This is a genomic window from Streptomyces sp. HmicA12 (assembly GCF_000373565.1).
Taxonomy (GTDB): Bacteria; Actinomycetota; Actinomycetes; order Streptomycetales; family Streptomycetaceae; genus Streptomyces.
The window spans coordinates 1-57541 of sequence record NZ_KB891804.1 but is presented as its reverse complement, the minus strand read 5'-3'; the positions used below and the strand labels follow the sequence as shown (position 1 = coordinate 57541).

51 protein-coding genes, 1 pseudogene and 1 riboswitch are annotated in these 57541 nt (G+C 71.1%); of the genes and pseudogenes, 22 read left to right on the top strand and 30 right to left on the bottom strand.

The features are described 5' to 3' along the window. Nucleotides 1-134: 134 nt before the first annotated feature. Nucleotides 135-244, top strand: a riboswitch (cobalamin riboswitch). A 94-nt stretch (nt 245-338) separates the two neighbouring features. From B072_RS0113515 to B072_RS0113490, 6 genes are all read left to right on the top strand, one after another. Beyond that, a complete protein-coding gene (locus tag B072_RS0113515; protein WP_018530486.1) occupies nt 339-1580 on the top strand; it encodes a prenyltransferase/squalene oxidase repeat-containing protein in 1242 nt (413 codons plus the stop codon). Beyond that, nucleotides 1577-2233: an SCO2322 family protein gene (locus tag B072_RS0113510; protein WP_018530485.1), complete on the top strand. Its 657-nt coding sequence runs from the start codon at nt 1577-1579 to the stop codon at nt 2231-2233. Before B072_RS0113515 ends, B072_RS0113510 begins: the two co-directional genes overlap by 4 nt. 3 nt (nt 2234-2236) lie before the next feature. Further along, nucleotides 2237-3373, top strand: coding sequence for a CbiQ family ECF transporter T component (locus B072_RS0113505; protein ID WP_018530484.1), 1137 nt, complete (start codon nt 2237-2239; stop codon nt 3371-3373). Continuing rightward, complete coding sequence (locus B072_RS0113500) at nt 3370-5028, top strand: ABC transporter ATP-binding protein (RefSeq protein WP_018530483.1); 1659 nt, start codon at nt 3370-3372, stop codon at nt 5026-5028. Before B072_RS0113505 ends, B072_RS0113500 begins: the two co-directional genes overlap by 4 nt. Next, nucleotides 5025-5861 (top strand): ECF transporter S component, encoded by an 837-nt coding sequence (locus tag B072_RS0113495; RefSeq protein WP_018530482.1) that lies wholly within the window; start codon nt 5025-5027, stop codon nt 5859-5861. Before B072_RS0113500 ends, B072_RS0113495 begins: the two co-directional genes overlap by 4 nt. Before the next feature lie 259 nt (nt 5862-6120). Then, nucleotides 6121-6525, top strand: coding sequence for a transglycosylase SLT domain-containing protein (locus B072_RS0113490; RefSeq protein ID WP_018530481.1), 405 nt, complete (start codon nt 6121-6123; stop codon nt 6523-6525). A gap of 124 nt (nt 6526-6649) precedes the next feature. On the opposite strand, the gene B072_RS0113485 is transcribed toward B072_RS0113490, so the two are convergent. From B072_RS0113485 to B072_RS0113460, 6 genes are all read right to left on the bottom strand, one after another. Next, the gene (locus B072_RS0113485) at nt 6650-7903 is read right to left on the bottom strand and encodes an alpha/beta hydrolase (protein ID WP_026245782.1); all 1254 of its coding nucleotides are present in this window, start codon (nt 7901-7903) and stop codon (nt 6650-6652) included. 88 nt (nt 7904-7991) lie between these two features. Then, on the bottom strand, nt 7992-9059 hold the full coding sequence (locus B072_RS0113480) for a LacI family DNA-binding transcriptional regulator (RefSeq protein WP_026245781.1): 1068 nt from the start codon (nt 9057-9059) through the stop codon (nt 7992-7994). Nucleotides 9060-9155: 96 nt separating this feature from the next. Then, entirely contained in the window at nt 9156-10802 is a 1647-nt protein-coding gene (locus B072_RS0113475; protein ID WP_018530478.1) for a glycoside hydrolase family 13 protein, read from the bottom strand. 48 nt (nt 10803-10850) lie between these two features. Then, nucleotides 10851-11762: a carbohydrate ABC transporter permease gene (locus B072_RS0113470; protein ID WP_018530477.1), complete on the bottom strand. Its 912-nt coding sequence runs from the start codon at nt 11760-11762 to the stop codon at nt 10851-10853. Nucleotides 11763-11773: 11 nt separating this feature from the next. Next, on the bottom strand, nt 11774-12733 hold the full coding sequence (locus tag B072_RS0113465) for a carbohydrate ABC transporter permease (RefSeq protein WP_018530476.1): 960 nt from the start codon (nt 12731-12733) through the stop codon (nt 11774-11776). Between the two features lie 119 nt (nt 12734-12852). Beyond that, nucleotides 12853-14223 (bottom strand): ABC transporter substrate-binding protein, encoded by a 1371-nt coding sequence (locus B072_RS0113460; protein WP_018530475.1) that lies wholly within the window; start codon nt 14221-14223, stop codon nt 12853-12855. Nucleotides 14224-14763: 540 nt separating this feature from the next. On the opposite strand from B072_RS0113460, the gene B072_RS0113455 reads away from it, so the two are divergent. Together B072_RS0113455 and B072_RS0113450 are read left to right on the top strand one after the other, a co-directional pair. Continuing rightward, a complete protein-coding gene (locus tag B072_RS0113455; protein WP_063746444.1) occupies nt 14764-17724 on the top strand; it encodes a CBM35 domain-containing protein in 2961 nt (986 codons plus the stop codon). Nucleotides 17725-17794: 70 nt separating this feature from the next. Further along, nucleotides 17795-18778 carry a LacI family DNA-binding transcriptional regulator gene (locus tag B072_RS0113450; protein WP_063746443.1) on the top strand — a complete coding sequence of 328 codons (984 nt, stop codon included), beginning with the start codon at nt 17795-17797 and terminating at the stop codon, nt 18776-18778. 17 nt (nt 18779-18795) lie between these two features. Here B072_RS0113450 and B072_RS0113445 read toward each other — a convergent pair whose 3' ends face one another. Then, entirely contained in the window at nt 18796-19965 is a 1170-nt protein-coding gene (locus B072_RS0113445) for a steroid 3-ketoacyl-CoA thiolase (protein ID WP_018530472.1), read from the bottom strand. A gap of 224 nt (nt 19966-20189) precedes the next feature. Between B072_RS0113445 and B072_RS0113440 the strand changes: the two genes are divergently transcribed. Beyond that, a complete protein-coding gene (locus B072_RS0113440) occupies nt 20190-21443 on the top strand; it encodes a cytochrome P450 (protein WP_018530471.1) in 1254 nt (417 codons plus the stop codon). A 108-nt stretch (nt 21444-21551) separates the two neighbouring features. Continuing rightward, on the top strand, nt 21552-23186 hold the full coding sequence (locus B072_RS0113435) for a hypothetical protein (protein ID WP_018530470.1): 1635 nt from the start codon (nt 21552-21554) through the stop codon (nt 23184-23186). Here the strand turns inward: B072_RS0113435 and B072_RS0113430 are convergent. From B072_RS0113430 to B072_RS0113360, 15 genes are all read right to left on the bottom strand, one after another. Continuing rightward, nucleotides 23160-24371, bottom strand: a complete 1212-nt coding sequence (locus tag B072_RS0113430; protein WP_026245780.1) for a lytic transglycosylase domain-containing protein — start codon at nt 24369-24371, stop codon at nt 23160-23162. The two genes, B072_RS0113435 and B072_RS0113430, sit on opposite strands and share 27 nt — an antisense overlap. A 13-nt stretch (nt 24372-24384) precedes the next feature. Beyond that, nucleotides 24385-25101, bottom strand: coding sequence for a hypothetical protein (locus tag B072_RS0113425; protein WP_018530468.1), 717 nt, complete (start codon nt 25099-25101; stop codon nt 24385-24387). A gap of 22 nt (nt 25102-25123) precedes the next feature. Further along, complete coding sequence (locus tag B072_RS0113420; protein WP_199791037.1) at nt 25124-25699, bottom strand: nuclear transport factor 2 family protein; 576 nt, start codon at nt 25697-25699, stop codon at nt 25124-25126. Continuing rightward, nucleotides 25669-26250, bottom strand: a complete 582-nt coding sequence (locus B072_RS47725; protein ID WP_199791036.1) for a hypothetical protein — start codon at nt 26248-26250, stop codon at nt 25669-25671. Before B072_RS47725 ends, B072_RS0113420 begins: the two co-directional genes overlap by 31 nt. Before the next feature lie 155 nt (nt 26251-26405). Then, nucleotides 26406-26903: a hypothetical protein gene (locus B072_RS0113410; protein WP_018530465.1), complete on the bottom strand. Its 498-nt coding sequence runs from the start codon at nt 26901-26903 to the stop codon at nt 26406-26408. Continuing rightward, nucleotides 26900-28132, bottom strand: a complete 1233-nt coding sequence (locus B072_RS0113405) for an MCE family protein (protein WP_018530464.1) — start codon at nt 28130-28132, stop codon at nt 26900-26902. Before B072_RS0113405 ends, B072_RS0113410 begins: the two co-directional genes overlap by 4 nt. Continuing rightward, nucleotides 28129-29361 carry an MCE family protein gene (locus tag B072_RS0113400; protein ID WP_018530463.1) on the bottom strand — a complete coding sequence of 411 codons (1233 nt, stop codon included), beginning with the start codon at nt 29359-29361 and terminating at the stop codon, nt 28129-28131. Before B072_RS0113400 ends, B072_RS0113405 begins: the two co-directional genes overlap by 4 nt. After that, the gene (locus B072_RS0113395) at nt 29358-30374 is read right to left on the bottom strand and encodes an MCE family protein (RefSeq protein ID WP_018530462.1); all 1017 of its coding nucleotides are present in this window, start codon (nt 30372-30374) and stop codon (nt 29358-29360) included. Before B072_RS0113395 ends, B072_RS0113400 begins: the two co-directional genes overlap by 4 nt. 9 nt (nt 30375-30383) lie before the next feature. Continuing rightward, nucleotides 30384-31436 carry an MCE family protein gene (locus B072_RS0113390; RefSeq protein WP_018530461.1) on the bottom strand — a complete coding sequence of 351 codons (1053 nt, stop codon included), beginning with the start codon at nt 31434-31436 and terminating at the stop codon, nt 30384-30386. Next, complete coding sequence (locus tag B072_RS0113385) at nt 31433-32494, bottom strand: MCE family protein (protein ID WP_026245777.1); 1062 nt, start codon at nt 32492-32494, stop codon at nt 31433-31435. The genes B072_RS0113390 and B072_RS0113385 overlap by 4 nt, the downstream gene beginning before the upstream one ends. Beyond that, complete coding sequence (locus B072_RS0113380) at nt 32491-33771, bottom strand: MCE family protein (protein ID WP_018530459.1); 1281 nt, start codon at nt 33769-33771, stop codon at nt 32491-32493. The genes B072_RS0113385 and B072_RS0113380 overlap by 4 nt, the downstream gene beginning before the upstream one ends. A 6-nt stretch (nt 33772-33777) precedes the next feature. Then, the gene (locus B072_RS0113375; RefSeq protein WP_018530458.1) at nt 33778-34584 is read right to left on the bottom strand and encodes an MlaE family ABC transporter permease; all 807 of its coding nucleotides are present in this window, start codon (nt 34582-34584) and stop codon (nt 33778-33780) included. Between the two features lie 7 nt (nt 34585-34591). Continuing rightward, nucleotides 34592-35458, bottom strand: coding sequence for an MlaE family ABC transporter permease (locus B072_RS0113370; protein WP_026245776.1), 867 nt, complete (start codon nt 35456-35458; stop codon nt 34592-34594). Between the two features lie 94 nt (nt 35459-35552). Next, on the bottom strand, nt 35553-36560 hold the full coding sequence (locus tag B072_RS0113365) for an ABC transporter ATP-binding protein (RefSeq protein WP_018530456.1): 1008 nt from the start codon (nt 36558-36560) through the stop codon (nt 35553-35555). A 429-nt stretch (nt 36561-36989) separates the two neighbouring features. Further along, on the bottom strand, nt 36990-37907 hold the full coding sequence (locus B072_RS0113360; RefSeq protein WP_018530455.1) for a hypothetical protein: 918 nt from the start codon (nt 37905-37907) through the stop codon (nt 36990-36992). Nucleotides 37908-38298: 391 nt separating this feature from the next. Here B072_RS0113360 and B072_RS0113355 point away from each other — a divergent pair, with 391 nt between their 5' ends. The 3 genes from B072_RS0113355 to B072_RS0113345 all read left to right on the top strand — a co-directional run bounded on the left by B072_RS0113355 (nt 38299) and on the right by B072_RS0113345 (nt 41918). Further along, nucleotides 38299-38901 carry a hypothetical protein gene (locus tag B072_RS0113355; RefSeq protein ID WP_018530454.1) on the top strand — a complete coding sequence of 201 codons (603 nt, stop codon included), beginning with the start codon at nt 38299-38301 and terminating at the stop codon, nt 38899-38901. Nucleotides 38902-39017: 116 nt separating this feature from the next. Further along, entirely contained in the window at nt 39018-40526 is a 1509-nt protein-coding gene (locus B072_RS0113350; RefSeq protein WP_026245775.1) for a DUF6801 domain-containing protein, read from the top strand. A 195-nt stretch (nt 40527-40721) separates the two neighbouring features. After that, the gene (locus B072_RS0113345) at nt 40722-41918 is read left to right on the top strand and encodes a helix-turn-helix domain-containing protein (RefSeq protein WP_018530452.1); all 1197 of its coding nucleotides are present in this window, start codon (nt 40722-40724) and stop codon (nt 41916-41918) included. Here B072_RS0113345 and B072_RS0113340 read toward each other — a convergent pair. Then, entirely contained in the window at nt 41915-42178 is a 264-nt protein-coding gene (locus B072_RS0113340; RefSeq protein WP_018530451.1) for a DUF397 domain-containing protein, read from the bottom strand. The two genes, B072_RS0113345 and B072_RS0113340, sit on opposite strands and share 4 nt — an antisense overlap. Then, on the bottom strand, nt 42156-42989 hold the full coding sequence (locus B072_RS0113335; protein ID WP_018530450.1) for a helix-turn-helix domain-containing protein: 834 nt from the start codon (nt 42987-42989) through the stop codon (nt 42156-42158). Before B072_RS0113335 ends, B072_RS0113340 begins: the two co-directional genes overlap by 23 nt. Nucleotides 42990-43074: 85 nt before the next feature. On the opposite strand from B072_RS0113335, the gene B072_RS0113330 reads away from it, so the two are divergent. Further along, nucleotides 43075-43506 (top strand): ATP-binding protein, encoded by a 432-nt coding sequence (locus tag B072_RS0113330; protein WP_018530449.1) that lies wholly within the window; start codon nt 43075-43077, stop codon nt 43504-43506. Here B072_RS0113330 and B072_RS43140 read toward each other — a convergent pair. Continuing rightward, a complete protein-coding gene (locus B072_RS43140; RefSeq protein WP_018530448.1) occupies nt 43434-45440 on the bottom strand; it encodes a bifunctional glycosyltransferase 87/phosphatase PAP2 family protein in 2007 nt (668 codons plus the stop codon). The two genes, B072_RS0113330 and B072_RS43140, sit on opposite strands and share 73 nt — an antisense overlap. A 560-nt stretch (nt 45441-46000) precedes the next feature. Here B072_RS43140 and B072_RS0113320 point away from each other — a divergent pair. The 3 genes from B072_RS0113320 to B072_RS0113310 all read left to right on the top strand — a co-directional run bounded on the left by B072_RS0113320 (nt 46001) and on the right by B072_RS0113310 (nt 49355). Next, a complete protein-coding gene (locus tag B072_RS0113320) occupies nt 46001-47323 on the top strand; it encodes an MFS transporter (RefSeq protein ID WP_234018848.1) in 1323 nt (440 codons plus the stop codon). Between the two features lie 203 nt (nt 47324-47526). After that, a complete protein-coding gene (locus tag B072_RS0113315; RefSeq protein WP_018530446.1) occupies nt 47527-48675 on the top strand; it encodes a DUF2330 domain-containing protein in 1149 nt (382 codons plus the stop codon). A 5-nt stretch (nt 48676-48680) separates the two neighbouring features. After that, entirely contained in the window at nt 48681-49355 is a 675-nt protein-coding gene (locus tag B072_RS0113310; RefSeq protein ID WP_043243913.1) for an O-methyltransferase, read from the top strand. Nucleotides 49356-49365: 10 nt separating this feature from the next. Here B072_RS0113310 and B072_RS0113305 read toward each other — a convergent pair whose 3' ends face one another. After that, nucleotides 49366-49764: a hypothetical protein gene (locus B072_RS0113305; RefSeq protein WP_018530444.1), complete on the bottom strand. Its 399-nt coding sequence runs from the start codon at nt 49762-49764 to the stop codon at nt 49366-49368. A gap of 95 nt (nt 49765-49859) precedes the next feature. On the opposite strand from B072_RS0113305, the pseudogene B072_RS49120 reads away from it, so the two are divergent. The 3 genes and pseudogenes from B072_RS49120 to B072_RS0113295 form a co-directional block, all read left to right on the top strand. Then, nucleotides 49860-50267 (top strand): annotated as a pseudogene (locus B072_RS49120) (DUF1992 domain-containing protein); the annotation flags it as partial. After that, nucleotides 50250-50624: a DUF6188 family protein gene (locus B072_RS49115; protein ID WP_420707537.1), complete on the top strand. Its 375-nt coding sequence runs from the start codon at nt 50250-50252 to the stop codon at nt 50622-50624. The pseudogene B072_RS49120 and the gene B072_RS49115, both read left to right, overlap by 18 nt. Nucleotides 50625-50654: 30 nt before the next feature. Then, nucleotides 50655-50978, top strand: coding sequence for an antibiotic biosynthesis monooxygenase family protein (locus B072_RS0113295; protein ID WP_018530442.1), 324 nt, complete (start codon nt 50655-50657; stop codon nt 50976-50978). Between the two features lie 130 nt (nt 50979-51108). Here the strand turns inward: B072_RS0113295 and B072_RS48675 are convergent, their stop codons facing one another. Continuing rightward, nucleotides 51109-51729: a hypothetical protein gene (locus tag B072_RS48675; RefSeq protein WP_018530441.1), complete on the bottom strand. Its 621-nt coding sequence runs from the start codon at nt 51727-51729 to the stop codon at nt 51109-51111. 34 nt (nt 51730-51763) lie between these two features. Then, nucleotides 51764-52510, bottom strand: coding sequence for a hypothetical protein (locus tag B072_RS0113285; protein ID WP_018530440.1), 747 nt, complete (start codon nt 52508-52510; stop codon nt 51764-51766). 161 nt (nt 52511-52671) lie between these two features. On the opposite strand from B072_RS0113285, the gene B072_RS0113280 reads away from it, so the two are divergent. Beyond that, entirely contained in the window at nt 52672-53175 is a 504-nt protein-coding gene (locus tag B072_RS0113280; RefSeq protein ID WP_018530439.1) for a GNAT family N-acetyltransferase, read from the top strand. On the opposite strand, the gene B072_RS0113275 is transcribed toward B072_RS0113280, so the two are convergent. Beyond that, nucleotides 53159-55264, bottom strand: coding sequence for an MDR family MFS transporter (locus tag B072_RS0113275; RefSeq protein WP_018530438.1), 2106 nt, complete (start codon nt 55262-55264; stop codon nt 53159-53161). The genes B072_RS0113280 and B072_RS0113275 overlap by 17 nt on opposite strands. 200 nt (nt 55265-55464) lie before the next feature. On the opposite strand from B072_RS0113275, the gene B072_RS43125 reads away from it, so the two are divergent. After that, nucleotides 55465-56370 (top strand): peptidoglycan-binding domain-containing protein, encoded by a 906-nt coding sequence (locus B072_RS43125; protein WP_018530437.1) that lies wholly within the window; start codon nt 55465-55467, stop codon nt 56368-56370. 30 nt (nt 56371-56400) lie between these two features. Here B072_RS43125 and B072_RS0113265 read toward each other — a convergent pair whose 3' ends face one another. Continuing rightward, nucleotides 56401-57066 (bottom strand): HAD-IA family hydrolase, encoded by a 666-nt coding sequence (locus B072_RS0113265; RefSeq protein ID WP_018530436.1) that lies wholly within the window; start codon nt 57064-57066, stop codon nt 56401-56403. Between the last annotated feature and the right edge of the window lie 475 nt (nt 57067-57541).

Sequence of the window (57541 nt, the reverse complement as noted above, 5' to 3'; positions counted from 1 at the left end):
CCGCGCAGCCTCCCCTGAGCGAGCGAAGCTCGCTTCAGGGGGCGCGGGGAACCGCGCGAGAAGAGGCCACCGGCCCGCCGCCGGCGGCGAAAGTCGTGCCCGGGGATGCTCGCGGGGGCCCGCGGCGGGCCGCCCGGTAGAGTGAAAGCGTCGTCAGATCGCGCGAGTGAGGGGAAGCCGGCGGAAATCCGGCACTGACCCGCAACCGTCACAGTCGGAATGCCTCGCCCGCGTCATGATCGGCCCAGAACCGTCGAGGGACACGGAGCTGGCGCCGCCCGGTATCCGCAGCGTGCCGTGCCGCCCGGCTCCCCACAGGGAGAGGCACCCGCCCCAGCATGAACATTCGCCGTAGCGCCGCGCTCGTCGCCGCGACCGTCGTGATCGGCGCCGCTCTGGCGCCGGCCGCGGTCGCGGACAGTGCCTCGCCCTCCGCCTCCCCCAAGGTCGTCGTGCCCAGCGGTCTGTACGGGTCCGGCGACCCGACGTACGACGGGGTGTGGCGGCAGTCGCTCGCCTTCGTCGCGCAGAATACGGAGGGCGTGCGGCCCGCGGACAAGGCCGTGGACTGGCTGGTCGGGCAGCAGTGCGAGGACGGCGGCTTCGCCGCGTTCCGTGCCGACCCGGGCAAGGCCTGCGACAGCAAGACGCCGGTCGACAGCAACAGCACCGCCGCCGCCGTGCAGGCCCTCGCCGCCGTCGGCGGGCACGACAGCGAGGTCGCCAAGGGCGCCGGCTGGCTGAAGAAGAACCAGAACGACGACGGCGGCTGGGGCTACAACCCCGGCGGCGCCAGCGACGGCAACTCCACCGCGGTCGTGCTCGGCGCCCTGTCCACCTCCGGCGACGAGCCCGCCGAGGTGCGGTCCGCCTCCGGCAAGTCCGGCATCGACGCCCTCGGCACCCTCGCCCTGCCCTGCTCGGAGGGGAAGAACGGCGGCGCCCTCGCCTACCAGCCCGACAAGAAGGGCGAGCTCGTCGCGAACGCCGACGCGACCGCCGCCGGTGTGCTCGGCGCGCTCGGTTCCGGTTTCGCCGCCGAGAAGGGCGACGCCCCGGACGCGTACACCTGCGAGGACGGGAAGACGGCGAAGAGCGCCGACGGCATCGCGCACAACGGCGCCGTCTACCTCCAGAACCAGCTCTCCACCCACCTGTACCTCAAGTCCCAGCTGGCCGGTGCCACCGACCAGCCCGACTACGGCAACACCGCGGACGCGGTCACGGCCGTGGCCGCCGCGGAGGGTGTGAAGTACACGAAGGACCCGTACGCCTGGCTGGAGAAGAACGCCGGTGACTGGGCCGCGCAGTCCGGTCCCGCCGCCTATGCCCAGCTGATCTTCGCCGCGCACGCCACCGGCAACGACCCGCACGACTTCGGCGGCACCGACCTGGTGACCGCCCTGAACAAGACCGGGCCCGAGCCCGCCTCCGCCAAGTCGTCGGACTCCGGCTCCAGCGACGAGAAGAAGGACGACGACAGCGGCTCGGTGTCCTGGCTGATCGTCGGTGTCATGTTCGTCGCGGCCGTCGGCGTCGGCATCCTGATCAGCGGGCGCAAGAAGCGGCAGCAGCCGTGACCCGCCGCGCCGCCCGTCTCCTCCTCGTCCTGCTCGCCGCCGTCGTCGGCCTCGCCGTCGCGGCGCCCGCGCAGGCCGCCGGGTACCGGTACTGGTCGTTCTGGGAGCAGGACAAGGGTGCCTGGTCGTACGCGACCATGGGCCCCTCCCAGACCAGGCCGTCGGACGGGGACGTGGAGGGGTTCCGGTTCGCGGTGAGCGCGGACTCCAAGGACGCCGCGCAGCCGCGCGGCAGCTCCGGCTTCGACACGATCTGCTCCGGTACGCCCGCGCAGGACGGGAAGAAGCGGGTCGGCGTCGTCATCGACTTCGGTACGAAGACGGACGCGCCGAGCGGCGAGACCCCGCCGAAGGCGCAGACCGGGTGTGCGCTGGTCGGCGAGGACGCGACCGCCGCGGACGCGCTCGCCGCCGTCGCGAAGCCGCTGCGCTACGACAGCAGCGCGATGCTGTGCGCCATCTCCGGATACCCGAGGACCGGCTGCGGTGAGCAGGTGAGCACGGGACAGGAGACGGACGCCCCGGGCACCGATCACGCGGCCGCGAAGAAGTCGGGCGGCTCCGGGCCGTCCGTCGGCGTGCTCGCGGGCGTCGCCGCCGTCGCCGTGCTCGGCGCCGGGGCGATCTGGCAGGCCAAGCGCCGCCGCGGCTGAGCCATGGCCGTCGACTCGCTGCGGGCCCCCCGGGCCCACCGTTCCAATTCCCTGCACCCGGGCGCCTGGTGGATCTGGGCCCTCGGCCTCGGCACGGCCGCGTCCCGGACCACGAACCCGCTGCTGCTCGCGCTGCTCGTCGGCGTCGCCGGGTACGTGGTGGCGGCGCGGCGGACGGAGGCGCCGTGGGCGCGTTCGTACGGGGCGTTCGTGAAGCTGGGCCTCGCCGTCATCGGCATCCGGCTGGTGTTCGCCGTCTTCCTCGGGTCGCCGATCCCCGGCTCGCACGTCGTCGTGACGCTGCCGGAGGTGCCGCTGCCCGCGTGGGCGCAGGGGGTGCGGATCGGCGGGCGGGTGACCGTGGAGGGCCTGGTCTTCGCCCTGTACGACGGCCTGAAGCTGGCCACGCTGCTGATCTGCGTCGGCGCCGCGAACGCGCTCGCCTCCCCGTCCCGGCTGCTGAAGTCGCTGCCGGGCGCGCTGTACGAGGCAGGCGTCGCGGTCGTCGTCGCCATGACGTTCGCCCCGAACCTCGTCGCCGACGTACGGCGGCTGCGGGCGGCCCGGCGGTTGCGAGGGCGCCCGGACAGCGGTCTGCGCGGGCTGCTCCAGGTCGGCCTTCCGGTGCTCGAAGGAGCCCTTGAGCGGTCGGTGGCGCTCGCCGCCGCCATGGACGCGCGGGGTTACGGCCGCACCGCCGAGGTCCCGGCGGGGGTGCGTCGGGCCACCGCCGCGCTGACGCTGGGCGGACTCATCGGCGTGTGCGCGGGAACGTACGGGCTGCTCGCCTCGTCGGGCGCCGGGTACGGGCTTCCCGTGCTGCTCGTCGGGGTCGCGGCCGCGCTCGGCGGACTCCGGCTGGGCGGGCGGCGCTCGGTGCGCACCCGGTACCGGCCCGATGTGTGGGGCCCGCGCGCCTGGCTGGTCGCGGGGTCCGGGGCGGTCGCCGCCGCCGTCATGATCTGGTGCGGCCACCAGGACCCGGCCGCGCTGGCGCCGCCCGTCGTGCCGCTCGCGGCGCCGACGCTGCCGCTGTGGCCGGCGCTCGGGGTGCTCGTCGGCCTCCTTCCCGCATTCGTCGCGCCCGTCCCGGAACCGGGCAAGCGCCATCGGCAGCAACAGCAGGAGGCGTCGTCATGATCCGCTTCGAGGACGTCTCCGTGACGTACGACGGCGCCGCGTCGCCGACCGTGCGCGGCATTCAACTCCACGTCCCCGACGGTGAGTTGATGCTGCTCGCCGGTCCTTCCGGGGTCGGCAAGTCGACCCTGCTCGGGGCCGTGAGCGGGCTCGTGCCGCACTTCACCGGGGGCACCCTGGCCGGGCGGGTCACCGTCGCCGGGCGCGACACCCGTACGCACAAGCCTCGCGAGCTCGCCGACGTCGTCGGCACGGTCGGGCAGGATCCGCTCGCGCACTTCGTGACGGACACCGTCGAGGACGAACTCGCCTACGGGATGGAGTCGTTGGGGCTCGCCCCGCCCGTCATGCGGCGTCGCGTCGAGGAGACCCTCGACCTGCTCGGCCTCGCCGATCTGCGGGACCGGCCCATCTCCACGCTCTCCGGCGGGCAGCAGCAGCGCGTCGCCATCGGGTCCGTGCTCACCCCGCACCCGCGCGTCCTCGTCCTCGACGAGCCGACGTCCGCGCTCGACCCGGCCGCCGCGGAGGAGGTCCTCTCGGTGCTGCAACGGCTCGTGCACGATCTCGGGACGACGGTACTGATGGCCGAGCACCGCCTTGAGCGCGTGGTGCAGTACGCGGATCAGGTGGCGCTGCTGCCGGGGCCCGGGGAGCCGCTGCTGGTCGGGGATCCGGCCGCCGTCATGGCCGAGTCGCCGGTGTATCCGCCGGTGGTGGGGCTGGGGCGGCTGGCCGGGTGGTCGCCGCTGCCGCTGACGGTGCGGGACGCTCGGCGCTCGGCCGGGTCGCTCCGGGATCGGCTTGCCGGGCTCGGGCCGTCTTCCGGCCACGGGCCGGTGGGGGTTGAGCGCGCCCACGCGGTGGAGCCGCGAAGGTCACAGCCCCGCGCCCCTGGCGGCACTTCCCTCGCCCGCGTCGAGAGGCTCGGAGTCCGCCGTGAGCGGGTCGAAGCCCTGCGTCATGTCGACCTGAACGTCTCCCCCGGCGAGATCGTCGCCCTCATGGGACGCAACGGCGCCGGAAAGTCGACCCTGCTCTCCACGCTCGTAGGCATGGTGAGGCCGACCGTCGGGGCCGTGCACGTCGACGGGCTGGTGCCGCACAAGGCGGCGCCCCGTGACCTCGTCCGCAAGGTGGGGCTCGTGCCGCAGGAGCCGCGTGATCTGCTCTGCGCCGACACGGTCGCGGCCGAGTGCGCGGCCGCGGACAAGGACGCCGACGCGGAGCCGGGCACCTGCCGCGCCCTGCTCAGCGAGCTCATCCCGAACGTCGCCGACGCCACCCACCCCCGCGATCTCTCCGAGGGCCAGCGCCTCACCCTCGCCCTCGCGATCGTGCTGACGGCGGCACCGCCGCTGCTGCTCCTGGACGAGCCGACGCGCGGGCTCGACTACGCGGCCAAGGCCCGTCTCGTCACGATCCTGCGCGGCCTCTCCGAGCGCGGGCACGCCATCGTGATGGCCACGCACGACGTGGAACTGGCGGCGGAGCTCACCCACCGGGTGGCGATCCTCGCGGACGGCGAGATCGTGGCCGACGGGCCGACCCCGGAGATCGTCACGTCGTCGCCGTCCTTCGCCCCGCAGGTGGCGAAGGTGCTGGCGCCGCAGCGGTGGCTCACGGTCGCCCAGGTACGGGAGGCGCTGGCGTGACGCACACAGGACGAGCGAACGCCGTCCGGCTCGGGCCGCGTTCCGTCGCCGCGCTGCTGCTCGTCAGCGCCGTGGGGGTCGTCGCGATCGGCTGGCCGCTGATCACCGGGCCCGGGTCGCAGGTGAACGCCCACGCGCAGGACGCGCCCTGGCTGTTCGCCGCGCTGCTGGTGCTCCTCGTCGCCGTCGTCGCCGCGACGATCTCGGAGTCCGGGATGGGGCCCAAGGCGGTGGCCATGCTGGGCGTGCTGGCGGCGGCCGGGGCGGCGCTGCGGCCGATCGGCGCGGGCACGGCCGGGATCGAGCCGATGTTCTTCCTGATGGTGCTCAGCGGGCGGGTGCTCGGGCCCGGCTTCGGGTTCGTGCTCGGGTCGCTGAGCATGTTCGCGTCCGCGCTGCTCACCGGCGGGGTCGGACCGTGGATGCCGTTCCAGATGCTGTCCATGGGCTGGTTCACGATGGGCGCCGGGCTGCTCCCGGGGGCGGACGCGCTGCGCGGGCGGGCCGAGCGGATCATGCTCGCCGGGTACGGGTTCCTCGCCGCGTTCGCGTACGGCACGATCATGAACCTCGCGGGCTGGCCCTTCATGAACGCCCTCGCCTCCTCCGTCGCGTACCAGCCGGACGCCGCGCTGCACGACAATCTGGCCCGCTTCCTCGCCTACTGCCTGGCCACCTCGCTGGGCTGGGACCTGGGCCGCGCCGCGCTCACCGTCGTCCTGACGCTGACCGTCGGCGGTGCCGTCCTCAAGGCGCTGCGGCGGGCGACGCGGCGGGCCGCCTTCGAGGCCCAGGTCACCTTCGACGAGGCACTCGACGGGCCGCGCCCGTGAAGCGCCCCACATGACCCAGGTCACTTACTAGGCGTGTTCGTAGCGGTCGGCTCCTTACGAGGACCCGACGACACCCCCTTTGACCTGGGGTTTGAGACGTGCTTCACATAACGGACATTTAAATCAGATGCGACGTCCACTAGTAAAAGCGCTCATTGCATTCACCCATCGGTCCTGTTTCTGTGGAGCGGTCGCCGGACGTCGAGGCCCTCTCGGGAACGTCCCCGGCGGCCCCCTGTCCCCCACGGAAGGTTCCGTTGTGTCCGCCACGCTCCTGCGCCGCGCCGCCACCCCGAAGAAGGCCCTCGCCGGCGTCACCCTCGCCGCCGCCACGACCGGGATGCTCTTCGCCTCGACGCCGGCCCAGGCCGCTCCGGCCTCCGCCAAGGCGATCGCGCAGCAGAAGCTCTCGGACTCCGCGCAGTTCCGCTGCTTCGACAACATCGTGTCCCGCGAGAGTGGCTGGAACCCGAACGCGACCAACGCGTCCACCGGGGCGTACGGCCTCGTCCAGGCGCTGCCCGCCAACAAGATGGCGTCCGCCGGGTCCGACTGGAAGTCGAACCCGGAGACGCAGATCAACTGGGGCGTCACCTACATGAACGAGCGGTACGGCAGTGCTTGTGGTGCCTGGTCGCACTGGCAGGCCAACGGTTGGTACTGAGCGGGGATTTTGTTGGGCGGCACCTTCGGGTGCCGCCCATTTTTTGGTTGTTCCCGAAGTGGCGGTCGGTGGGGGCCTGTCGCGCCCACGCGGCGGAGCCGCAGATCGATACAGCCCCGCGCCCCTAAAGACTTCCGAGCCACCCTGCGATCTTTGGTGCGGCCTTCTTGAAGCTGCCGAAGTGGTCCACCTTCCCCTGGTCCAGGACCGGGGCTCCGCCCAGTTGGCGGGCGCAGCTGCGGGCGTTGGCGATCGGGACGTCCGTGTCCGCCTCGCCCGCGTACAGGCGCACCGGGACGTCCGGCTTCCAGGCGCAGGCGTCGTCGTTCGCGGCCAGCGCCTCCTTCAGGGCGCCCGTGGGGTGCCGCATCCGCTCGTAGAACGCGGGGGTGAGCAGTTCCTTCACCGACGCCGGGAGGCTCGTGACGATGTCCTCCTCCGTGTGGTTCCCGTCGTACAGCGCCTCCACGACATCCGCGTACGGGGCCCGGAACGCCTCGGCCGGGTTCTTGTAGAGCGGGCGGAGCCGGTTCTGGGCGACCAGGAAGTACGAGGTGTAGACGAGGCCGCTGGTGTCGTTGACCCGGCCGTCGAACAGCGCGGGGACCTCCTCGCCGCTGAGGTCGTAGGGGCCGCTGACCGGCGCCAGCGCCTTCAGCCGGAAGTGCCGGTCGGCGCCCCGCTCCAGCGCCTTGCCGAGGGCCATCGCCACCTGGCCGCCCTGCGAGAAGCCGGTCGCGTAGACGTCGCCGGTGAGGGGACGGTGCAGGCGGTGGGCGGCCTGGCGGGCGGCGCGGAGCATGTCGAGGGAGGCGGTGACCGACGAGGCCGTGTCCATGTACGGGTGGGCGCCGGGGCCCTCGCCGAGGCCCAGGTAGTCGGGGGCCGCGACGGCCTTGCCCGCGGCGGCGTACAGGAACGACGGGATGCGGCCGAAGTCGTCGCCGACGGACGGCGCGTAGTCGCGGTGGACCATCGTGCCGTGGGTGTCGGAGACGAGGCCGAGCCGGCGGTCGCCGCCGGTCGGCAGGGTGAACAGGCCGGTGGCGGTGGTGGGCCTGCCGTACGCGTCGCGGGTGCGGTAGGTGAGGCGGTACGAGGTCACCCCGTACCGCACGGTCCCCGTGGCCATCTCCTTCCCGGCGAGCCATCGGGTGACGGCGGCGCGGTCGAAGGAGACGACGGGCTCCAGGGAGACGAGCGTTCCCCGCTCGCTCGTCTCCGCGGCAGGGCGTGCGGGGCGTCCGTCGTCCAGCGCGGCGGCCACCGGCACGGCGCCGCCGCCCGCGAGCAGCAGCGCCGCGGCCACGGCGACACCCCGGCGCACGGGTGCCGAAGTTCCCTTTTCCGTACGCGAGTTGTCCGTGTTCTGGGTCATGTCATGAAGGTAGGGATCGGCCCACGTCGGCCGATATCCGAGCCGCCCCCGGACCGGGGGTGGACCTAGGCCCACCCCCGCCCTGTGGTCAGGCCCCCAGGGCCGTGCTCGGGACGGGGCGCATCCGGCGCCGGCCCGCGGGCGGGGCCGTGGAGTTGCGGACCACGAGTTCGGGCTCGTGCAGCAGCTCGCCCGCACTGGTGGGCACGCCGCCGATCTGGTTGGCGAGCAGGGTGACCGCGGCCCGTGACATGGCTTCGATGGGCTGGCGCAGCGTGGTCAGCGGCGGGTTGGTGTAGTTCATGAAGGCGGAGTCGTCGTAGCCGACCACGGAGAGGTCCTCGGGGACGGCCAGGCCCGCGCGGCGGGCGGCGCGGATGGCGCCGAGGGCCAGGATGTCGCTGCCGCAGATGAGGCCGGTGACCTGCTCCTTGAGGAGTTCGACCGCGGCCGCCTGGCCCCCTTCGAAGGAGAACAGGGCGTGGCCCACCAGGTGTTCACGGACGTGCGGTGACAGGCGCGCGGTCAGCCGGGCGAAGGCGTCCGCCTTGCGGCGCGAGGGGCCGTGGTCGGACGGGCCGACCAGGAGGCCGATCCGGGTGTGGCCGAGTGCGGTGAGATGGGCGTGAGCCTGTTCGACGGCGGTGGCGTCGTCGGTGGAGACCTGGGGAAAGCCGGGGGCCTTCTGGCCGGTGCTCCTCGGGCCGGTGGCCGGCTGGCTGACCGCGGCGTTCAACAGGACGACGGGGACGCCTCGTTGGGCGAGCGAGTCGTACTCCTGGGCGTTGAGGCCGCCGCAGAAGATCACGCCGCACACGTGCTGGTCGAGCAGCATGGAGACGTACTCGGCCTCGGTGAGACCTCCGGCGGTGCGGGTGCACAGCACGGGGGTGAAGCCGAGCTGGACCAGGGCGCCGCCGGCGACCTCGGCCAGGGCCGGGAAGATCGGGTTCTGCAGTTCGGGCAGGACGAGCCCGACCAGGCGGGAGCTGCTGCCGCGCAGTTGGGTGGGGCGCTCGTAGCCGAGGACGTCGACCGCGGTCAGGACCGCCTTGCGGGTGGCGTCCGAGACACCGGGTTTGCTGTTGAGGACGCGGCTGACGGTCGCTTCGCTGACGCCTACGCGGCGCGCCACTTCGGAGAGCCTGCGAGCCATGGGAGTTGCTTTCTGTCGGAGGTGGGGACGCCGGAGGCGGTGGTGCTCCGGGCCGGTGGTCGCCGGCCCGGAGAAGGACGTGCGGGAGGGCGTACGTCAGCCGGTGCGCAGCCACACCGTGGTGTCCGGTGCCAGCGTGTCCGCCGCGGGCGTGCCCGGAGCGCTGCCGAGCAGGATCTCGCGGTGCGCGGGCAGCGGCTGGTCCGTGCCCGACAGGTTGGCGACGCACAGGAAGTCCGGGCCGCGCCGGAAGGCGAGCACGTCCGGGTCCGTGTCGTGCCAGTGGAAGGAGTCACCGCGCAGGGCGGGCGCGTGGTGGCGCCGGGCGGTGAGCGCGGCCCGGTAGAAGGCGAGCACGGAGTCCGGGTCCGCCTGCTGGGCCTCGACGGTGTGGGCGGCCCAGGCGGCGGGCTGCGGCAGCCAGGGCCGCGCCGTCGTCGTGGGGCTGAAGCCGAAGGGGGGTGCGTCGCCGGACCAGGGCAGCGGGACGCGGCAGCCGTCGCGGCCGATGTCCCGGCCCCCGGTGCGGTGGAAGATCGGGTCCTGGCGCAGGTCGGCGGGGATGTCCTCGACCTCCCACAGGCCGAGCTCCTCGCCCTGGTAGAGGTAGTGCGCGCCGGGCAGGGCCAGGGCGAGCAGCAGGGCGGCGCGGGCCCGGCGGGTGCCGAGCTCCAGGTCGGTGGGGGTGCCGTGCTGGCGCAGCGCGTGGCCGTAGGAGGAGTCGGCCCGGCCGTAACGGGTGACGTGGCGGGTCACGTCGTGGTTGGACAGCACCCAGGTCGGCGCGGCGCCCACGCCCGCGTGGGCGTCGAGGGTGTCCTGGACGACGGTGCGCAACGCACCTGGATTCCATGGGCTGTTGAGGTAGTCGAAGTTGAAGGCGGTGTGCATCTCGTCGCCGCGCAGGTAGCGGGCGAAGCGTTCGGGGTCGGCGAGCCAGACCTCGCCGATGAGGGCGCGGGCGGGCTCGTAGCCGTCGGCGACGGCGCGCCAGGAGCGGTAGATGGAGTGGACGTCGTCGCGGTCGATGTAGGGGTGGGCGGGGGGTGTGCTGTCGGCGGCGAACTCGGGCAGGGCGGGGTCCTTGGCGGGCATGGTCGCCGAGTCGATGCGCATGCCGTCGACCCCGCGGTCGAACCAGAACCGGAGGATGTCCTCGTGCTCCTCGCGGACCTTGGGGTTGTTCCAGTTGAGGTCGGGCTGTTCGGGCGCGAACAGGTGGAGGTACCACTCGCCGGGGGCGCCGTCGGGGTCGGCCACCCGGGTCCAGGCCGGGCCGCCGAAGACGGACTGCCAGTCGTTCGGCGGCAGTTCGCCGTCTGGGCCGCGCCCCGGCCGGAACCAGAACAGGTCGCGGGCCTCGGCGCCGGGGGCCGCGGCGCGGGCCTCCTGGAACCAGGCGTGCTGGTCGGACACGTGGTTGGGGACGATGTCGACGATGACGCGCAGGCCCAGGTCGTGCGCCTCGGCGATGAGCGCCTCCGCCTCGGCCAGGTTGCCGAACGCCGGGTCGATGCGCCGGTAGTCGGCGACGTCGTAGCCGGCGTCGGCCTGCGGCGAGGCGTACCAGGGGCTGAACCAGAGGGCGTCGACGCCGAGCCCGGCCAGGTGGGGAAGGCGGCGGCGGACACCCGCGAGGTCCCCGATGCCGTCGCCGTCGCCGTCGGCGAAGGAGCGCGGATAGACCTGGTAGATGACGGCGTGGCGCCACCAGTCGTCGTGGGCTTCGGTGGATCGGACCACGAAGGGAACTCCTTGACTGAGAAGTGCGGGAGGAGGGAGGCGGGGCGGCTATCCCTTGAGGGCGCCCGCGGACAGGCCGCTGATGATGTGGCGCTGGAAGAAGAGGAAGAGAACGATCATCGGGACGGCGGCGATGGCGAGGCCGGCGATCATCTGGGTGGGCGGCACCTGGGTGGTGGACGTGGACAGCCGGTGCAGGGCCACCGACAGGGTCTGCTTCTCGGGGTCCTGGAGGACCAGCAGGGGCCACAGGAAGTCCTTCCACATGCCGACGACCGAGAAGATCGAGACCACGGCGAGGACGGGACGGGACAGCGGCAGCACGATGCGCAGCAGCACCTGGAGGCGGGAGGCCCCGTCGATGGCGGCGGCGTCGAGGATGTCGGTGGGGATCTGGTCGAAGAAGCGGCGCAGGACGTAGATGTTGAAGGCGTTGGCCGCTCCCGGCAGCCACAGCGCCCAGGGGGTGTTGATGAGATTGACGTGGAACAGCGGCAGGTCGTTGACCGTCAGGTAGGCGGGCACGAGGAGGGCCGCGGCGGGCAGCATGAGGCTGGCGAGCATGCCCGCGAAGACGATGTTGCCGAAGGCCGGGCGCAGCTTCGACAGCGCGTACGCGGCGCACACGTCGACCGCCATCTGGATGAGCCAGCCGCCGGCCGCGTAGTACACGGTGTTGAGGAAGAAGTGCGCGATGTCCATCTGCGTCCAGGCGTCCTTGTAGGCGCTCAGGTGGACGGACTCGGGCAGCAGCGTCGGGGTCTGCTCGGCGAACTCCCGCGGTGTCTCCAGGGCGGAGCTCGCCATCCACCACAGCGGGTAGAGGAACGCGGCCGCGAAGGCGAGCACCGTCAGCGTCAGGATCGCGTAGTAGAGGCGCCGGTTGCGGGGGCGGGCGAGCTCCTTCGCGGAGATCAGGCTGCGCTGCGCGGACTCGGCACGGAATGTGGCCTTGGACATGTGGTTCTCCCTCAGCCCTGGTCGCCGTCGCGGGTCAGGCGCAGATAGACGGCGGCGAAGACGGCGAGTACGACGAACAGGAGCACGCTCATCGCGGCGGCGAGACCGAAGTCGTTGTTGACGGCGAAGGCGTAGCGGTAGATCAGCGTCATCACGGTGATGGTCGACGGGTTGGTGAAGCCGGTCATCTGGAACGGCTCGATGAACACCTGCATCGTCGAGATGATCTGGAGCAGCAGCAGGACCAGCATCACGAACCGCATCTGCGGGACGGTGACGTGGCGCAGTCGGGCCCACATGCCGGCGCCGTCCAGTTCGGCGGCCTCGTACAGCTCGCCGGGGATGGACTGGAGCGCGGCGAGGTACATCAGCGTGGCGCCGCCCATGTTGGCCCAGGTGGAGACGAGGACGAGGGAGATCATGGCGGTGTGCGGGGACTGCACCCACTGGGAGGTGGGCAGGTGCGCGCCGTGCAGCAGGGTGTTGAACAGGCCCTGGCCCGGATCGTAGAAGTACTGCCAGAGCATGACGCTGACGATCGGCGGGAGCATGACCGGCAGGTACACGGCGATGCGGAAGAAGCCCTTGAAGTGGCGCAGTTCGTTGAGGAGCACCGCGATGACGAAGGGCACGGCGTAGCCGAAGACGAGCGCGAGGCCGGTGAACTCGGCGGTGTTCTTCCACGCGGTCCAGAACAGCGGATCGGCGAACAGGGTGCGGTAGTTGCCGAGGCCGATCCACTGCGGGTCGGTGATGAGGTTGTCCCGCTGGAAGCTCAGCGTGATGCCGCGGACGAGCGGATACCAGGAGAAGTAGGCGAAGCTCAGGATCCCGGCCGCGAGGAAGGCGTAGGCCAGGGCGTTGTCCGTGATCCGCCGGCGCAGGTGCGGCCACCGGCCGGGCCCCCGGGGGGCCGTGGCGGTCTCGGGCGGGCGGACTTCGCTGCGACGCGGCGCGAGGGACGTCGCCATGTTCTCTCCTTGCGGTTCGGGGGTGCGGACGTTCAGGGCTCGGGCGTTCAGGGGTGCGGGCCGTGCCGCGGGTCGGGTGCCGCGACACGGTCCTGCCGTGAGGTGTCGGGCGGCGGGTGCTACTGGGCGGCGAGCAGGGTGTCGACCTGCTTCGAGGCGTCGCCGAGCAGCTGGTCGATGTCCGCGTTCTTGTCGGTGAGCACCTTGGCCATGGCGGTGTCCAGGACGGCGTAGATCTTCTGGGCCTGCGGCGGTTCGAGCTTGAGCGGGATCCTGCCGAGGGAAGCGGCGAACGGCGCGTAGTTCGCGACGGGCTGGTTCGCGTACTTCTTGTCGGCCGCGGCCCTGGTCTTCTGGGCCGCGCCGGTCCAGATGTTGGGCTCGGGCAGGCCGACCGGCTGGTCGTGGGCGGCGGCGCGCTTCTGGCCCATCGTGATCCGGTCGGGGTTCTCGTACTTGAACATGACCCAGGCCAGGGCCGCCTTCGTCTGCGCGGCGCTGTTCTTCGGGTTGAACATGAACCCGCCGCCCCCGCCGAGCGTGCCCTTGCCCTCCGGCATCGGGCCGAGTCCGTACTCCTTGGGGTCGCCCTTGTACTGCGCGGCGATGGTGGGGATGTTGTCGGAGGTGGCCAGGTACATGCCCAGCTTGCCGGAGCCCATCATCTGCAACAGGTCGGCCCACTCCAGGAGTTGGCGCTTGCCCATGGAGTCGTCGGTCCAGCGCATGTCGTGCAGCTGCTGGAGGACCGCCCGTCCTGTGGCGTTGTCGAAGTCGGCCTTCCAGGTCCCGTCGGGCTGCTTCTTGGCGACGTCACCGCCGCGCGAGTACATCTCGGCGGTGAAGTGCCAGCCGCCGGTGTTGGACTTGCTGTAGTCGCCGTAGCCGGTGATCCCCTTGCCCAGGGCGGCGATCTTCTTGGCGTCGGCGCGGACCTCGGCCCAGGTGGTGGGCGGCTTGTCGGGGTCCAGGCCCGCCTTCTTGAACAGGGTGCGGTTGTAGACCAGGCCCATCGAGTAGTTGCCCTCGGTCACGCCGTAGGTGCGCCCGGCCTCGTCCTGGAAGACCTTGCGCAGCTCGGGCTTGACCTGCTGGGCCTCGGGATAGTCCTTGAGGTGGTCGGTGATGTCGGCCGCCTGGTGCTTGGCGATGATGCCGGCCGGGTCGGTCAGGTAGACGTAGTAGGCGTTCTCCAGCTGGCCTCCGGCGAGCTTGGTGGCGAACGTCTGGGGGTCCATCTGCCCCTCGTGCGGCACGACGTGGATGTCCGGGTTGGCCTTCTCGAACGCGGCCACGTCCTGCAGGAAGATCTTGCGGTTGACCGGGTCGGTCTTCGCGGGCATGTCGTTCACCGTGATGGTGATCTTGCCGTCGGGCGAAGCGGAGTCGTCGTCGGAGGCTCCGCAGCCGCTCACGGAGAGGCCGAGTGCGGCCACCGCGGCCACGGCGATGCCGACGCGGGCGTTTCTGCCCGCCGATATTGCGGTCATGGATCGTCCCTGAGGGTGAGTGGATGGGCCCGGCGTCGATAGGCGGCCCGTCGAGGTGACGCACAAGTTACGGGCCCCACGAACCGCGAGCAATACTCAAATCTGGATACGCAAAGCATCAATAACAGCTGCGGACTTCGGAGAAATTCTTCGACGAAACCGAACGCAAGAAGCCGACATCGGCATCGTGCGGCACGGTGCGCACCCGGCGCCGCACCGCTGGACCGCCTGGGAAGACAGCGCTTCCTACCCTCGCTGAGCTGGCACGGAGAGGGGTACGCCGAGGGAGCGTCGGTTCGTGGATCACGCAAGAAGCAGAGCAAGAATCCGACCCCCGCAACGTAATTGCGTTCCCCCGGATCACACCGTGCGGATGCCTCAACTTCGCTGGAGACACTGGTAGTTGGGGCCGCGCAAACAGCGCAACAGATTTCGTGGGAAGGCGCGGCGGAATTCGCGGATGTCCGCACTCATTGCCCGCGCATCACCTCACCGTTACGGTGCGCGTCACCTCACCCGCTCCTTGTCTGGGAGTTCCCCATGCCTCAATCCGGCTCCGCGTTCCGCCCGGAACGCAGCAGATCCCGGCTCCTTCTGGTGGGCACGGTCCTGGCCGTGCTGTGCGCCGCGCTCGGCACACTCGCCGCCCCGGCCGTGGCCGCCTCCACCACCTACCAGGCCGAGTCGGCCGCGCTCAGCGGCGGCGCCGCCGTCCAGAGCGACCACACCGGCTACACCGGCAGCGGCTTCGTCGGCGGCTACACCGACTCCGCCAAGGGCAGCGCCACCACCACGTTCACCGTGACCGCGGCGAGCGCGGGCGCCCACACCTCGACCCTGCGCTACGCCAACGGCACGGGCAGCGCGCAGACGCTGTCCCTCTACGTCCGCGGCACGAAGGCCGGTTCCGTCTCCCTGCCGGCCACGGCGGACTGGAACACCTGGGGCACGGTGGCCACTCCGGTCACCCTGACGTCCGGCAGCAACACGATCGCCTACGTCTTCGGGTCCGGGGACTCGGGCAACGTGAACCTCGACGCGCTCACGCTCGCGGCCGCCCCCGCTCCGGTCGCGGGCCAGTACGAGGCGGAGTCCGCGGCGCTGAGCGGTGGCGTGCTGACCGAGACCGAGCACTCGGGCTACCGGGGCACCGGCTACGTCGGCGGCTACACCGACTCCCACAAGGGCGCCGCCGCCACCACGTTCACCGTCACCGCGGCGAGCGCCGGGTCCGCGGACGTGGCGCTCCGCTACGCCAACGGCACGGGCTCCACCAAGACGCTGTCGGTGTACGTCAACGGCGCCAAGGCCCTGACCACGTCGCTCCCGGCGACCTCCGACTGGAACACCTGGGCGGCCCGCACCGAGACGCTCACGCTGAAGGCGGGCTCCAACACCGTCGCCTACCGCTTCGACTCCTCCGACAGCGGCAACGTCAACGTGGACGGCATCGACGTCTCCGCGGGCTCCACCGAGCCGCCCGCGGGCGGGGGCGGCACCGCCCCGGGCAAGGCGTACGAGGCGGAGACCGCGTTCACCACCGGCGGGCCCGCCAAGGCCACGTCCCTGTCCGGGTACAGCGGGAGCGGCTACCTCACCGGCTTCACCGCGCAGGGCGCCGAGACCGTCGTCGACACCGCCGTGCCCGCCGCCGGCAGCTACCCGCTGGCCGTCACCTACCGCAACACCACCGGTTCCGCGCAGAGCCTCTCCCTGTACGTGAACGGGGTCCGCTCCCGTCAGCTGTCCCTGCCCGCCGCGGACGGCTGGGCGTACGTCACCGTCGACGCGAAGCTGCGCGGCGGCCTGAACCTGGTCGGCCTGCGCACCGAGTCCGGTGACAGCGGGAACGTCGCGGTGGACAGTGTCTCCGTCGACGGCGGCACCGCGCTGTCCGCGCAGGGCGCCACCCTGCCGTACACCGAGTACCGGGCGGCCGACTCCACCACCAACGGCACCAAGCTGGCGGTGAGCACGAGCTATCCGAGCCTGTCCGCCGAGTCCACCGGCCGCAGCGCGGTGAAGCTGACCGACACCGGCCAGTACGTGCAGATCACGCTCACCAAGCCCGCCAACGCGCTCGTCGTGCGCTACTCGATCCCCGACACCGCGAGCGGCTCCGTCACCACCGCCCCGCTGTCCCTGTACGCGGGCTCCACCAAGGTGACGGACCTCCAGACCACCAACAAGTTCTCGTGGCTGTACGGCGCGGGCTACTACGACACCAACACCCCCGGGAACGCGGGGGACTCCACCGGCCACCACTACTTCGACGAGGTCCGCTACCTGCACTCCACGACCTGGCCGGCCGGCACGGTCCTCAAGCTGCAGAAGGACGCCGGGTCCACCGCGGCCTCGTACACCGTCGACGTCGTCGACACCGAGCTCGTCGACCCCGCCGCCACCATGCCGTCGGGCTATGTCTCCGCCGCGGACTACGGCGTCACGCCCGGGGCCGGTGACGTGACCAGTGCCCTCGACTCGGCGCTGAGCAGCGCCGCGAGCGCCGGCAAGGGGCTGTGGCTGCCGTCCGGTACGTACACGATCTCCGGCCGCGTCAACCTGTCGGGGGTCGCGCTGCGCGGCGCCGGGCCCTGGTACACGACGCTGAAGTCCACCGCGGAGAACGGCGCGGGCGGCCTGTTCTCCACCGGTGGCCGGGTCCAGATCGCCGACCTGTCCGTCTTCGGTGACCAGACCTTCCGCAACAACGACTCGGGCGCCGCCGCCATCGAGGGCGGCTTCGCCTCCGGCTCGCTCATCTACAACGTGTGGATGGAGCACACCAAGGTCGGCCTGTGGGCACGGCCCGGCACCGGCCTGCTCGTCTCCGGCGTCCGCGTGCGCAACGTGTTCGCGGACGGCCTGCACGTCCACGGCGGCTCCGACAACACGCGGGTCGAGCAGTCGCACGTGCGCAACACCGGTGACGACTCCCTCGCCCTCGACACCGAGGACGGCAACGTCACGCACAGCACCGTCTCCCACAACACCGCCCAACTGCCCATCCAGGCCAACGGCATCGGGGTCTACGGCGGCGGTGACAACACCCTGGAGAACAACGCGGTCAGCGACACGGTCGCCTTCGGCTCCGGCATCACCATCAGCACCTACTTCGGGCAGGGCTTCAGCTCCGACATCTACGTCCGGGACAACCTCCTCACGCGCTGCGGCTCGTACCACATCAACTGGGCCACCACGATCGGCGCCCTGTGGATCTACGCCGACACCGCGGACATCACCCAGCCCGTGCACGTCGACGGGAACACCATCAAGGACAGCACCTATCAGGGCGTCCTGCTCTCCTACGCCAAGAAGATCAGCGACCTGACCCTCGACGGCAACACCATCGCCAACGCCGGAACCTACGGCTTCGACCTCAACAACGTCACCGGCGGCATGACCGTCTCCCACACCACCGTCACCGCGAAGACGGGCGGGCTGCTCAACAACGCCCCCGGCTTCACGGTCACCCGGGGCAGCGGCAACAGCGGCTTCTGAGCGCCGGCATGGGGCCGCGGGGCGCACCATGCCCCGCGGCCCCGCACTGACGTGCGGTTACACTCCGGCCATGGCCCGCAAGCTCGCAGAAGTAGCCCGCCGCGTGGGCGTCAGTGAAGCGACCGTCAGTCGCGTCCTGAACGAGAAGCCGGGGGTGTCCGACAGCACCCGTCAGGCCGTCCTCACCGCGCTCGACGTCCTCGGCTACGAGCGGCCCACGCATCTGCGCGCCGCGCGGGCCCGGCTGGTCGGCATCGTCCTGCCCGAGCTGCAGAACCCCATCTTTCCCGCCATAGCCGAGATAGCCGGCGGCGCCCTCGTCCAGCTCGGCTTCACCCCCGTCCTGTGCACCCGCACCGCGGGCGGTCTCACCGAGGCGGAGTACGTGTCGATGCTCCTGGACCAGCAGGTCGCCGGGGTCATCTTCTGCGGCGGGCTGACCGAGGACGAGCACAAGGCGCTGCTGGAGCGCGGGGTCCCGGTCGTGCTGCTGAACGCGGCCGTCGACTATCCGGGCTTCCCCAGTGTCAGCACCGACGACGAGGCCGCCGTCCGCCAGGCCTTCGCCCACCTCACGGCGATGGGGCACACCGACATCGGCCTGATGGTCGGCCCCGGCCACCACATGCCGTCGCGCCGCAAGGCCACCGCGTTCGAGGCCCTGACGTCGGGCAGCGCCGGCCGTCACCCCGTCGGCCACGCGCTGTTCTCCTTCGAGGGCGGCCAGGCCGTGGCCTCCGAGCTGCTCGCCCACAAGGTGACCGCGCTGATCTGCGGCAGCGACGTCCTCGCCCTGGGAGCCGTGCGGGCCGCCCGGCGCGCGGGGCTGCGCATCCCCGACGACCTGTCCGTCGTGGGCTTCGACGACTCCGCGTTCATGAACTACACCGACCCGCCGCTGACCACGCTGCGCCAGCCGATCGAGGCGATGTCCCGGGCGGCCGTCACCCTGCTGGCGAACCAGATCTCGGGCGACAGCCCCACCCCGCACGAGCTCCTGCACGAGCCCGAACTCGTGGTCCGCCAGTCGACCGCGCCGCTCACACCCCGCTAGGGCCTGAGACGCGGGAACTACAGCCGCTGGATGATCGTGGCGGTGGAGAGCGCCCCGCCCGCGCACATCGTGATGAGCGCGAACTCCTTGTCCCTGCGCTCCAGTTCGTGCAGGGCGGTGGTGATGAGGCGGGCGCCCGAGGCGCCGACGGGGTGGCCGAGGGCGATCGCGCCGCCGTTCACGTTCACCTTCTCCAGGTCCTGCTCGAAGACCTGCGTCCAGCTCAGCACCACTGAGGCGAAGGCTTCGTTGATCTCGACGAGGTCGATGTCCTTGAGCGTCATGCCCGCCTTGCCGAGCACCGCGCGCGTCGCGTCGATCGGCCCGTCCAGGTGGTAGTGGGGGTCCGCGCCGACCAGGGCCTGGGCGACGATGCGGGCCCGCGGCTTGAGCTTGAGGGCCCGCGCCATGCGCTTGGACGCCCACATGATGGCGCTGGCGCCGTCGGATATCTGCGAGGAGTTGCCGGCCGTGTGGACGGCCGTCGGCATGACGGGCTTGAGGCCCGACAGTCCCTCCATGGTCGTGTCACGCAGGCCCTCGTCGCGGTCGACCAGGCGCCACATGCCCTGGCCCGCCGCCTGCTCGGCCTCCGTGGTGGGCACCTGCACGGCGAACGTCTCGCGCTTGAAGCGCTCCTCGGCCCAGGCGTTCGCGGCCCGCTCCTGCGAGACGAGACCGAGCGAGTCGACGTTCTCCCGCGTCAACTCCCGCCGTCGCGCGATGCGTTCGGCCGCCTCGAACTGGTTGGGCAGGTCCACGTTCCACTCTTCGGGGAACGGCTTGCCGGGGCCGTGCTTGGAGCCGGAGCCGAGCGGGACGCGGGACATGGCCTCGACGCCGCAGGAGATGCCGACGTCGATGACACCGGCCGCGATCATGTTGGCGGTCATGTGCGAGGCCTGCTGCGAGGAGCCGCACTGACAGTCGACGGTGGTGGCGGCGGTCTCGTAGGGCAGGCCCATCGCGAGCCAGGCCGTGCGCGCCGGGTTCATGGACTGCTCGCCCGCGTGTGTGACCGTGCCGCCGACGATCTGCTCGACGCAGTCCGCCTTGATGCCGGTGCGGCCGAGGAGTTCGCGGTACGTCTCCCCCAGCAGGTACGCGGGGTGCAGATTGGCGAGCGCGCCGCCGCGCTTGCCGATCGGGGTACGTACGGCTTCGACGATGACGGGCTCCGCTGCCATGACAGTCGTCCTCTCCACGCAATCCCGGACGGATACAACCGAACTGAAACTAGAACGCGTACCAGTTCTGAGTGCAGTCTCGGCGCGCTTACCCCCGGTACGCAAGGGTCGTGCAAGCACAACACACGGAACCAACACACCCGCGCCCCTTGCCACTTCTAGAACCCGTTACTACCTTTCGAGCCATACCTGACGGAGCGTCAGACAGAATATGGAGTGGCCCCATGCCGTGCCCCGCGCTGCCCGACGGGTTCGACTTCACCGATCCCGATCTGCTCCAAGACCGCGTGCCCCATCCGGAGTTCGCCCAGCTGCGGCAGACCGAACCGGTCCGCTGGATTCCGCAGGAGCGCGGCATCACCGGCTTCGACGACGAGGGCTACTGGGCCGTGACCCGGCACGCGGACGTGAAGTACGTGTCCACGCACCCGGAGCTGTACTCCTCCAACCTCAACACCGCCGTGATCCGCTTCAACTCCTCGATCCAGCGCGACCAGATCGAGATCCAGAAGATGATCATGCTGAACATGGATCCGCCCGAGCACACGCGCGTGCGCCAGATCGTGCAGCGCGGTTTCACCCCGCGGGCCATCCGGTCGCTGGAGGAGGCGCTGCGCAACCGGGCCCGCGAGATCGTCGCCACGGCGCTCGAAGGGGCCGGTCCCGACGGCTCGTTCGACTTCGTCACGAACGTCGCGGTCGAGCTGCCGCTGCAGGCCATCGCCGAGCTCATCGGCATCGCGCAGAAGGACCGGTCCAAGGTCTTCGACTGGTCCAACAAGATGGTGGCGTACGACGATCCGGAGTACGCGATCACCGAGGAGATCGGCGCCGAGGCCGCCATGGAGATCGTGTCGTACGCGATGAACCTGGCCGCCGACCGCAAGCAGTGCCCGGCGAAGGACATCGTCAGCCAGCTGGTCGCGGCGGAGGACGACGGGAACCTGTCCTCCGACGAGTTCGGCTTCTTCGTGATCCTGCTGGCCGTCGCCGGCAACGAGACGACCCGCAACGCCATCACCCACGGCATGCACGCCTTCCTGACCCACCCCGACCAGTGGGAGCTGTACAAGCGCGAGCGCCCCTCGACCACGGCCGAGGAGATCGTCCGCTGGGCGACGCCGGTCGTCTCCTTCCAGCGCACCGCCACCCAGGACACGGAACTCGGCGGCCAGAAGATCAAGGCGGGCGACCGCGTCGGCATCTTCTACTCCTCCGCCAACCACGACCCGGAGGTCTTCACCGACCCCGACACCTTCGACATCACCCGCGACCCCAACCCGCACCTCGGCTTCGGCGGCGGCGGTCCGCACTTCTGCCTCGGCAAGTCCCTCGCGGTCCTGGAGATCGACCTGATCTTCAACGCGATCGCCGACGCCATGCCCGACCTGACGCTCGCCGGTGACCCGCGCCGGCTGCGCGCGGCGTGGCTGAACGGGGTCAAGGAACTCCAGGTGGCCACCCCCGCGAAGGGGTGAAATTCCAGCCGATCCGAACCCGTTGGAGCACCTTTCCGTTGCGTCGCGCGTCTTCGTCCGTGAACCATGCCGGAGCCCAGCGCCTCGCAACGGAACGGATCGGTACCCGTGGCCACGGTCGACCTGCCCCTCGCACGCCGCCGCACCACCTTCGCCGTACGTCATCGCGTGCCCCTGCTCGCCACGCTGCCCACCCTTCCCCTGTACGCGGTGTGGGCGGGGCTCCTCGCGACCGGCGGCGGTGATCTCGCGGCCCAGCAGGCCTGGGCCCGGTTCGCCGCCGACCACGGGGCGTCGGCGTACAACCTGTTCTGGTACGGCGGCATGCACACCGCCAACTACTCACTGATCTCGCCCTACTTGATGGCCGGGATCGGCGTGCGCCCGGTGACGGTGGTGTCCGGGCTCGTCGCCGCCTGGCTGGGCGCGGTCCTCGTCGTGCGCACCGGCATCGCCCGCCCGCTGGCGCCCGCCGTGCTGCTGTCGCTGGCGCTGTGGTGCAACGTGGCGTCGGGGCGCACCACGTTCGCGCTCGGGGTGGCGCTCGGGCTCGGCACGTGCGTGGCGCTCACCGGGCGGCCGCGGTACACGGCGGCGGTGCTCTGCTCGGCGCTCGCCACGACGGCGTCGCCGGTGGCCGGGCTGTTCCTGGCCGTCGTCGGGGCCGGGTATCTCTGTGTACGGGACTGGGGGCGGGCCGCGGCGTACATGGCGCCGCCCGCCGTGGTCGTGGGGGCGACGACCCTCCTCTTCCCCTTCAAGGGCGAGCAGTTGATGCCGGCGGACCGGATCTGGCCGCCGGTGGTGTTCTCGCTCGCGCTGGTGGCGGCGGGGCCGCGGCGCTGGCGGGTGGCGCGGTGGGCGGCCTGTGTCTACGCGGCGGGCACCGTCGTCGCGTACCTCGTCCCCTCCCCCGTCGGCACGAACGTGGAGCGACTCGCCGAACTCGCGGCGCCCGCCGTGCTGTTGGCGGCGGCGCGCGCCCCGGGAACACCTCGGGCGAAGGCGGCGCTCCTCGCGGTCGCCGTCGCCCTGTCGTCGGCGTGGGTGGCGCAGAAGACGGTCGACGATCTGCGGGTGTCCACGCGCGTGCCCACGTGGGCGGCCGAGACCGACGGTGTCGTACGGGAGTTGAGCCGGCTCGGCGCCGACCGGACCCGGGTCGAGGTGATCCCGGCCCGCAACCACCGCGAGGCGACCGCGCTCGCTCCGTACGTGAACATGGCGCGCGGCTGGAACCGGCAGCTCGACATGGAGCGCGGTCGGCTGTTCTACGACGGCTCGTTCTCGGCGGCCACCTACCGGGCGTGGCTGGACCGGTGGGCGGTCGGCTATGTGGTGCTCCCCGAGGGCAAGCCGGACGGGTACGCCGAGCAGGAGGCCGCGTTCGTGCGTTCCGGGCCCTCCTATCTGGAGCCGGTGTGGCGCGACGCGAACTGGCACGTCTACCGGGTGCGGGGCGCGGCGCCGCTGGTCTCCGCGCCCGCGGCCGTCCTGCGTTCGGACGGGGCGCGGGTCACGGTCCGCTTCTCCCGGGCGGGCACGGCGACGCTGAAGGTGGCCTACTCGCCGTGGCTGAAGGCCGAGGGCGGCTGCCTGAAGGTGCGGCGGCAGCCCGGCGGCGAGTTCACCGAGCTGGTCGCGCCGGCGGCGGGCACCTACCGCATCGGCTCGGACTGGGAGTCGGGCGGGAAGGCGTCACCGTCGACGCGGCCGTCAGGCGTCGGGTGTGGCGCAGGGTGAGGGGGGTTCGGTCGGGGTCTCGGTGGGGCTGGGCGATCCGGTGGGGCTCGCCGTGTCGGTGGGGCTCGCGGAGTCGGACGGGCAGCCGTCGCCCGGGGTGCCGGTGCCCGGGTCGGTGGGCTCGTCCGTGGTCGGCGGCGTGGTCGGCGGCTCGGTGACGGGCGGGGCCTCGGAGTCGGAGGGCCCGGGGGTGGGGCTGGGTTCGCCGGTGGGGGATTCCGTGGGCGTGGTGGTGGGGCTCGGCGTGGGCTTGTGGGTGGGGGTGGGGCCGATGACGATGCCGCCGCCCTTGCCGCCGCCCTTGTCGTCGTCGACCGGCTTGGTCGCCGGGGTCTTCGAGCCCGCGCCCGGGCTGACCGGGACGGTCCCCTTGCCGTCGGGCACGCTGTGCACGCCCGTGCGGTAGAACTCCATCCAGTACAGGACCGTACGGAGATAGTCGCGCGAGTAGTTGTAGCTGAGGATCGCCCGCTCCAGGCCGCCCGAGGCCCCGAGGTCGCGGCCGCCCGCGCACAGGTAGTGGCCGGCGGCGAGGGCCGCGTCGTAGATGTTGTTGGGGTCGGAGGTGCCGTCGCCGTTGCCGTCGGCGCCCCAGCGGCGCCAGGTGCCGGGCAGGAACTGCATCGGCCCGACGGCCCGGTCGTAGACGGTGTCGCCGTCCCACAGGCCGTTCTCGGTGTCGCGGATGAGGGCGAAGCCCTTGCCGTTCAGCGCCGGTCCGGTGATGCGGTGCCGGGTGGTGCCCTGCGCGTCGACGTCGCCGCCGCGCGCCTGTCCCGACTCCACCTTGCCGATCCCGGCGAGCAGCTGCCACGGCAGCCGGCAGCCCCGGTCGGTGCGGGCGACGGAGGACTCGGCGCGGCGGTAGGCGGCGAGGACGGTGGCCGGGATGCCGGACTCGACGCGGATCTGCGCCGGCGGGAAGGTGACGGCCGGGTTGTCGGCGGTCTTCAGGGGCGGCAGTTCGGTGTGGTACGAGTCGTCGCCCTGGGACTCGACGCTGGGCAGCGGGCCTTCGGCGAGCGCGACGGGGTCGATGCCGTCGTCGTGCTTCTTGGTCAACTCCACGACGACACCGTGTGCCTGAGATGCCGTCAGCAGGGCCGTCGCGGCGACGGCCACCGCCGTGCCGCGCAGGCGGCGGCCGAGCCGGGGACGTCGTCGACTCACTTTCGGGGTACGCATCAGGACCCTTTCGTCAGCTGCTGAAGGTGTCGATCGCACTGATCAGCCAGCGGCCGTCGCGGCGGACCAGGTCGACGGCGAGCATGGCGCCCGCGTAGTTCGCCGCGGCGTCCTTCGCCTTGGCGGCGGTGCTGGTGCTGGACTGGTCGGCGTAGACGAGGACCCGGGCGCGGTCGCCGTCGATCCGTTCGACCGCGCTGTCGGTGACGGAGGTGGTGACGACCGTCTTCTGCTTCTGCGCCTGGGCGAGCACGGGGGCGAGGAGTGCGCGGTGCTGGTCGACGGCCTTGCCGGTGAGCAGGGTGGCGGCGGCCTTCTTCTCCGTGTCCGGGTTCGCGTAGTCGTACGAGAAGAGCGCGCCCACGGCCTTCTCCGCCTGCCCCTTGACCTCGCTGGTGCGGGCGGGGTCGGTGAGGGCGGTGTTGCGGGTGGCGGCGGTGTCGGTGAGTGCCTGGGTACGGGCGTGGGCCCAGCCGGCGAAGGCACCGAGGAAGAGGGTGAGGAGGCAGAGGGCGGCGAGGAGTCTGCGGGGGCCGGTGGTGCGCTCGGCGGCGACTTCCGTGCTTGCCGTGACGGGCGTGCTCTCGGTGCGGCGGGCCCTGGGGCGCGGGCGGCTCTCCTCGACGACGGGCCGCGCCGTGTCGGGCGCCGCCTTCGGCTTGGGGCGGGCGGCCGACTGTTCCAGGCTGCGGCGCTGGCGGTTGAGGGTGTGGCGGGTGGTGGACGGCATCCGGGGGCTCCTCCTGCGTCCGTCAGTCGGTGGTGGTCGCGGTGTCGCCGACCGGTGCCTGCGCGAGGGCGCTGAGTTTCCAGTGGCCGTCGGTGCGGGTGAGCTCGCCGAGCATGCGGCTGTCCTTGTCGGTGGCCTTCTGGCCCGAGGCCTTCACGGTGATCCGGACCGCGACCATGACGCGGGCCTTGCCGGCCCGCTCGTCGAGTTCGGTGACGGCGCCGTCGAGCACCTTCGCCGTGCTGACGGTCTTCGCGGTCCGCACCTGCTTCTCGAACTCCGCGCGCCCCTTGACCAGTTGGGAGTGGAGGGCGCCGGTCGTGGACGTCTCCCACAGGTCGAGGCCGGGGTCCAGTTGCCGGTGGTCGAGGGTGTTGAGGTTCTGCACGGACTGCTCCCCCGCCTCCAGGGCGTCGTCGCGGGCGGCCGCGAAGGAGGCGGTGTCGTCGTGCGCCGCGCCGTACCAGGACCAGCCGCCCCAGACGGCGAGGCCGCCCGCGACGAGGGTCAGCACGAGCGCCGCGAGCAGCAGGGGTCTGGTCCTGGGGTTCACTGACTGCACTGGTTTCACCTGGCCTTGATGTCGACGATCTGCCATACGTCGTCGTGGAGTCGGGCGGTGACGGAGAGCTGGGCCGCGGACGTGACCGCCTTCTTGTCGCCGCGCCTGGAGGACTGGTCGAGGAAGACGAGCAGGTGCGCGGTGTCGCCGCGCAGGCTGACCGTGCCGACCCGGACGGCGTCGGTGCTGAGCGTGATGCGCTGGCGGCTCACGTTCTCCCGCACCTGCCCGAACAACTGCGTGTACTGCCGCGCGGCCCTCCCGGAGAGCACTTCCCGGGCGGTGCGCTGCGTTGCGTCGGTGCCGCCCGGGGTGTACGAGAACACCTTGGCGAGCGCACTGCTCACGTCCCCGTTGACCCGGTTGGTGGCGTCGGCGTCGGTGAGCGCGTGATTGTGCGCGGAGGGCGCGTCCCGCAGATCGTGGGCCTGATAGAGCAGCACGCCTCCGGCGAGGGCGAGGAGCAACGAGACGGCGCCGATGACGACGAGGGGCCGCCGCTTCAGGTGAAGCCAACGGGGCCGAGGGGAGGCACCGGCCTCGACAGCTTCCGCCTCCGGCTCCCCCGGCTCCCCCGACTTGGGCAATCTGCCGCCTGGGGCGGCAGGGTGGGCAAGGCGGCCCCCGGCGCCGGGCGCCTCTTCGTCGGGCCCGAGATCAGTCACCGGCTCCGCAGCGTCATCGGGCCCGAGATCAGTCGCCGGCTCCTCGACCCGCGCCACAGCTCCGGCACCTTTCCGCGTCATCCCGATACCCCCGTAACCGGCACCGCGTTCAGCGCCTTCACCTTCCACCGACCGTCCGCGGAGCGGCTCAGCACCGCCTCGAGCCGCTTCCGGTCCGGCGACGCCGTCTTCGCACCCTTCGCCGTCGTGTCGACCCGCACCGTCGCGATGAGCTTCGCCGTACCCGCGCGGTCGTCGAGCGAGGTGACCGCCGCGTCCGTGACGACCCCGCGCGAGGACGCCCCGGTGGCCGGCGCCACCCGCCCGAGCTCCGTACGCAGCGGCCCGGTCGTCACCGCCTTCCACGCGCGCACCCCGGCCTTGGCCCGCGCCGAGGTCGAAGCGTCCAGCGTGGTCAGCGCGGCGACGGCCGAACGCCCGTCGGTCAGCGCGGCGTCCCGGGCCCGGCCGTACGCGAGGTCGTCGTCACCCGACGCCTGCGCGTACGACCAGGCCCCCGTCCCGCACAGCGCGAGCGCCGCGGCGAGCCCCGCTCCCGCCAGGATCCGCCTCACCTCCCGCTCCCCTCGGAGAGTCCCAGCAGCCCGGCCATCCCGGAGGATGCCGAGGTGCCGGCCCCGTCGCCCAGCGAAGGCAGCGACAGGGCACCCGGCCGTGCGGGGTCCGGCACGGCGCCACCGCGCGGGGCATGGGCCGAGCCGCGTACGTTCACGCCGCTCGACGCGGATGCCGTGCAGCCGGCGCCGGTATTGAGGGCGGGCGCCGGGCTCAGATCCGTACCGAGCCGGTACGTGGTGCCCGAGTAACCCGCCGTGCAGGGAAGGGGTTTGAAGAAGGTGACCGCCATGCCGAAGTTGACCTTCTTTCCGTCGACGGCCGTGGACCCGGCGGCGACGGCCGCGGGGAGCTTCACGAGCAGTTCCTCGGTGCCGCGCTGCCGGGTGACGGCGACCTCGGACGTGGTGAGGAGGTTGGCCATGACGACACCGACCTCCGGGTTCAGGTCGCGCAGCAGCTCGCTGATCCGGGTCGCGGCATCCGGCGCGGACATGACGAGGCGCCGCAGGTCCGCGTCGGAGCCCTTCAGCGTGGCCGCGAGGTCCTTGGCGCCGGACGCGAAGTCCTTGATGGCGCGGCCCTCTTCGGCCTGGGTGCGCAGGACGACCTGGCCGTCGTCGATGAGCTTCGTGGTCTGCGGCAGGGCCCGGTCGGCGGCCTGGACGAAGTCAGAGCCGTTGTCCATCAGCAGCTGAAGGTCCTCGCCGCGTCCTTCGAAGGCCTTGCCGAACTCGTCGACCACGGTGCGCAGGTCGTCGAGCGGCACGGAGGTCGTCAGGTCGTCGACGCTCGACAGGACGTCCGTCACCGGGCGCGGCACGGACGCCGCGCTGAGGTCGATCCGGGATCCGTCGGCGAGGTAGGGGCCGTCGTCGCGGTCGGGCCGCAGGTCGATGTACTGCTCGCCGACCGCGGACAGGTTCGCCACCACGGCCTGGGCGTCGTCGGGGATGTCGGGCGCCGACTTCTTGATGCGCAGTTCGGCCTCGACCCCGTCGTCGGTCAGCCCGATGGGTCCGACGCGTCCCACCGAAACACCCCGGTACGTGACGTCGGAGTGGGTGAACAGGCCGCCGGTGCGCGGGAGTTGCACCTTCACGGTGTAGTAGTCGGCGGCCCCGACGTAGCGGCCGAGGTCGGCGTAGCGGATGCCGAGGTAGCCGAGGACGAGGACAGCGATGAGGAGGAAGGCGAGGTTCTTGAGCCGGATGGCGAGGGTGATCACTGAGCGTCACCCCCACTCGCAGAAGCAGAAGCGGAAGCAGAAGCAGACGGGGACGCGGACGCGGACGAAGTCGTACTCGTCGCGGGCAGCGGCAACGGTGACGTACTGGCCGCGGACTTCCTGGACCTCTCCGACTGCGCCGTAGCCGTGTCCGTGGGCGCCGGACTGCCGTTGTCCTCCGTCAGCGGCGGAATCAGCTGGGTCCCCGGCGCGGCCGCCATGTTCAGATACGTGTTGAGGTAGTCGCCCTTGACGCCGCGCAGCACCTCGTCGGTGAACGGGTACGTGAGCAGCACCTGAAGCGAGTCCGGCAGGTCCTGCCCGGAGTCCGCGAGGGCCTTCAGGGTGGGGGCGAGGGCCTTCAGGTCGGCGACCATGTCGGCCTGGCTCCTGTCGAGGGTGTCGACGGCGACGTCCTTGAGCCGGTCGAGGGAGCGCAGCATCGTCATCAGTGAACCCCGTTGCTCCTCAAGGGTCTTGAGGCCGGGAGACAGGCCGGTCAGCACGGTGCCGACGTCCTCCTTGCGGTGCGCGAGCGTCGCCGAGAGCCGGTTGACGCCGTCGAGGGCGGCGGTGATGTCGCCCCGGTGGGTGTCGAGGTCGGTGACGAGGGTGTCGACGCGGCGCAGCGTGGAGCGGACCTCGGTCTCCCGGCCGCCGACGGCCTTGTTGAGTTCGGTGGTGATGGTCTTGAGCTGGTTGACGCCGCCGCCGTTCAGGAGCAGTGACAGGGCGCCGAAGACTTCCTCCACCTCGGTGTTGCGGCCGGTGCGGGAGACGGGGATGCGGTCGCCGGCGTTCAGCTGCCCGGTGCCGTTCTCCGGGGCGACGAGCTGGACGTACTTCTCGCCGAGGAGGCTGGACTGTTCGATGCGGGCGCCGGTCGTGGCGGGCAGGTGGACGTCGCCGTTGATGCGCAGGGTGACGCGGGCCGTCCAGCTGTTCCTTCCGGTCAGCCGGATCTTGGTGACGCGGCCCACGGACACGTCGTTCACCTTCACCGCGGACTGCGGGACGAGGCTCAGCACGTCCTTCATGTCGGCGGTGACGGTGTACGGGTGCGGGCCGAGGTCGGCGCCGCCGGGCAGGGGCAGTTCCTCCATGCCCCTGAACGACGGGCTGGGCAGCCGGATCACGCCGAGGGTCAGGAGGAAGGCGACGGTGATGGTGACGGCGCCGGTGAGGGCGCAGCCCATGCGCGCCTTCGGCCGCACTCCGGTCCCGCTCACCGCTCGCTCCCCGTCGCGGGCAGCGGCAGCAGCGGCCCGCCCATGCTCAGCTCGTTCAGGTCGGCGCGCCCGTCGAGGGTGCGCGTCTTCGGGTTGTACGCGTTGACGACGTTCCCGGCGGCGAGGGGTGCCACGTCCAACGCCTCGGCCAGGGAAGCTCGTTGGTCGACGAGGGCCTGGGTGACGGGGACGAGCTTGTCGATGTTGTCCTTCAGCTCGGCCCGGTGGTCGTTGATGAACTTCTTCACCTGGCCGAGCGCCGTGCCGAGTTCCTTCAGTGCGCCCGCGAGGTCGTCGCGGTTGTCGGCGAAGTAGCCGGTGACGTCGTCGAGGGTGTCCTGCGCGGTGCGCACCCCGGCGTCCTTCTCCTTCAGCATCGTGGTGAACGACTGGAGCTGGGCGAGGGTGGTGAACAGGTCGTCGCTGCTGCCGTTGAGGGTCTTCGCGGCCTTGCCGAACTGTTCGATGCTGTCGCCCATGGCGCTCCCGTTGCCCCTGAGGTTCTCGGCTCCGGTCTTCAGCAGCCCGGACAGCGCGCCCTTCTGGTTGGCGCCGCCGGGGCCGAGCGCCTTGCTGAGGTCGGTGATGGAGTCGTAGAGCTGGTCGACCTCGACGGGTGTCCGGTTGCGGGACGCGGGCAGCTTCGCCCCGTCCTTCAGCTCCGGCCCGGACTCGTAGGCGGGTGTGAGCTGGACGTACCGGTCGGCGACGACGCTCGGCGCGACGGCGACGGCCCGGGCGCCCGCGGGTACCTGGACCCCGTCGTCGACGTCGAGGGTGACGCGTACCCGGGTGCCCTCGGGGTGCACGTCGGCGACCCGGCCGACGCGTACGCCGAGGATGCGCAGGTCGGATCCGGCGTAGATGCCGACGGCCCGGTCGAAGTAGGCGGTGATGCGCATGCCGTCACGGCCGGTGGCGCTGACGCCGACGATGCCGGCGGCGATCAGCACGACGAGCGCGAGCCCGCCGATGAGCAGCCGCTTTCTGGTGGTCCCCACAGCCATGGCCATCACCGGCCGTCACCCCCCATTCCCGTACGTGCCGTTCTTCGGTGGTTTGCACGAGGTCTTCGGGAGCGAGGACTCGGGCAGGTAGGTGCGCGGGACGACGCCGCACAGGTAGCTGTCGAACCAGCGGCCGCTGCCGAGGGTGTTGCCGACGAGCCGGTAGTAGGGGCCGAGGAGGGCGAGGGTCTTGTCGAGCTTGCCCTTGTTCTCGGCGAGGACGGTGGTGACGCGGTCGAGGGCCTTGAGCGTGGGGCCGAGCTGCCGGTCGTTGTCCTCGACGAGTCCGCCGAGCTCCCTGCCGAGCGCCTCGCTGCCGCTGAGCAGTGCCTTGATGGCGGTGCGCCGCTTCTTCAGCTCGGTGAGCAGGGAGCCGCCGTCGTCGATGAGGAGCTCGAAGCTGGACTTCTTCGTCTGGAGCGTCTTCGTCAACTTCTTGCTTCCGGCGAGGAGTTCGGAGAGCTGCTCGTCGCGCGAGGAGACCGTCCTCGACAGCGCGGACAGGCCCTTCACGGCGGCCCGCACGTCGGGCGGCGAGTCCTTGAACGTCTCGGAGATCGTGTCGAAGCTGGCGGCGAGCTGCTTCGTGTCGATCTCGTCGATGGTCCCGCTGAGGTCCTCGAAGGCCTGGGTGACGTCGTACGGGGAGGTGGTGCGGGTCAGCGGGATGCGGGCGCCTGGGTCCTGGCGGCCGGTGCCGACCGGGTCGAGGGCCACGTACTTCTCGCCGAGGAGGGTCTTGATGGCGATGGCGGCGGTGGTGCGGTCGCCGATCCAGGTGTCGTCGTCCTTGATCTTGAAGGTGACCTTGACCTTGGCGCCGTCGAGTCCGACCCCGGTGACCTCGCCGACCTTCACGCCGGCGATCCGTACCTCGTCGCCGTCGCCGAGTCCGGCGGCCTCGCTGAAGTTGGCGGTGTAGGTGGTGCCGCCGCCGACGTAGGGCAGGCTGCTCGCGTTGAACGCGGCGAGCGCGAGCAGGCCGAGGACGACGAGCCCGACGACCGCCACGATGACGGGGTTGCGCTCCTGGACGGGCTTGAGCGCCCGCCGCTTCCGGGTCGTCACTGGCACCTCGCTTCGTTGACCGTGATGCCGGTGGGCGGCTTCGACCCGTCGGACATGGTGACCCCGCCGACCTTCGCCTGGCAGAGGTAGAGGTTGAACCAGGACCCGTACGAGGCGAGCCGGCTGAGCGCGGTGAGCTTGGCGGGCGTCTTGTCGAGGAAGTTCTGGATCTGCGGCGTTCCCTTGCCCAACTGATCGGAGAGGCGGCCGAGTTGCTGGATGTCGCTCTGCAGGGGCCCGCGCGCCTCCTTCAGGAATCCGGAGGTGACGGTGGTCAGGTCGCCCATGGCGGCGACGGCCTGGCCGAGGGGCTCGCGGTCGTCGTTGAAGCCGGAGACGAGTTCCTGGAGGGTGGTGACGAGGTCGTCGAACTGGCTCTCACGGTCGTTGATCGTCTTCAGTACGTCGGTGAGGTTGCCGATGACCTCGCCGATCACCTGGTCCTTGGCGGCGACGGTCTGGGTCAGCGAGCCGACGTGCTCGATGAGGCTGTCCACGGTGCCGCCCTCGCCCTGGAGCACCTTCACGATCGACCCGGCGAGCTCGTTGACGTCCCGCGGGGACAGGCCCTCGAAGAGCGGCTTGAATCCGTTGAACAGCAGGGTCAGGTCGAGGGCGGGTTCGGTGCGGGACAGCGGGATCGTGCCGCCGGGCGCGAGGTCGCCGACCGCCGTGCCGGTGCCGCGGTCCAGGGACACGTACCGCTGGCCGACCATGTTGAGGTACTTCACGGCGGCCGTGGTGGTGCCCGGCAGGTCGCGGTCCTTCTCGACGGTGAAGGTCACCTGGGCGGTGCGGCGGTCGACGACGCGTACGTCCGTGACCTCGCCGACCTTCACCCCGGAGATCCGCACGCCGTCGCCGTCGACGAGCCCGGTGACGTCGGTGAACAGCGCTTTGTAGGAGCGGGTTTCGGTGTTGACCCCGGAGTTGGCGATGCCCAGGCCGAGGACGGTGGTGGCGAGCGCGGTGACGACCAGGAAGATCAGGGACTTGGCCAGCGGTCCGGCGAGGGAACGCCGCTTCACATGCCCGAACTCGGTTTTCTCTGTGCTCACTTGAGCTTCACCTCCGTCCCCCGGTAGACGGGTCCGACGAGCAGGCTCGACCAGTCGGGCAGGTCGTCGGGCGAGGTCTTGGCGGCGGGCGCGACGAGCTCGTTCACCAGGTCGTTCTCCTGCGGCGAGTTGGCGGGCCCGAGGTCCTGCTCGGTGGCGGAGTCCGTCGTGGACAGCGCGGTGGCGGCCGGCGTGCGGGCCGACGCGCTGCCGAGGTAGGGCACGGAGTAGCAGTGCGGGGTGCCGCCGGAGGCGTAGGTAGGGGTGTCGCGTCCGGGCGTGTAACTGCCTCTGGAGGCGACGGTGGTGACGTCGACGTGGAGTCCCGGCTCGTCGGTGCCCTTGCCGAGCGCCTTGTCCATCCGCGGTACGAACTCGGCGAGCGTGCGCAGGGTGCACGGGAACGACGACGCGTACTTGGCGAGCAGTTCGAGCGTGGGCCGCGAGGTGGCGGAGAGCCGGATGATGTTGTCCTTGTTGGCGCGCAGGAACGCGTCCAGGTCCTCGGCGGCGCGGGTGGTGTCGCCGTAGGCGGCGGCGAGGTCGCTCTGCTTCTCGGCGATGGTGCCGCTGGTGGTGGTGAAGTCGGTGAGCGCGTCGATGATGCCGGGGGCGGCGTCGGCGTACACGTGCGACACCTTGACGAGCTGCTTCAGGTCCTCGTTGAGGGTGGGCAGGTTCGGGTTGAACTTCCGCAGGTGCGCGTCGAGTTGGGTGAGGGTGTCGCCGAGCTGGTTGCCCCGGCCCTCCAGGGCCTGCGAGACGGCGGACAGCGTCGCGGACAGTTTCTGCGGCTGTACGGCGGTCAGCATGGGCAGTACGTCGTCGAGGACCTGCTGCAGTTCGACGGCGTTGGCCGACCGGTCCTGCGGGATGGTCGCCCCGGCCGCCAGCATCCGCGTACCGGCCGTGGACGCGGTGGTGGTTCCGGTGTCGCCGGGCGGGACGAGTGCCACGTACCGCTCGCCGAACAGGGTCGTCGGCAGCATCTGGGCGCGTACGTCGTCGGGGATGCGGTCGAGGGCGCCGGGTTCGAGGGCGAGGACGAGCCGCGCCCCGGTCCGTGTCGGCTCGATCTTCCGTACTTCACCGAGGACGACGCCGCGCATCTTGACCTCGGCGCCGAGGTGCATCTCGTTGCCGACGCTGCCGGTCTCGACGGCGATCTCGTCGGAGTCGGTGAAGTCCTTGTTGTATACGGCGACCGCGAGCCAGATGAGGAGGACGGGCACGAGCAGGAAGGCGATGCCCGCGAGCCGTCGTCTGATGGTCTCCATCGGCGCTCACCCCGCCACTTTCACGGTCGTGGTGGCGCCCCACAGGGCCAGCGACAGGAAGAAGTCGGTGACGGAGATGAGGACGATGGCGTTGCGCACGGACCGCCCGACGGCGACGCCGACACCGGCAGGACCGCCGCTCGCCCGGAACCCGTAATAACAATGGGCGACGATCACCATCACACTGAAGATCAGCACTTTCAGCACCGACAGCAGGACGTCCGTCGGGGACAGGAAGAGGTTGAAGTAGTGGTCGTACGTGCCTTGCGACTGTCCGTTGAAGACGACGGTGACCAGGCGCGAGGCGAGGTAGGACGACAGCAGCCCGATCGCGTAGAGCGGGATGATGGCGACGACGCCGGCGATGATGCGGGTGGTGACGAGGTACGGCATCGACCGCACGCCCATCCCTTCCAGGGCGTCCACTTCCTCGTTGATGCGCATGGCGCCGAGCTGCGCGGTGAACCCGGCGCCGACGGTGGCGGAGAGCGCCAGCCCGGCGACCAGCGGGGCGATTTCGCGGGTGTTGAAGTACGCGGACACGAACCCGGTGAAGGCGGCGGTGCCGATCTGGTCGAGGGCGGCGTACCCCTGGAGCCCGACGACGGTGCCGGTGGCCGCCGTCATGGCGATCATCACGCCGATGGTGCCGCCGATGACGCCGAGCCCGCCGGACCCGAAGGCCACTTCGGCGAGCAGCCGCTGCACTTCCTTCGTGTACCGGGTGAGCGTGCGCGGTATCCACACCAACGCGCGTACGTAGAACAGGAGTTGGTCGCCACCACGGTCGAGCCAGACGAGGGGGGAGGTCATGACGGGCTCAGCCTCCCTTCGGCGGAACGATCTGGAGGTAGATGCCGGTCATCACCATGTTCACGAAGAAGAGCAGGATGAACGTGATGACGACGGACTGGTTGACGGCGTCGCCCACGCCCTTCGGCCCGCCGCGCGGATTGAGGCCGCGGTAGGCGGCGACGATCCCGGCGATGAACCCGAAGATGAGGGCTTTCAGCTCGCTGATGTAGAGGTCGGGGAGCTGGGCGAGCGCGGAGAAGCTCTGCAAGTAGGCGCCCGGGGTGCCGTGTTGCAGGATGACGTTGAAGAAGTAGCCGCCGAGGGTGCCGACGACGGACACCATGCCGTTGAGCAGCAGCGCGACGAACATGGTGGCGAGCACGCGCGGCACGACGAGCCGCTGCACGGGCGAGACCCCCATGACGGTCATGGCGTCGAGCTCTTCCCGGATCTTCCGTGACCCGAGGTCGGCACAGATGGCGGACCCGCCGGCGCCCGCGATGAGCAGGGCGACGATGAGCGGGCTGGCCTGCTGGATGACGGCGAGCACGCTGGCCCCACCGGTGAAGGACTGCGCCCCCAACTGCTGCGTCAGGCTTCCCACTTGCAGTGCGATGACGGCACCGAACGGGATCGACACCAGGGCGGCGGGCAGGATGGTGACACTGGCGATGAACCAGAACTGCTCGACGAACTCCCGGAACTGGAAGGGCCGTCGGAACACGGCCCGCCCGACGGCGACCGCTAGCGCGAAGAGCTGGCCGGTCTGGCGGAGAGGGGCAAGGAGCGGGTTCGGCGTCCGGGCGCCCGCGCGGTGCCGCTTGGCGGGCGGGGCGGGCGGTTCGCTCGGTGGCGGGGGCGGAGGCGGCGTGGGCCGCTGATCGAGGCTCATGAGCGCCCCGTAAGGGGCGCGGGGAACTGCGCGAGCAACCACAACGAAACGCGCACCCGGCACACCAGAGACGACGGCAGACGAGAAGCCGATCTCACAGCGCACCCCCGGCCCGGGGCAACACCGCGGTCGGCTCCAGCGCATCGGAGCCGTACGTCGCCCGAATCGCAGCAGCCGCCGACGCCGGCAAGGTGTCCAGCATCCCGAGCACCCGCGCTCGGCGCCGAGCGACAGCGGCGCGCTCCCCCAAGCCCGGAGAGGGCTGAAGCTGCGGCACCAACTCCCTCGGCACCGGAACCGCCCCACCGCCGGAGGCCTCAGCGGCCAGCGTCGCCGCGTCCTTCTCCTCCGACATCCCGATCGGCCCCGCCTTGCTGGCGGTGAGGAACTGCGCGACGACCGGCTCCCGGCTGGTCAGCAGAACCTCGCGCGGCCCGAAGGTCACGAGATTCCGGCGGAACAGCATCCCCATGTTGTCCGGCACGGTCGCCGCGATGTCGAGGTTGTGGGTGACGATGAGCATCGTGGCGTCGATCTGCGTGTTCAGGTCGATCAGCAACTGCGAGATGAAGGCGGTACGGACGGGGTCGAGCCCCGAGTCGGGTTCGTCGCACAGGATGATCTGCGGGTCGAGGACGAGGGCACGGGCGAGTCCGGCCCGCTTCCTCATGCCGCCGCTGATCTCACCGGGCAACTTCCCCTCGGCGCCCAGGAGTCCGACGACGTCGATCCGCTCCATGACGATGCGGCGGATCTCGGATTCCTTCTTCTTCGTGTGCTCGCGCAGCGGGAAGGCGATGTTGTCGAAGAGGTTCATCGAGCCGAACAGGGCGCCGTCCTGGAACATCAGGCCGAACAGCTTCCGGGCCTCCATGATGTCCCGCTCGGGACTGCGTGCCATGTCGACGCCGTCGACGAGGACGCGTCCCCGCTCGGGCTTGAGCAGACCGATCAGCGACTTCAGGAAGACGGTCTTGCCCGTGCCGGAGGGGCCGAGCATGACGCTCACCTCGCCGGCGGGCAGGGTGAGACTGACGTCCTGCCAGATCTGCTGCTTGCCGAAGGACTTGGTGAGCCCCTCGACCTTCACTTCGATTCCCATCGCTTCTCACCTTCAGCGAGCGAACTCGGCAGCGCACGGTAATTCGCTTCATACGTGCCGGACAAGATCTCGGAGCGGTCGCCCCGAATCTTCCTGAAAACTTGTCATCCGGTGACAAGAGACGAGTTCTCTCCTGTCGGGAGATGAGTGAAAACACTGAGTCCTGGAGGCTGCCGCGTAGTTCGTGGCGGGGCCGCACCTCACCGGGGGTGCGGTGAAAGATGGGGCCCCGCCACGGAGATGCCGGTCAGGAAGGAGGGTTCCGGCCGGCATCTCTTGCACCTCCTGGCCAACGGGGGGCGCCGACCAGGAGAGGAGGAACTTTTCCCGACGTTACGGCTCAGTAACCTTGCCTAGCAATACCGATTCGCCAATTTTCCGTGCCCCGTCCGATTCCGCCCCCGGATTTATCACCCGGCGACAAGACGGTCACTTGACCGCCGAGTGCCAGTACTGGGAGAAGACCTTGCCCTGGTTCGGTGCGGCGGCGCCCGGGTCGTTCAGGGTGCCCAGGTAGGTCGAGGTGTTGTTGAGCTTGACGCTGTTGACACCCGAGGCGGCCGGGAGGCCGGACTTGAGGTTGACGGCCCAGTTGAAGGCGCCGAGCCCGAGGGGGCCGCAGCCGCTGGCGCCGGGCGCCGCGAAGGTGAGGTCCTGCTGGGTCGAGCCGGTCAGCGCGAGGCGGCCGAACGGCCCCGTCTCGGCAGGCGTGCCGTTGGAGGTGGCGCTGTCCGCGGCGATGTTCGGCGCCGCCGCGTTCCCCGGGCGCAGGATGATCGGCGCGGACTTGGTGCCGATGTAGCAGTTGCTGCCGATGAGCGGGTTGCTGAGGTGGATGCGGACCGGGATCGAGATGATCGGCACCCCCTCGGAGACTCCGGCGAGCAGCTGGAAGTCGGAGGGGGTCCCCACGGATTCGACGGTCGCCACGATCCGGTTGGTCGTGCTGTTGGTGATCTGCCCGCAGACGGCGCTGACGACGGGTACGGAGCTGGGACACATCAGCCCGAGCAGGCCGCCGGGAAGGTCGGCGGGGTCGGCGATGAGCGCGCCGTCCGAGGGCGCGATCACCGAGTTGGTCCCGTCGGAGTGGGTCACGATGCCCACCTGGAGGTCGGTCTTGCCCGTCGGCACGACCGAGCTGCCGATCTTGATGACGCCGCTGGGCGAGCTGGACGAGATGCAGGTCGCCTGGTCGGTGATGCCGTCGGCGGCCAGCATGGCTGCGTTGTCGACCGGGCAGCGGTTGAACGGCGCCCAGTTCCCGTTCAGCTGGGTGCCGGCCGCGGAGGACGTACCGATGGAGGCGATCGTGGCCAGGGCGGCCGTCGCGCCGAGGACTGACATACGTCTGAGAGTGGCCATGCCGGTTTTCCCTTCTCGTAGGGGAATGCGAGCCCGGACGTTACTCACGGGAAACCTTTCGCACAATGGCCTTGCTGACAGTTCTTCCACTACTCGCGGGTTTATCGGTGAGTGAGCAATCGCGACTCGCGCCTGCTCACTGAGTGAGTACTTTCCGGAGCGAGCGGGAAACTCGTCACTCGCGGACAAGGAAAGTCACGCGACCTGTATCCGGAGAGACAAGAAAAACCGCGCATTCTGATCCTTCCGAGGAACCTCGCACTTATCCATTGCGACTTCCGGTTACCAGCTCGTAACGTCCGTCTCGAAGGCGACGCAGGCCGGCCGGTCTCGTTCCCCCTCCATTCACCCTCGATTACGCGGAGGAACCACTGTGCGCAGATTCGTCCGGAACACCGCTCTCGCCGCTGCCGCGCTCGGCTCGGCCGTCGGCCTCTCCATCTCCTCGGCCTCGGCGACGGCGCTGGCCACGTACACGGTCACGCCCGGTGGGGCGTTCACGGCCAACGCCACGAACCCGAAGATGACGGTGGGTGCCGCCACCCTCACCTGTGCGTCCTCACAGGCGAAGGGCACCCTGAAGTCCGGGTCCGGTCTGGCCGGGGCCCAGCTCGGCTCCATCACCAGCCTGACCTTCACCAACTGCACGGTCGCCGGCATCCCGTTCACGGTCTCCACCACCGCGTCGACCGGCGCGCCCTTCTACGTCAACGCCACGGGCACGACGGCGAACCACATCGACGGCAACATCAGCGGCATCAGCGCGACCATCACCGGTACGGGCTGCAACGCGACCTTCGCGGGCACCACGAACGGTTGGTACGAGAACACCACGAAGACCCTGCACGTGACGGGTGGCGGCTCCCTTGCCGCGCAGGCGGGCGCCAGCTGCCTCGGGCTGTTCACCGCGGGCTCGCCCGCCAACTACGTGGCGAACTACGTGATGACCGCCCAGCAGACGATCACCTCCCCGTGATCGCGTAGCACCGCTCAGCCCGCCGTCGAGCTCCCACTCGGCGGTGGGCGCGCACGCGTTTGCGGGGCCGGACCGGCATCGGGTGAGAGAACACGACTTCAGGAGGCAAGGACCGGATGAGAGCGATCGACAAGCGAACCGGGCCGCCTGCACGGCGGTCGGTACGGGTGGCATCGGTCGCCTCGGCCGCGCTGGTCGCCGGGCTGCTGTCCGGGTCCGGGTCGCGAGCCGATGAACAGCCGCCCTCCGCCGTGGAGTTGGCCTACGAGTGCGGCCTGCCCGCGACGGCGGGCACGGACGGAACGGCGGTGGCGAAGCTGGCCGCCACCGTGAAGGTGAGCACCCAGTTGCCGACGACGGCTGTCACGGGGCAGCCGATCCAGGCGGGCCCCGTCCAGGTGGAGGCCGTGCTGCCGCGTGCCGGACTCGCCGACCTTCTCCCCGCCGGGGGCGACCTGACGAGCGAGGCGACCCTCGGCGTCGAGGTCCGGCAGAACGGGGAGAAGGCGGATGCGACCTGGTCCGGGCTGAGCGGTCGGGCCACCATGCCCTCCGACGGCACAGACCTGGTTCTGCCGCACACGGGAGACGTGTCCTCGATCACCGTCGATTCGCCCGGCGACATCGAGTTGGTGGCCGGTGATCTCGCCCTGACGGTGACACCTTCGACCGGCACGGCGGTCGCCGTCACCTGCTCGCCGGCCAAGGACACCGACCCGCTGATGGCCCGCGTGGCCGTCCCGGGAGGAGCCGAGACGGAGCCGGGCGGATCGCCGTCCTCGTCGACGGAGCCCGGCGAGGGAAAACACGGGTCCCGCGACGGACTCACCGTCACTCCCAAGGAACAGCCGAAGGCGGCGGACGTCACCTGCGGGGAACGGCCCACCGGGGAACCGGACCTCAGCCAGCTGCCACCACCACCGGCACCTCCGGAGGTGAACCATTCACCGGGCTTTGGCGGGTGCGCCTACGCTGCGGGGCTGGCCACGGTCCGCAAGCAGAACGGATCGATGATCATCAACGATCCGTCCAGAACACCGGCGCTCATGAACATCAGCGGCGGCATCCGCGGCTCCAACGCGACCAACCCGAACGGAAACTTCTGGAACAGCATCGACTCCATCGGAAGACTCACCCTTCCGGACTCCGAGTCGACCTTCCTCGCCTTCGGCTTCACCCCGGTCTCCGCGAAGGTCGGGTTCGACACCGGACTCGTCAGCATCTCCACCGGCAACACGGACGGTATCTCCGGCGCCTACGCCGTCATCACCTTCTTCCAGACCATCCATATCCGGTCCGCAAAGGTGAACGGCACACCCCTTGCCGTCGGGAGCAACTGTCGCACCAAGGAGCCCTTCCGGGTCACCCTGCGCGGCTCCATCAACGATGACGGCACCGGCTCGTACACGCACGTCCTGTTCGGCGGTCTCCTCACCGGCAAGGTCACGATCCCGGCCTTCACCGGCTGCGGGACGGGCGGGGAGAACCTCAGCCCTCTGTTCACCGCCTCCATCAGCGGCCCGGACAACTTGATCGCCATGAACCAGGCACCGGTCTGCGCTCCCGAGTACAGCCTCGGCTGCCCGCCGGTGATGGCCACCCTCCCCCCGACCAAGCTCCCGTGACCACCTCACCGGCCCATCACTTCTCAGCCACATCTCCCACACCGCGATCAATCCCTGCGCAACAGATGTACAACGCACAGTAGTTGTTCTAATTTTCATTAGCCCCATTGGTACGCACCTGGCGGGCGGGACAGCGCAGCCCTGCGCCGGTCCGCCCGACCCCCACCCGGCGCCCGCACGAGGGAGGACGCGGCCATGTCCCTGCCTGCGCACACGACGGATGTCGAGGAACCCCCGGTACCGCTGCCCCGGGAGTTCGCCCGCATCATGCGTCCCGAACTCCCCGGCCTGCTCAAGGAGATCAAGGTCGAGGTCACGCGCGCGTTCCCGGAGTACGCCGCGCTGCTGAGCGGACCGAACGAGACGGCCATCCGGCAGGGCGTCGAGCAGAGCCTGAACGCCTTCGTGGACCGCGTCGCCGACCCCAACGCCTCCACCGCGACCCGCGACGAACTGCTCCGCACGTTCGGCAGAGTTGAGGCGTACGAGGGCCGGGACCTGGCCACCCTCCAGGGCGCCTACCGGCTCGGCGCCCGGGTCGCCCTGCGCCGCGCGAAGGACCTGGGCCGCCGCTTCGACCTCTCCCCCACCCTCCTGCTGACCTTCGCCGAGGCCGTCTTCGCCTACATCGGCGAGCTCGAAGCCCTCTCCCACGAGGGGTACATGGAGGTGCAGTCGAAGGCGGGCGCGGCGGGAGAGGTGCTGCGAAGACGGTTACTGCACCTGCTGCTCGCGGGCACTCCGCTGACGCACACCACCATCAACAGCCTGTGTGAGCAGGCGGGTTGGCCTCTTCCGGCCGAAGTGACCATGATCGCCTTACGGACGCCGGCCGAGCACCTCCAGGCGGGTCTGGCCATCGATGTCCTCGCGGATCTCGGCGCACCGCAGCCGCACCTCCTGATTCCCGGCCCGCTCACCCCGGAACGCCGCGCCATGCTGACGGCCACCGCCCCCGGCAGCTCGTACGCCATCGGTCTGACCGTGCCCACCGAGCAGGCCGCCGACTCGCTGCGCTGGGCCCGCCGGGTGCTTCAGTTCGCCGACGATGACATCGTTGCCGATTCCCAAGTCCTCGACTGCGCCGATCACTTGGTGACGCTCTGGCTGCTCGCCGACCCCGCGCTGGTCAAGGAGATCGCCGCGCGGGAGCTGGCCCCGCTCGACAAGGCCTCGGGTTCCCGCCGCGCCCGCCTCGTGGAGACCCTGCACGCCTGGCTGACCACGCGCGGCACCGCGGACCAGGTCGGCGAGGTCCTCGGCGTGCACGCCCAGACGGTCCGCTACCGCCTGCGCAACCTCGACGCCCACTTCGGCGACCGCCTGGACGACCCGGCCCACCGCTTCGCCATGGAGGCGGCGCTACGGGCGCTGCACCTCAACGACTCCTAAAGCGCCGGGGAGTTCACGCACCCCGCGACGAACCGTCCGAACGCCTCCGGGGTGAACGTGAGACTCGGACCGGCCGGGTTCTTCGAGTCGCGGACGGCGACGGCGGTGCAGGGGGTTCCGGCGATCTCTACGCAGTCGCCGCCCTGGTCGCTGCTGTAGCTGGACTTGCCCCAGGCGAGCGCTCCGAGCGGCGCGCACTCCACGCACTCGCCGCCCTGATCGCTGCTGTAGCTCGACTTACGCCACTGGATGCTCGCCATAGTGTTCCTCCATCACGCGCCGGATCAGCTGAGCCGAGTCCGCGATGGACAAGGCGGCCGCCTGCAAGTGATCGTAACGGAGCGAACAGTTCTTGACCGTGGTCGGGTTGGCGGTCGGATGCCCTTGCCCATAGCCCTCGGTGTAGACGATGGGCGGGTCGCTCGGGAAGCGGTAGAGGTTGTACGGCCCTGTCATACCCGCATGCGCACCCGCGCTGAACGGCAGCACCTGCACATTCACGTAAGGATGCGCCTCGTAGGCCAACAGGTGCGCGAGTTGGCCCCGCATCACTTCCGGTCCGGCGCCGATCTCCTGTCGTAGCGCGGTCTCGCCGAGGATCACCCACAGGACCGGCGGCTCGTCCTTCTCCAGGATCCGCTGACGCGCGAGCCGCACCTCCGTGCGGTCGTCGAGGTTCTCTCGGTCCATCACGCCGAGCACCGCACGCGCGTAGGCCCGCGTCTGCAACAGGCCGTGCACCATGTGCGTCTGGAACGTACAGATCTCCTCGGCCCGCGCCTCCAGCTCCGCAACCTGCTGGAACCACAAGGGCAGTTGGGACCGCAGCACGAGGCCGACGAGCCGCGACAGCAACCCGTCCGTCCCCAGCGCGGCATCGCACCGCTCGCTGAACTCGGGGGTCGGCAGCTTCCTGGCGGTCTCGATCTGCCCCACCAGCGAGCCGGTGTAATTGACGATCTGCCCGAGCTGCTTCTGCGTCAGGCCCGCGGCCTCGCGATGGCGCCGCAGCTCAAAGCCGTAGTAATCGAGCGGCGACGCGCTCGGGTCGAGGACGTTGATGTGGACCACGCAAGCCCCCTCAACTCGGCCCACCCGCGGGCCCGTTGTATTCGGTCGATTGCACAGCGTAGTCACGGCTCGTCACGCTCGTACCGTGAACGAGCAAATCGAGCAGCACCACATCTACTCGCTGAGCCTCACCGTCGGCACCCACTCGGCCCGTCATGTGCGCCGCATCATCCACCGGCTGTGCGGCGACTGGTCGGTGCCTCAGGAGCTGGCCGACGACATGGCGCTCGGCGTCACGGAACTGCTGTCCAACGTCGTACGGCACGTACCCGGCGCCCGCGCCGAGGTGCGGCTGCACCATGACACGGAGGCCGGGTACGTACGCGCGGAGGTGACCGACGACGGGCCGCAACTAGCGGACGGCACACGGGAGTTGTCGGACCCGTACGCCGAGCACGGCCGGGGCCTCGCCATCGTCGCGGCGGTGGCGACCAAGTGGGGCGTTCAGCCCTTGGCGGTCGGCAAGATGGTCTGGTTCGAGTGCGCACCCGGGGACTCGCCGTCCGGCTCCGCCTGAGCGGCGGCGGCCGTCACCGTCCGGACCCGGGGGCCCTGGAGCGCGTACGTGAGGAAGAAGCCGATGCCGACGACGGTCGCGCCGCCCACCGCGTCGAGGATCCAGTGGTTGCCGGTCGCGACGATCGCGGAGACCGTGCACAGCGGGTGGATGAGGCCGAGGGCCTTGACCCACTTGCGGCGGGCGAGGACCACGATCACGATGCCGCACCACAGGGACCAGCCGAAGTGCAGGGACGGCATCGCCGCGTACTGGTTGGTGAGCTGGGTCAGGGTGCCGTAGTTCGGCTTCGAGAAGTCCTGGGCGCCGTGGACGGTGTCGATGAAGCCGAGGCCCGGCATGAGGCGCGGCGGCGCGAGCGGGTACGCCCAGAAACCGATGAGGGCGAGCAGCGTCGCGAAGCCGAGGGCCGAGCGGGCCCAGCGGTAGTCGGCGGGGCGGCGGACGTACATGTAGGCGAGCAGGCTGAGCGGGACCACGAAGTGGAACGACGTGTAGTAGAAGTTGAAGAAGTCCTTGAGCCAGGTGGCGTGCTGGACGACGGCGTGGTTGACCCAGTGCTCGATGTCGAGGTGCAGGAACTTCTCGATCGAGTGGACCTGGTGGCCGTGCGCCTCGGCGGTGGCCCGGCCGCCGGAGATCGTGCCGCCGGTCGCCGCGAGCCGCACCTGCTGGTACGCGGAGTAGCCGACGCGGATGAGGAGCAGTTCGAGGATCAGGTTCGGCCGCGCCACGACCCGGCGCCAGACCGGGACCAGCGGCACCCACGTCCAGCGGGCGGGCACCGGCGCCGCGTAGTCCGTCGGGAGCGGGGTGCGGAACAGGGGCGAGGTGCGGGAGAGGAAGGGGACGGCGCACGCGGCGGCGAGCGCGGCGATGAGCACGATGTTGTCCCGGACCGGCTCCAGGAACGTCATGTTCGGCAGCATCATCTTCGACGGCAGCGTCAGCGCGAGGACGACGAGCACCGGCCACATGTACCGGTCGGAGGCCCGCTTGCCGACCTGCCCGACGACCGCGAGCAGTACCCACAGCAGCTGGTGCTGCCACGTCGTCGGGGAGACGGCGACCGCCACGCAGCCGGTGATCGCGACGGCGAGCAGCAGTTGCCCGTCGCGCGCGTACCTGACCGCGCGGCGCAGGCCGAGCGCCGCGACGGTGACGGAGAGCAGCGCGAACAGGGCGATCTCCAGCGGCCCCTCGATGCCGAAGCGGAGCAGCATGCCGTGCAGCGACTGGTTGGCGTTGGCCGCCGGGTTGGTGGCGAGCCCCGCGCCCGCCAGGTGGTGCACCCAGTACGTCCACGCGTCGTGCGGCATCGCGGCCCAGGCGAGGCCGGTCGCGGCGGCGAAGGTGACGCCCGAGGAGACGGCGGCGCGTCTGCGGCCCGTGAACCAGAGGAGCGGCGCGAACAGCAGGACCGTCGGCTGGAGGGCGGCGGCCACGCCGATGAGGACGCCGGACGCCTTCTCCCCGCGCACGGTGAAGCAGCCGAGCAGGACGAGGAGCACCGGGATGATGCTGGTCTGGCCGGTGGTGAACGCGTCGCGCACCGGCAGCGACAGCATCAGCAGACTGATCGCGACGGGCGCGGCCAGCAGCGACGTACGGCGGGACACGGGCTGCGGCAGGGCGCGCGCGGCGACCAGGCCGAGGACCACGACGAGGGCGAGCGAGCCGAACGTCCAGCCCCAGCCGAGGGCCTGCTCGGCGGCGCGGGAGAGCGGCTTGAGGACGAGGCCGGCGAACGGGGTGCCGGTGAACCGGTCGGGCGCGTCGTACAGGGAGCCCTTGACGTGCAACACCCCCTGGGGCCCGATCCAGGTCTCCAGATCGGCGAGGCGCTCACCCCGCGGGGTGCTCAGGACCGCGACGAGCTGGCGCACCGCGAGCACGGCGGCGACCAGCCACAGCCCCGCGCGCGCGGCGCTCATCCGCCCGGTCACCGCTCCCGCGGATCCCGACACCGGCCCCCTGTGCTCCACATTCGCCACGCGCCGCCCGCCGTCCCGTCTTCCCCGTGGTCGTCATCGCCGTCATCGTTCTTCTTCATCGTCTTCGTCGGAGCTGCACACCGCCTCCTCGGTGTGAGACGCAGGCAACCCCTGCTTCACCTGCTTGTCCCTCCGGATTTGACCGGAAGATGCCGTTGAGGGCGGCGGTGAGAACAGTGGCCCGGACCACTTCGTTGCATGTTGCACGGGTCCGGTTCCGCGACATAGATCACAGGTTTGCCCGATCGGGGCGCTTGTGACGATGTGCGTTTTGCCTGGCCGGAGACGGTTTAAGCGCGCAGCGTAGCCGATTGGGCACGCTGCGCGATGATCGAGGCGCCCCCTATGGTCGCTTTCGGCCGTTCCGCTGACGCGTGAGCGGCCTTGCCGTTGCCCCCCACGAAAGGCAGGCGAGCGAGACCTTGTCGAGCGCCGCTTCCATCGCACCCAGTACCAGCAGGCCCCACGTCTCCGCGCGGGGCCGCACCTCGGCCGAGAACGTGAATCAAGACGTCACCGTCACCGACCCCACGCTCGTGAAGCGCGCGGTGAAGGCGGCGGCACTCGGCAACGCGATGGAATGGTTCGACTTCGGTGTCTACGGCTACCTGACCGCGACGCTCGGCCACGTCTTCTTCCCGGCCGCGTCCAGCACCGCCCAGGTCCTGGCCACGCTCGGCACGTTCGCCGCCGCCTTCCTGGTGCGCCCCATCGGCGGTGCCTTCTTCGGCCCGCTCGGCGACCGCATCGGCCGGCAGAAGGTCCTCGCCATCACCATGATCATGATGGCGGCGGGCACCTTCGCGATCGGCCTGATCCCGTCGTACGGGGCGATCGGCGTGTGGGCGCCGGTGCTGCTGATCGTGGCCCGCATGGTGCAGGGCTTCTCGACCGGTGGTGAGTACGGCGGCGCGTGCACGTTCATCGCCGAGTACGCGCCGGACAAGCGCCGCGGCTTCTTCGGCTCGTTCCTGGAGCTGGGCACGAACGCCGGTTACGTGGCCGGTGCGACGCTCGCGACCGTCCTGATCACGACGCTGCCGTCCGACTCCCTGTACAGCTGGGGCTGGCGCATCCCGTTCCTGATCGCCGGTCCGATCGGCCTGGTCGGTCTGTACGTGCGGATGAAGCTCGAAGAGACCCCCGCCTTCAAGAAGCTGACGCAGGAGGCCGAGGCGAAGGAGAAGTCCTTCCCGAAGCCGAAGATCAAGGAGATGTTCGTCGGCAACGCCGGTGCGATGGCCGCGTGCATCGCCCTGGTCCTCGTCTTCAACGTCACCGACTACATGCTGCTGTCGTACATGCCCACGTTCCTGAGCGAGGAGCTGCACTACGACGCCACGCACGGCACGATCATCCTGATCGGCGTCATGCTGCTGATGATGGTCGTGCAGCTCCCGATGGGCATGGCCAACGACCGCTTCGGCCACCGCAAGGTGATCGGCGGCGCCTGCGTCGGCTTCCTGCTGCTCTCGGTCCCGGCCCTGCTGCTGATCCAGGCGGGCTCGACCTGGGCGATCGCCGTCGGCCTCGCGGCCCTCGGACTGCTGCTCGTCGGCTTCACGTCGTCGATGCCGTCGACGCTGCCGGCCCTGTTCCCGACGAAGGTCCGCTACGGCTCGCTGTCCGTGGGCTTCAACCTGTCGGTCTCGCTGTTCGGCGGCACGACCCCGCTGGTCGCCGCCGCGCTGATCGCCGGCACGGGGAACCTGATGATCCCGGCGTACTACATGATGGCCGCGGCCGTCATCGGCGGAATCGCGGCCTGGCGGATGCGGGAGTCCGCGGGCCGGCCGCTTCCTGGTTCGCCGCCGGCCGTCTGATTGTTCGGCACCCCGTGACGCGTACGGGCCGCAGTCGCGTCTGCTCATCGACAGAGCAGACGCGACCGCGGCTTTTCCGTGGCTGAGCATGCCCACGCGGCGGAGCCGCACATCGATACAGCCCCGCGCCCCTGCGGGGCGCACCGCGCAACGGTCGGGTAACGGCAGGAACCACCCCCACGACCGCCCCCGTCGCTACGCGCATGACGCCACCCGCGACTCCCGCGCCACCCCTCACCACCCGGGCCAGGGCCCTGCTCGTCGCCCTGAGCGTGCTCGCGCTCCAGCTGGCCTGGCTGGCCGCACCGGCCTACGCCTGCGGCTGCGGCGCGATGGTGCCGCGCGACGGCGAGCGGATCTTCGTCAACGAGGAGACGTCGGCGGTCAGTTGGGACGGCCGCACCGAACAGATCGTGATGCGCCTGTCGATGGGCGGCACCGGCCGCGCCGCCGCCTGGATCATGCCGGTCCCACACCGCGCGGACGTCGAACTCGGCGACCCCGAGCTGTTCACGCAGCTCGCCGAGGCGACCGAGCCCGAGCACCGGACCCGGCACCACTTCTGGCCGCGCGGCGACGACTGGCCGTTCGACGGCGGGAATGCGGGCGACGGCGCCGCCGCGCCCTCCGCCCCGGCCCCCGGCTCCGGCGTGGGCGTCGTCGGGCGTGAGCACCTCGGCCCGTTCGACGTCGCCCGCCTCACCGCCACCGACCCCGACGCCCTCGCCGACTGGCTGAAGGAGAACGGCTTCCGGCTCCCCGAACGCCTGAGCAAGGCCCTTCAGCCGTACGTCGATCAGGGCTGGGAGTACGTCGCGATCCGCCTCGCCCCCGAGGAGAAGGGCCGGACCCTCGCCGGGCAGCTCGACCCGCTGCACCTCACCTTCGCCAGCGACCGCCTCGTCTATCCGATGCGGCTGTCACGGCTGGCCCGCGATTCCCAGCACCTCAACCTGTACGTCCTGGCCCGCCACCGCATGGAACCCCGCTCGGCGATCGGCGGCTCCGCACCGAAGGTGACGTACGCGGGCCGGCTCACCGCCACCCACGGCGCGCTGGAACAACTGGCGCGCGACACCCCGTACTTGACGGCCTACACCCAGGAGTTCGGGATCCCGGCCGCGATCGGCGGCGACCACGAGCTGCGGCGTGCGGCGCACGACACCCCGTACCGCACGATCATCTGGAAGAACGAACTGCTCACGGTCGGCCCCGGCATGCCCGTGTGGCTCCTGACGGTCCTCGGCACGCTCGCGGCGGCCCTTGCCGCCCTGCTGCTCGTGCGCCGCGCGCACCGGCGCCGCCCGGTGATCGCGCCGCCGCCCGTGACCGTGCCGCCGCCCCTAGGCTGACGTCCATGACCACACCACAACCGCAGACCTCGACGGCGGTGGACACCTACCTCAGCGATCTGCTGGCACCGGCCGACGAGGCCCTCGCGGCCGCGCTCGCCGACAGCGACGCGGCGGGCCTGCCCAGCATCAGCGTCTCGGCCACCCACGGAAAACTGCTGCACCTGCTCGCCCGGATCCAGGGCGCCCGGCACATCCTGGAGATCGGCACGCTCGGCGGCTACAGCACCATCTGGCTGGCCCGCGCGCTGCCCGCCGACGGCTCCCTGATCACCCTGGAGTGCAGCCCGCGCCACGCGGAGGTGGCCCGCGCCAACATCGCGCGGGCGGGCCTGGACAAGACGGTCGAGGTGCGGGTCGGCGCCGCCCTCGACTCGCTTCCCCGACTCCGTGACGAGAAGCGGGACTTCGACCTGGTCTTCATCGACGCGGACAAGGCCAACAACCCGAACTACCTGGAGTGGGCGCTGCGTCTGACCCACCCCGGCAGCGTGATCGTCGTCGACAACGTAGTGCGCGGCGGCCGCGTCGCGGACCCCGAGAACACCGACCCGGACGTCATCGGCACCCGCAGTGCCCTGCAACTCCTCGCCGACCACCCGAAGTTGGACGCCACGGCGATCCAGACGGTGGGCGCGAAGGGCCACGACGGCTTCGCCCTGGCGTACGTGATCGGCTGACCGGGACGGCTCACGTCTCGTGATAGAAGCCCACGTTCACACTGCGCGGCCCGCTCCGGTCGAGGACGACGACCTCACCGGAGCCGCCGTGCGGAAGCGTCAACGCCCCTCCGTACGACAGCGGTTGGCCGGGACCCTGCGTCCCGAGCCGCACCCGCACCTCCGACGACGGGTCCGCCTGCGAGCCGCGCAGCCAGAACACGCTCCACTCCCCGTTCGGCCCGCACCGGAACTCCAGGTGCACCCGCGACACGAACAGCCAGTCCTCCGGCGTGGCGAGCCGGCACACGCTGCCGTCCCGCCCCACCCGCAACACCGCCCCCGGTTCGCTCGGCGCCTCGGCCATCACCATGCCGGCCGTGGCCCCCGCGTCGGCTCCGGCCACCGTGGCCATGGTCAGTTCGAGCACCGCACTCCCCCAGCGTTCACGTCGCGCGCCTCATGTAGCGGCCGCATCCTAAGCCCCTACGATCCGCCCGGAGCCGTCTGCGGGACAATGCACGTATGACCGAACGCAAACCACCCGGCGTCAGCTTCGAGTCATTCGTCGACAAGCAGATCCGCGAGGCCGAGCGCCGAGGCGACTTCTCCGCCCTGCCCGGCGCGGGCAAACCCTTCGCGCCCGGCGACGACTCCACCACGTACGACGAGAACTGGTGGATCAAACGGAAGATGGCCCGCGAGGGCCTCTCGGTGCTGCCCCCGTCCCTGGCCCTGCGCAAAGAGGTCGAGGACACCTTCGCGGCGCTCCCGCGGACGGCCTCCGAGCACACGGTCCGCCGCGTCCTCACGGAGCTCAACGACAAGATCCGCGACATGATGTTCAAGCCGCCGCCCGGCCCGCCGCTCGGCCTGAAGCCGTACGACGTGGACGAGGCCGTACGGCAGTGGCGGATCGACCGCGAGGGGCGACGGCTGCCCGTCACGGGACTCACCGTCCGCCAGGTGCGGGTCGACCACCGGCTCACGTTCCTGCTCGGCGAGGCCGCCGCCGACGACGCGCACGACGCCGAGGCGCTGCTCGTCGTCGCGGCGACGGCCCGCCTGGAGGGCGCGGAAGGCCCGGCCGCCACCCTTGTCCCCGGCGAACAGCTGGTCGCTCCCGCGCTCGCCCTGTTCGGCACGGTGACGACCTCGGCCGTCGCCCGCCCGGACGGCCATCTGGTCTTGGAGTTCTCCGACGGCACCCGGCTGACCGTGGCCCCCGACCCCGGCCTCGACGGGCGGGCGTGGAGCGTCACGGATCCGCGGGGCAACCCGCTCACCTGACCCGTACCGGCCCTGCGGCAGGATGAGCCCATGAGCATCGTCAAGATCAACGTCCTGACCGTTCCCGCCGAACAGCGGGAGATCCTGGAGAAGCGCTTCGCGTCCCGCGCCGGCGCGGTGGAGAACTCGGACGGCTTCGAGTGGTTCGAGCTGCTGCGCCCCATCGAGGGCACCGACGACTACCTGGTCTACACGCGGTGGCGTGACGAGGAGTCGTTCCAGGCGTGGATGGAGGGCCCGATGAAGTCGGCCCACCAGGGCCCGCAGGACGCCGACCGCCCCAAGCCGGCGTCGAGCAGCGCCGCGGTGTGGTCCTTCGAGGTCGTGCAGCAGGCGGCGCCGAAGAGCGCCTGACGCGCGGCGCCGCCCCGTCCCCGTCCCCGTCCCCGTCCCCGGGGGCATACGGCTGCCCCGCGCCGTCGTCCGAGGCGCGGGGCAGCCGGTCACGCACGTGGTGGTGCGGGTGATGCGGGTGGTGCGGGCGTCACAGCTTCAGCAGCCGCTCCGCCGTCTCCCGGTAGTCGCGCAGCGCGAGCCGCAGCTTCTCGGTGTCCTCGGTGGAACCCTCCCAGGACGTGCGGAGGGTGCGACGGTGCCCGGCGAGGTTCTCGGCCAGGCGGGTCGCCAGGTCCTCCAGGACGTGGTCGGCCTCCTCGACGGAGGCGCGGGGCTGGTCGACGAAACCGCTGACCGCGTGCCGCAACCGGCCGGTCAGCTCGTCGCGGGTGTCCGTGGACACCAGCTCCGTGGCCACGCCGTGGCTGTCGCCGTGGTGGTGCTCGCGCCCTTCGCGGCTCTCACGGATCTCACGGGCCGCGACCGGCGGGGCCGCCCCCTCGGCCGTCTTCGGTGTGCCGCTTGTGCCCGGCGCGGGGGTCGCGGGCCGCTCGGGTATCGGGCCCGGACTCTGCGTCGGCCCCGGCCCGCCCTGCCGCGGCACGCTCTGGTCCTGTTCCCGGTCCTGGCCCATGCCGTCCTGACCGGCTCGTTCCTGACCGGTTCGTTCCTGACCGAAGCGGGCCTGTGCCGCTCGATCGGCCTGACCGGCCTGACCGGTGCGGTCCTGTCCGATGTCTTCACGTCGCGTGCGGTCGATGTCCGCCATCACTCGTCAGCTCCCCTCATTGCCTTCGGAAAAGTCAATTGCCCTTGGACAGGCGCCCCTTGAGGGCGTGCTTCCGATCGGGCGACGCGTCGTCGCCGCGCCCCGCCGCTTCGTCGTGTCCAGTCCCGTCGTGCCGCGCGCCGTCAAGGCGCGTCTCGTCGTGGCGCTCGTCGCGCCGCGTCTCGTCGTGGCGCGTCTCGTCGTGGCGCCGGCCCGTCGTGCGGTGTTCCGTGCCGAGCAGTACGTCGAACAGGGCCCGCGCGTCGACCATCGCCGTGCGCAGTTCCTCCGTACCCGCGCGGCTCTCCTCGGCGCGGCCCGGCCGGGCGTGTGCCGCCCGGTGCACGCGGCGGTAGCCGTCGACCTGCGGACCGTGGTGGACCGACAGCGCGGCGAGCTGCTCGTCGTAGCTGCCCGCGTCGGGGAAGCCACGGTCCTTGGCGAGATCCGCCAGGATCAGGTCCGCCTCGGCGACCGCCTCGGAGGGGGACGCGACGAACCGCTCCTGGGCCTCGGCCCAGCGCGCCAGGTACCGCTCGTGCGCGGCGGGCTCCAGGGGCCGCTCACGCAACGAACCGTGCTGCCGTACCCGTTCGGCCAGCTCGCGCTCGGCGGCCTTGGTGTCGCCGTCGTGCCGGGCCACCTCCCGGTCGTACTCGGGGCCGAAGCGGCGCCTGAGGCCGCGCCCGCCGCGGGGCGCGGTGCGCGCGGCGAAGATTCCCGCCGCGACGACGACCACGATCCCCACCACGATCAGAGCGATGATCACGCCTGTGGACATGGGTGTCTCCCGACCTTCCCGGTGGTATCCCTCGAAACTGGGATCTGCGAACTGTGCTGCTCCGCACCGGGTGACCGCCCGTGACCGAATCAAACAGACCACGCCCGACCGGTCGGGAAACGGCTTGCGCACACCCGCCCCGCCACCCCCACAATCCCCCCATGCACTCCGCCTCCCTCTGGACCGTCTCCCCCGAGCCGTACGACTCCGCGGTGTCCGCCGCGCTCTGGCGCGCGTACTACACGGAGGTGAGCGACCGCTGGTACCTGCTGCACGAGGGGCGGCGCACGGACCCGGCGGAGCTGGAGCGCGGGATCGCGGCCGACAGCGGGAGCCGACTCAAGGCGCCCGGCGGGCAGTTGCTCGTCGCCCGGCACGGCGGCGAGCCCGCGGGCACCGCCGGGGTGCTGATGGTGGACGCCGACACGGCGGAGCTCACCCGGGTCTACGTACGGGAGGAACTGCGCGGCAAGGGCGGCGCGGCGCTGCTCGTGGGCGCCGCCGAGGACGCGGCCCGCGCGCTCGGCGCCGCGCGCGTCCGGCTCGACACCCGGGGCGACCTGACCGAGGCCCGTGCCCTGTACGCCCGGCTCGGCTACGAGGAGACCGCGCCGCACAACGACGACAGGTACGCCGAGCACTGGTTCCTCAAGCGGCTGGCCTGACCGCCTGCTTCGTCGCTCCGTCGTGCGGCCGCTCCGCGTCAGAGCCGCACATCTCCGCGTTCAGCTCGGACACCAACTGCCGCAGATCCGTGGGCCGTTCGGGACCCCACCAGTCTCCGAGCAGCTCGGCGAGGGACTCCTCGCGGGCCCGGCCGAGGCGCGCCGCGACCTCGCGTCCCTCGTCCGTCAGGACCAGGTCGAGTCCTTCGCGCACGGCGAGCCGCCGCTCCTCGACCTGGCGGGCCGCCTCGATGATCACGGGCAGCGGTACGGCGCTGCGCTCGGCGAGGGCGGCGGGCTCGGCCCAGCCGCACCGGTTGATGCGCAGGACGAGCCAACTGGCCGCGGGCAGCAGGTCGTAGCCCGCCCGCGCGGTGATCTTCTCGTAGATCGCGCGCCGCCCCTCGCGCGTCCCGAGCGTCGACAGGGCCCGCGCGCACTCGTCGTACGACGACCGGTGGACCGGGTTGGAGGCGAGCGTCTCGGTCACGTCCGGCGCGGTGACGGAGCCGCGCAGCTTGTCCTCGCGCAGGAACCAGGCCAGCGCGAAGGCGACCAGGGTGACCGGCACGGCGTAGACGAAGACATCGGTGATCGAGGTCGCGAACGCGTGCAGCACGGGCGGCTGGAGCGCGGCGGGCAGTTCGGCGATGCCGCGCGGGTCCGCGCTCAGCGAGTCCGGCGTGACGCCGGGCGGTAGCTGCTGCCCCGCCAGGGCCGAACTCAGCTTGCCGCTCAGCCGGTTGGTGAAGATGGTGCCGAAGATCGCGACGCCGAAGGAGGCGCCGATGGAGCGGAAGAAGGTCGCGCCGGAGGTGGCGACGCCCAGGTCCTCGTACGGGACGGCGTTCTGCACGATGAGGACGAGCACCTGCATGACGAGGCCGAGCCCGAAGCCGAAGACGAAGAAGTAGCAGCTCATCTGCCAGGTGGAGCTGTTCTCGGTGAGGTTGTGCAGGAGGAGCAGGCCGAGGGTGGTCACGGCGGTGCCCGCGATCGGGAAGACCTTCCAGCGGCCGGTGCGGCTGACGATCTGCCCGGACGCGGTCGACGAGATGAGCATGCCGGCCACCATCGGCAGCATGTGCACGCCGGACATGGTCGGCGAGACGCCCTGCACGACCTGGAGGAACGTCGGCAGGTAGGTCATCGCGCCGAACATCGCGAAGCCGACGACGAAGCTGATGACGGCGGTGAGCGTGAACGTGCGGACCCGGAACAGCTTCATCGGGAGCACCGGTTCCGCGGCCCGGAACTCGGTGAACACGAAGACGACGGCCAGCACGACGCCGAGGATCGCCAGCCCGATGATCTGGGCCGATCCCCAGGCCCAGGTCGTCCCGCCGAGCGATGCCACCAGGACGAGGCAGGTGGCGACGGACGCGATGAGGAAGGTGCCGAGGTAGTCGATCCGGTGCTTCCGCGAGCGGACCGGGATGTGCAGGGCGGCGGCGATCACGGCGAGCGCGACGATGCCGATGGGCAGATTCACGTAGAAGACCCAGCGCCAGCTGAGGTGCTCGGTGAACAGTCCGCCGAGCAGCGGTCCGAGCACGCTGGTGGTGCCGAAGACGGCGCCGAACAGGCCCTGGTACTTGCCCCGTTCGCGCGGCGGCACGATGTCGCCGACGATCGCCATGGACAGCACCATGAGACCGCCGCCGCCGAGGCCCTGCAAGGCGCGGAAGCCGATCAGCTCGGCCATGTTCTGCGCCATGCCGCACAGCGCGGACCCGACGAGGAAGATCACGATCGCGATCTGGAAGAGCCTCTTGCGCCCGTACTGGTCGCCGAGCTTGCCCCACAGCGGGGTCGCCGCGGTGGCCGCCAGCATGTAGGCGGTCACGACCCACGACAGGTGCTCCAGGCCGCCGAGGTCGCTGACGATCGTCGGCAGGGCCGTGGACACGATCGTCTGGTCGAGCGCGGCCAGCAGCATGCCGAGCAGCAGCGCGCCGATGGAGACGAGCACACCGCTGCTCTTGGCGGTGTCGCCGGGTGCGGGGCTGTGCGTACGGCTGCCGCCGTTGTCGGCTGTGGCGCCGGTGCCGGCCATGCCGGCCGTGTCGCCGTTCTCCGGGCTGCTCATGGCCACCTCCCAGGGCACCCCGGCCCGACCGGCCGAGGGCTTGGTACTTCCCATCCTGGTAGGTGTGACCGGGTTTGGCCTGTTGAGTCCTGCCCCGGTCGGCCCTCTTCCCCGGGGCTCGCGCTGCGCCCCGCTCCCGGGGTCTGCATAATGCGCTGCAGCTCTCGGGGGGAGGGCGGCTCTCGGGGAGGGGGCGGAAAATGAGCGAGGACCGACACGACCGACATGGGGACCGGATCGGGGACGGGGCCGACGACGAGGCCGAAGCAAAGGCCGCGGCCAAGGCGGGCGACCCGGCTGAGGGCGGGACCGGCAGCACTCCGGGGCCTGAGGCGCGGGAGCACGTCCGCAGGGCGGACGGCGACGAAACGGACGACTTCGCTCCGCTCCGCGTGCGGCCCTACGTCACCCTGCCCGAGCCGTCGCAGCCGCTGCCGCCGCGCGTCTGCGACCCGTACGCGCGTCCGCCCGCACCCACGCCCGCGTACACCGGGGCGGCCGCGCCGCACGACGACGAGGACCCCGAGCCACCGGCCCGCCGGGCCCCCGTCCTGCTGCTGGCGGCGATCGCCGGAGTGCTGAGCGCGGTGGCGCTGGTGTCGGTGCTGATCATGTCGGGGGGCGACGACGCCTCTACGGTGGACACGGCCGCCTCGACGGCGACCCTGCCGGCCGAGGTACCGGAGAGCGCCACCCGGAGCGCCTCAGCGGCATCCAGCCCGCCGAGTCACGCCCCCTCGCCCTCACCGTCGGCCTCCGCGCCGTCGGCGACCCCCTCGCCGACGGCGTCCCGGACCCCCACGTCCAGCCCGTCCGCGACGCGCTCGGCCTCGGCGTCCCCCACCGCGTCCCCGTCGGCGTCCCGTACCTCGGCAGCGGCGGCCCCGACGGTCCTGCAACGGGGCGACCACGGCCCCGAGGTCGCCGAACTCCAGGGCCGCCTCAAGCAATTGGCCCTGTACATGGGCGAACCGAACGGCAACTTCAACGGCATGACGGAGTTCGGCGTCCGCAACTTCCAGATGGCCCGCGGCGTGCGGGGCGACGCACCGGGCACGTACGGCCCGGCGACCCGCCAGGCGCTGGAGGCCGAGACGACGGGCTAGTACCCCGCAGGGGCCCTGCCCGCGCTGCCCTCACCCCACGTGGAGCAGGATCTCCTCGCCGGAGACCTCGACCCGCACGCTCCGCAGATCGGCCACGTGCACGGTGGGGCCGTGCGCCCCGGCGCGGGGCCCCACGCCGACGACGCGCATCCCCGCGGCGCGGCCCGCGGCGATCCCCGCGCCCGAGTCCTCGAAGACGACGCAGTCCGCCGGGGCGATGCCCAGTTCGGCGGCCCCCTTGAGGAACCCCTCGGGGTCCGGCTTGCTGGCCCCCACGTTCTCGGCGGTGACCCGCACCGCCGGATACGGCAGGCCCGCGGCGGCCATCCGCCCGGTCGACAGCGCCACGTCGGCCGAGGTCACCAGGGCGTGCGGCACCCCGCCCGAGAGGAGTGAGTCCAGGAACTCCGCGGCGCCCGGCACCGGCACGACGCCGTCCATGTCGGCGGTCTCCTGGGCGAGCATGCGGGCGTTGTCGGCGAGGTTCTCCTCCTGGGACCGCCCGGGCAGCAACTCGGCCATCGTGGCGTGTCCCTGGCGCCCGTGCGCGACCGCCATGACGTCGTCCCCGTCGAACCCGTGGTCCGCGGCCCAGCGCCGCCAGATCCGTTCGACCACGGCATCGGAGTTGACGAGCGTGCCGTCCATGTCGAGCAGGAGGGCGCGCGCGGAGAGAACGGTGGGCGTGGCCGTCATCGGCAGGCTCCAGAGAACGGAGACGTGAGGTGGAACAAGGCGGCCCCGCCCACCGGTCAGGGTGAGTGGGCGGGAACCACTTTGTTCCCACACGATACAAAACGCGCACGGAAGATCGCCACCGGGCCCCGCCAGGGGCGCGAGGAGCGGCGCGAAAAGCCCCCTCCGAGCCCCGAAGGGGCGCGAGGAACGGCGCGAGAAGCCCCACCGGCCGGCACTCGCGGACAACCGGTGGCGGCGGGGATCCGGGGGCGCGGCCCCCGGGGATCGGGACGGGGAGGGGAGGAGGGGGCGACCCCAAGAACGCGCACCCCCCGCCTCCCGCACCCACCCCCTCGCCCACCTCCACCCCCTCCCGCACCCGACCTCCCGCGGGCGCAGCCACACCCTCCCGCGCCCCAACTCACCGCAGGCACAGCCGCACCCACCCCCTCCCGCACCCCAACTCACCGCAGGCACAGCCACACCCACCCCC

Coding starts and splice junctions, on each gene's coding strand:
- B072_RS0113295 (WP_018530442.1), top strand. CDS start 50,655: ATGAGCATCGTCAAGATCAACGTCCTGACCGTTCCCGCCGAACAGCGG.
- B072_RS48675 (WP_018530441.1), bottom strand. CDS start 51,729: ATGGCGGACATCGACCGCACGCGACGTGAAGACATCGGACAGGACCGC.
- B072_RS43125 (WP_018530437.1), top strand. CDS start 55,465: ATGAGCGAGGACCGACACGACCGACATGGGGACCGGATCGGGGACGGG.
- B072_RS0113440 (WP_018530471.1), top strand. CDS start 20,190: ATGCCGTGCCCCGCGCTGCCCGACGGGTTCGACTTCACCGATCCCGAT.
- B072_RS0113265 (WP_018530436.1), bottom strand. CDS start 57,066: ATGACGGCCACGCCCACCGTTCTCTCCGCGCGCGCCCTCCTGCTCGAC.
- B072_RS0113470 (WP_018530477.1), bottom strand. CDS start 11,762: ATGTCCAAGGCCACATTCCGTGCCGAGTCCGCGCAGCGCAGCCTGATC.
- B072_RS0113280 (WP_018530439.1), top strand. CDS start 52,672: ATGCACTCCGCCTCCCTCTGGACCGTCTCCCCCGAGCCGTACGACTCC.
- B072_RS0113380 (WP_018530459.1), bottom strand. CDS start 33,771: ATGGAGACCATCAGACGACGGCTCGCGGGCATCGCCTTCCTGCTCGTG.
- B072_RS0113460 (WP_018530475.1), bottom strand. CDS start 14,223: ATGACCGCAATATCGGCGGGCAGAAACGCCCGCGTCGGCATCGCCGTG.
- B072_RS0113350 (WP_026245775.1), top strand. CDS start 39,018: ATGAGAGCGATCGACAAGCGAACCGGGCCGCCTGCACGGCGGTCGGTA.
- B072_RS0113455 (WP_063746444.1), top strand. CDS start 14,764: ATGCCTCAATCCGGCTCCGCGTTCCGCCCGGAACGCAGCAGATCCCGG.
- B072_RS0113315 (WP_018530446.1), top strand. CDS start 47,527: ATGACGCCACCCGCGACTCCCGCGCCACCCCTCACCACCCGGGCCAGG.
- B072_RS0113285 (WP_018530440.1), bottom strand. CDS start 52,510: ATGTCCACAGGCGTGATCATCGCTCTGATCGTGGTGGGGATCGTGGTC.
- B072_RS0113370 (WP_026245776.1), bottom strand. CDS start 35,458: ATGAGCCTCGATCAGCGGCCCACGCCGCCTCCGCCCCCGCCACCGAGC.
- B072_RS0113345 (WP_018530452.1), top strand. CDS start 40,722: ATGTCCCTGCCTGCGCACACGACGGATGTCGAGGAACCCCCGGTACCG.
- B072_RS0113395 (WP_018530462.1), bottom strand. CDS start 30,374: ATGGCCATGGCTGTGGGGACCACCAGAAAGCGGCTGCTCATCGGCGGG.
- B072_RS0113360 (WP_018530455.1), bottom strand. CDS start 37,907: ATGTCAGTCCTCGGCGCGACGGCCGCCCTGGCCACGATCGCCTCCATC.
- B072_RS43140 (WP_018530448.1), bottom strand. CDS start 45,440: ATGAGCGCCGCGCGCGCGGGGCTGTGGCTGGTCGCCGCCGTGCTCGCG.
- B072_RS0113430 (WP_026245780.1), bottom strand. CDS start 24,371: ATGCGTACCCCGAAAGTGAGTCGACGACGTCCCCGGCTCGGCCGCCGC.
- B072_RS0113420 (WP_199791037.1), bottom strand. CDS start 25,699: ATGGCAGATCGTCGACATCAAGGCCAGGTGAAACCAGTGCAGTCAGTG.
- B072_RS0113450 (WP_063746443.1), top strand. CDS start 17,795: ATGGCCCGCAAGCTCGCAGAAGTAGCCCGCCGCGTGGGCGTCAGTGAA.
- B072_RS0113485 (WP_026245782.1), bottom strand. CDS start 7,903: ATGACCCAGAACACGGACAACTCGCGTACGGAAAAGGGAACTTCGGCA.
- B072_RS0113445 (WP_018530472.1), bottom strand. CDS start 19,965: ATGGCAGCGGAGCCCGTCATCGTCGAAGCCGTACGTACCCCGATCGGC.
- B072_RS0113275 (WP_018530438.1), bottom strand. CDS start 55,264: ATGAGCAGCCCGGAGAACGGCGACACGGCCGGCATGGCCGGCACCGGC.
- B072_RS0113425 (WP_018530468.1), bottom strand. CDS start 25,101: ATGCCGTCCACCACCCGCCACACCCTCAACCGCCAGCGCCGCAGCCTG.
- B072_RS0113465 (WP_018530476.1), bottom strand. CDS start 12,733: ATGGCGACGTCCCTCGCGCCGCGTCGCAGCGAAGTCCGCCCGCCCGAG.
- B072_RS0113500 (WP_018530483.1), top strand. CDS start 3,370: ATGATCCGCTTCGAGGACGTCTCCGTGACGTACGACGGCGCCGCGTCG.
- B072_RS0113365 (WP_018530456.1), bottom strand. CDS start 36,560: ATGGGAATCGAAGTGAAGGTCGAGGGGCTCACCAAGTCCTTCGGCAAG.
- B072_RS0113375 (WP_018530458.1), bottom strand. CDS start 34,584: ATGACCTCCCCCCTCGTCTGGCTCGACCGTGGTGGCGACCAACTCCTG.
- B072_RS0113340 (WP_018530451.1), bottom strand. CDS start 42,178: ATGGCGAGCATCCAGTGGCGTAAGTCGAGCTACAGCAGCGATCAGGGC.
- B072_RS0113480 (WP_026245781.1), bottom strand. CDS start 9,059: ATGGCTCGCAGGCTCTCCGAAGTGGCGCGCCGCGTAGGCGTCAGCGAA.
- B072_RS0113505 (WP_018530484.1), top strand. CDS start 2,237: ATGGCCGTCGACTCGCTGCGGGCCCCCCGGGCCCACCGTTCCAATTCC.
- B072_RS0113515 (WP_018530486.1), top strand. CDS start 339: ATGAACATTCGCCGTAGCGCCGCGCTCGTCGCCGCGACCGTCGTGATC.
- B072_RS0113310 (WP_043243913.1), top strand. CDS start 48,681: ATGACCACACCACAACCGCAGACCTCGACGGCGGTGGACACCTACCTC.